Source organism: Flavobacterium sp. Root186, assembly GCF_001428525.1.
Classification (GTDB): domain Bacteria; phylum Bacteroidota; class Bacteroidia; order Flavobacteriales; family Flavobacteriaceae; genus Flavobacterium.
The window spans coordinates 230686-288356 of the sequence record NZ_LMHW01000013.1 but is presented as its reverse complement, the minus strand read 5'-3'; the positions used below and the strand labels follow the sequence as shown (position 1 = coordinate 288356).

The 57671-nt window shown below is 33.6% G+C and carries 56 protein-coding genes (2 of these 56 only partly in view); 32 read left to right on the top strand and 24 right to left on the bottom strand.

What is annotated here, in order from left to right:
* The 4 genes from ASD98_RS14520 to ASD98_RS14505 form a co-directional block, all read left to right on the top strand.
* Positions 1-508: the 3' portion of a zinc-binding alcohol dehydrogenase family protein gene (locus tag ASD98_RS14520; protein ID WP_056205805.1), read on the top strand. The gene continues 506 nt to the left of window position 1, outside the view; the window shows 508 of its 1014 coding nt (coding positions 507-1014); the start codon falls outside the window, past its left edge; its stop codon occupies positions 506-508.
* 148 nt (positions 509-656) lie between these two features.
* Complete coding sequence (locus tag ASD98_RS14515) at positions 657-2861, top strand: TonB-dependent receptor (protein ID WP_056205804.1); 2205 nt, start codon at positions 657-659, stop codon at positions 2859-2861.
* A gap of 159 nt (positions 2862-3020) precedes the next feature.
* On the top strand, positions 3021-4247 hold the full coding sequence (locus ASD98_RS14510; RefSeq protein ID WP_056205803.1) for a PQQ-dependent sugar dehydrogenase: 1227 nt from the start codon (positions 3021-3023) through the stop codon (positions 4245-4247).
* A 147-nt stretch (positions 4248-4394) separates the two neighbouring features.
* Complete coding sequence (locus ASD98_RS14505) at positions 4395-5171, top strand: Ku protein (protein ID WP_056205802.1); 777 nt, start codon at positions 4395-4397, stop codon at positions 5169-5171.
* Here ASD98_RS14505 and ligD read toward each other — a convergent pair.
* On the bottom strand, positions 5168-7720 hold the full coding sequence (ligD, locus tag ASD98_RS14500) for a DNA ligase D (RefSeq protein ID WP_056205801.1): 2553 nt from the start codon (positions 7718-7720) through the stop codon (positions 5168-5170). The two genes, ASD98_RS14505 and ligD, sit on opposite strands and share 4 nt — an antisense overlap.
* Positions 7707-8189, bottom strand: coding sequence for a hypothetical protein (locus ASD98_RS14495; protein WP_056205800.1), 483 nt, complete (start codon positions 8187-8189; stop codon positions 7707-7709). The genes ligD and ASD98_RS14495 overlap by 14 nt, the downstream gene beginning before the upstream one ends.
* A 272-nt stretch (positions 8190-8461) precedes the next feature.
* Here ASD98_RS14495 and ASD98_RS14490 point away from each other — a divergent pair, with 272 nt between their 5' ends.
* A complete protein-coding gene (locus ASD98_RS14490) occupies positions 8462-10606 on the top strand; it encodes a catalase (protein ID WP_056205799.1) in 2145 nt (714 codons plus the stop codon).
* Positions 10607-10783: 177 nt separating this feature from the next.
* Here ASD98_RS14490 and ASD98_RS14485 read toward each other — a convergent pair whose 3' ends face one another.
* From ASD98_RS14485 to ASD98_RS14470, 4 genes are all read right to left on the bottom strand, one after another.
* Entirely contained in the window at positions 10784-12274 is a 1491-nt protein-coding gene (locus ASD98_RS14485; RefSeq protein WP_056205798.1) for a hypothetical protein, read from the bottom strand.
* Between the two features lie 38 nt (positions 12275-12312).
* Complete coding sequence (locus tag ASD98_RS14480; protein ID WP_056205797.1) at positions 12313-14124, bottom strand: T9SS type A sorting domain-containing protein; 1812 nt, start codon at positions 14122-14124, stop codon at positions 12313-12315.
* A gap of 371 nt (positions 14125-14495) precedes the next feature.
* Positions 14496-14945 carry a PaaI family thioesterase gene (locus ASD98_RS14475; protein WP_056205796.1) on the bottom strand — a complete coding sequence of 150 codons (450 nt, stop codon included), beginning with the start codon at positions 14943-14945 and terminating at the stop codon, positions 14496-14498.
* Between the two features lie 77 nt (positions 14946-15022).
* Positions 15023-15613 (bottom strand): TetR/AcrR family transcriptional regulator, encoded by a 591-nt coding sequence (locus ASD98_RS14470; protein ID WP_056205795.1) that lies wholly within the window; start codon positions 15611-15613, stop codon positions 15023-15025.
* Positions 15614-15796: 183 nt separating this feature from the next.
* On the opposite strand from ASD98_RS14470, the gene ASD98_RS14465 reads away from it, so the two are divergent.
* The gene (locus ASD98_RS14465) at positions 15797-16564 is read left to right on the top strand and encodes a methyltransferase domain-containing protein (RefSeq protein ID WP_056206520.1); all 768 of its coding nucleotides are present in this window, start codon (positions 15797-15799) and stop codon (positions 16562-16564) included.
* Between the two features lie 76 nt (positions 16565-16640).
* On the opposite strand, the gene ASD98_RS14460 is transcribed toward ASD98_RS14465, so the two are convergent.
* On the bottom strand, positions 16641-17231 hold the full coding sequence (locus ASD98_RS14460; RefSeq protein WP_056206518.1) for a hypothetical protein: 591 nt from the start codon (positions 17229-17231) through the stop codon (positions 16641-16643).
* Between the two features lie 203 nt (positions 17232-17434).
* Between ASD98_RS14460 and ASD98_RS14455 the strand changes: the two genes are divergently transcribed.
* Complete coding sequence (locus tag ASD98_RS14455; protein WP_082577867.1) at positions 17435-17956, top strand: PPC domain-containing DNA-binding protein; 522 nt, start codon at positions 17435-17437, stop codon at positions 17954-17956.
* Positions 17957-17987: 31 nt separating this feature from the next.
* A complete protein-coding gene (locus tag ASD98_RS14450; RefSeq protein ID WP_056205794.1) occupies positions 17988-18356 on the top strand; it encodes a hypothetical protein in 369 nt (122 codons plus the stop codon).
* Between the two features lies 1 nt (position 18357).
* Here the strand turns inward: ASD98_RS14450 and ASD98_RS14445 are convergent, their stop codons facing one another.
* Positions 18358-19170, bottom strand: a complete 813-nt coding sequence (locus ASD98_RS14445; protein ID WP_056205793.1) for an AraC family transcriptional regulator — start codon at positions 19168-19170, stop codon at positions 18358-18360.
* 83 nt (positions 19171-19253) lie between these two features.
* Positions 19254-20273 carry an SDR family NAD(P)-dependent oxidoreductase gene (locus ASD98_RS14440; RefSeq protein WP_056205792.1) on the bottom strand — a complete coding sequence of 340 codons (1020 nt, stop codon included), beginning with the start codon at positions 20271-20273 and terminating at the stop codon, positions 19254-19256.
* A gap of 157 nt (positions 20274-20430) precedes the next feature.
* On the opposite strand from ASD98_RS14440, the gene ASD98_RS14435 reads away from it, so the two are divergent.
* On the top strand, positions 20431-21069 hold the full coding sequence (locus tag ASD98_RS14435) for an NAD(P)H-binding protein (protein WP_056205791.1): 639 nt from the start codon (positions 20431-20433) through the stop codon (positions 21067-21069).
* A gap of 4 nt (positions 21070-21073) precedes the next feature.
* Here the strand turns inward: ASD98_RS14435 and ASD98_RS14430 are convergent, their stop codons facing one another.
* The 3 genes from ASD98_RS14430 to ASD98_RS14420 form a co-directional block, all read right to left on the bottom strand.
* Positions 21074-21982: a phytanoyl-CoA dioxygenase family protein gene (locus tag ASD98_RS14430; protein ID WP_056205790.1), complete on the bottom strand. Its 909-nt coding sequence runs from the start codon at positions 21980-21982 to the stop codon at positions 21074-21076.
* A 5-nt stretch (positions 21983-21987) separates the two neighbouring features.
* Complete coding sequence (locus ASD98_RS14425) at positions 21988-22542, bottom strand: hypothetical protein (protein ID WP_056205789.1); 555 nt, start codon at positions 22540-22542, stop codon at positions 21988-21990.
* Between the two features lie 163 nt (positions 22543-22705).
* Positions 22706-23062, bottom strand: coding sequence for a hypothetical protein (locus ASD98_RS14420; RefSeq protein ID WP_056205788.1), 357 nt, complete (start codon positions 23060-23062; stop codon positions 22706-22708).
* Positions 23063-23256: 194 nt separating this feature from the next.
* On the opposite strand from ASD98_RS14420, the gene ASD98_RS14415 reads away from it, so the two are divergent.
* From ASD98_RS14415 to ASD98_RS14375, 9 genes are all read left to right on the top strand, one after another.
* Complete coding sequence (locus tag ASD98_RS14415; protein WP_056205787.1) at positions 23257-23826, top strand: Crp/Fnr family transcriptional regulator; 570 nt, start codon at positions 23257-23259, stop codon at positions 23824-23826.
* A 130-nt stretch (positions 23827-23956) separates the two neighbouring features.
* On the top strand, positions 23957-24751 hold the full coding sequence (locus ASD98_RS14410) for a type 1 glutamine amidotransferase domain-containing protein (protein WP_199866304.1): 795 nt from the start codon (positions 23957-23959) through the stop codon (positions 24749-24751).
* Positions 24752-24841: 90 nt separating this feature from the next.
* A complete protein-coding gene (locus ASD98_RS14405; RefSeq protein WP_056205786.1) occupies positions 24842-25144 on the top strand; it encodes a putative quinol monooxygenase in 303 nt (100 codons plus the stop codon).
* A gap of 118 nt (positions 25145-25262) precedes the next feature.
* Complete coding sequence (locus tag ASD98_RS14400; RefSeq protein WP_056205785.1) at positions 25263-25493, top strand: hypothetical protein; 231 nt, start codon at positions 25263-25265, stop codon at positions 25491-25493.
* A 279-nt stretch (positions 25494-25772) separates the two neighbouring features.
* Entirely contained in the window at positions 25773-26294 is a 522-nt protein-coding gene (locus ASD98_RS14395; RefSeq protein ID WP_056205784.1) for an RNA polymerase sigma factor, read from the top strand.
* Between the two features lie 46 nt (positions 26295-26340).
* Positions 26341-26550: a hypothetical protein gene (locus ASD98_RS14390; protein WP_056205783.1), complete on the top strand. Its 210-nt coding sequence runs from the start codon at positions 26341-26343 to the stop codon at positions 26548-26550.
* A 12-nt stretch (positions 26551-26562) separates the two neighbouring features.
* A complete protein-coding gene (locus ASD98_RS14385; protein WP_056205782.1) occupies positions 26563-27411 on the top strand; it encodes a FecR family protein in 849 nt (282 codons plus the stop codon).
* Between the two features lie 102 nt (positions 27412-27513).
* Positions 27514-30126 (top strand): TonB-dependent receptor domain-containing protein, encoded by a 2613-nt coding sequence (locus ASD98_RS14380; RefSeq protein WP_056205781.1) that lies wholly within the window; start codon positions 27514-27516, stop codon positions 30124-30126.
* A gap of 5 nt (positions 30127-30131) precedes the next feature.
* Positions 30132-30971 carry a DUF4249 domain-containing protein gene (locus tag ASD98_RS14375; protein ID WP_056206512.1) on the top strand — a complete coding sequence of 280 codons (840 nt, stop codon included), beginning with the start codon at positions 30132-30134 and terminating at the stop codon, positions 30969-30971.
* A 108-nt stretch (positions 30972-31079) separates the two neighbouring features.
* Here the strand turns inward: ASD98_RS14375 and ASD98_RS14370 are convergent, their stop codons facing one another.
* Positions 31080-32108, bottom strand: coding sequence for a hypothetical protein (locus ASD98_RS14370; protein WP_056205780.1), 1029 nt, complete (start codon positions 32106-32108; stop codon positions 31080-31082).
* Between the two features lie 140 nt (positions 32109-32248).
* Here ASD98_RS14370 and ASD98_RS14365 point away from each other — a divergent pair, with 140 nt between their 5' ends.
* The 9 genes from ASD98_RS14365 to ASD98_RS14325 all read left to right on the top strand — a co-directional run bounded on the left by ASD98_RS14365 (position 32249) and on the right by ASD98_RS14325 (position 39461).
* Positions 32249-33256: a hypothetical protein gene (locus tag ASD98_RS14365; RefSeq protein ID WP_056205779.1), complete on the top strand. Its 1008-nt coding sequence runs from the start codon at positions 32249-32251 to the stop codon at positions 33254-33256.
* Positions 33249-34247 (top strand): hypothetical protein, encoded by a 999-nt coding sequence (locus tag ASD98_RS14360; RefSeq protein ID WP_056205778.1) that lies wholly within the window; start codon positions 33249-33251, stop codon positions 34245-34247. The genes ASD98_RS14365 and ASD98_RS14360 overlap by 8 nt, the downstream gene beginning before the upstream one ends.
* Positions 34244-34867, top strand: coding sequence for a hypothetical protein (locus tag ASD98_RS14355; RefSeq protein WP_056205777.1), 624 nt, complete (start codon positions 34244-34246; stop codon positions 34865-34867). The genes ASD98_RS14360 and ASD98_RS14355 overlap by 4 nt, the downstream gene beginning before the upstream one ends.
* Before the next feature lie 11 nt (positions 34868-34878).
* Entirely contained in the window at positions 34879-35325 is a 447-nt protein-coding gene (locus ASD98_RS14350; RefSeq protein ID WP_056205776.1) for a hypothetical protein, read from the top strand.
* Positions 35318-35833 carry a hypothetical protein gene (locus tag ASD98_RS14345; RefSeq protein WP_056205775.1) on the top strand — a complete coding sequence of 172 codons (516 nt, stop codon included), beginning with the start codon at positions 35318-35320 and terminating at the stop codon, positions 35831-35833. Before ASD98_RS14350 ends, ASD98_RS14345 begins: the two co-directional genes overlap by 8 nt.
* A 494-nt stretch (positions 35834-36327) precedes the next feature.
* On the top strand, positions 36328-36756 hold the full coding sequence (locus tag ASD98_RS14340) for an Ohr family peroxiredoxin (RefSeq protein WP_056206510.1): 429 nt from the start codon (positions 36328-36330) through the stop codon (positions 36754-36756).
* 122 nt (positions 36757-36878) lie between these two features.
* Positions 36879-37880, top strand: coding sequence for a nitrilase-related carbon-nitrogen hydrolase (locus ASD98_RS14335; RefSeq protein ID WP_056205774.1), 1002 nt, complete (start codon positions 36879-36881; stop codon positions 37878-37880).
* Between the two features lie 12 nt (positions 37881-37892).
* A complete protein-coding gene (locus ASD98_RS14330) occupies positions 37893-39179 on the top strand; it encodes an epoxide hydrolase family protein (protein ID WP_082577866.1) in 1287 nt (428 codons plus the stop codon).
* 66 nt (positions 39180-39245) lie between these two features.
* Complete coding sequence (locus ASD98_RS14325; protein ID WP_056205772.1) at positions 39246-39461, top strand: DUF2798 domain-containing protein; 216 nt, start codon at positions 39246-39248, stop codon at positions 39459-39461.
* Between the two features lie 123 nt (positions 39462-39584).
* Here the strand turns inward: ASD98_RS14325 and ASD98_RS14320 are convergent, their stop codons facing one another.
* The 5 genes from ASD98_RS14320 to ASD98_RS14300 all read right to left on the bottom strand — a co-directional run bounded on the left by ASD98_RS14320 (position 39585) and on the right by ASD98_RS14300 (position 44721).
* Complete coding sequence (locus ASD98_RS14320; protein WP_056205771.1) at positions 39585-40421, bottom strand: hypothetical protein; 837 nt, start codon at positions 40419-40421, stop codon at positions 39585-39587.
* Between the two features lie 43 nt (positions 40422-40464).
* Positions 40465-41118, bottom strand: a complete 654-nt coding sequence (locus tag ASD98_RS14315) for a hypothetical protein (protein ID WP_056205770.1) — start codon at positions 41116-41118, stop codon at positions 40465-40467.
* Between the two features lie 39 nt (positions 41119-41157).
* The gene (locus ASD98_RS14310; RefSeq protein WP_056205769.1) at positions 41158-42252 is read right to left on the bottom strand and encodes an acyltransferase; all 1095 of its coding nucleotides are present in this window, start codon (positions 42250-42252) and stop codon (positions 41158-41160) included.
* 135 nt (positions 42253-42387) lie between these two features.
* Positions 42388-43167, bottom strand: coding sequence for a DUF4239 domain-containing protein (locus ASD98_RS14305; protein WP_056205768.1), 780 nt, complete (start codon positions 43165-43167; stop codon positions 42388-42390).
* Between the two features lie 123 nt (positions 43168-43290).
* Positions 43291-44721: an NAD(P)/FAD-dependent oxidoreductase gene (locus ASD98_RS14300; protein WP_056205767.1), complete on the bottom strand. Its 1431-nt coding sequence runs from the start codon at positions 44719-44721 to the stop codon at positions 43291-43293.
* Positions 44722-45081: 360 nt separating this feature from the next.
* On the opposite strand from ASD98_RS14300, the gene ASD98_RS14295 reads away from it, so the two are divergent.
* Positions 45082-46716: an NADP-dependent glyceraldehyde-3-phosphate dehydrogenase gene (locus tag ASD98_RS14295; protein ID WP_056205766.1), complete on the top strand. Its 1635-nt coding sequence runs from the start codon at positions 45082-45084 to the stop codon at positions 46714-46716.
* Between the two features lie 88 nt (positions 46717-46804).
* On the opposite strand, the gene ASD98_RS24040 is transcribed toward ASD98_RS14295, so the two are convergent.
* Positions 46805-46954 (bottom strand): hypothetical protein, encoded by a 150-nt coding sequence (locus tag ASD98_RS24040; RefSeq protein ID WP_157849156.1) that lies wholly within the window; start codon positions 46952-46954, stop codon positions 46805-46807.
* Between the two features lie 275 nt (positions 46955-47229).
* Here ASD98_RS24040 and ASD98_RS14290 point away from each other — a divergent pair, with 275 nt between their 5' ends.
* The 3 genes from ASD98_RS14290 (at position 47230) to ASD98_RS14280 (ending at position 48918) form a co-directional block, all read left to right on the top strand.
* Complete coding sequence (locus ASD98_RS14290) at positions 47230-47424, top strand: hypothetical protein (protein ID WP_056205765.1); 195 nt, start codon at positions 47230-47232, stop codon at positions 47422-47424.
* A 222-nt stretch (positions 47425-47646) separates the two neighbouring features.
* Positions 47647-48357 (top strand): hypothetical protein, encoded by a 711-nt coding sequence (locus tag ASD98_RS14285; RefSeq protein ID WP_242412118.1) that lies wholly within the window; start codon positions 47647-47649, stop codon positions 48355-48357.
* 108 nt (positions 48358-48465) lie between these two features.
* A complete protein-coding gene (locus tag ASD98_RS14280; protein WP_053470390.1) occupies positions 48466-48918 on the top strand; it encodes a hypothetical protein in 453 nt (150 codons plus the stop codon).
* 84 nt (positions 48919-49002) lie between these two features.
* On the opposite strand, the gene ASD98_RS14275 is transcribed toward ASD98_RS14280, so the two are convergent.
* Together ASD98_RS14275 and ASD98_RS14270 are read right to left on the bottom strand one after the other, a co-directional pair.
* A complete protein-coding gene (locus ASD98_RS14275) occupies positions 49003-50223 on the bottom strand; it encodes a DUF763 domain-containing protein (RefSeq protein ID WP_056205764.1) in 1221 nt (406 codons plus the stop codon).
* Positions 50224-50294: 71 nt separating this feature from the next.
* Positions 50295-50852 carry a GNAT family N-acetyltransferase gene (locus ASD98_RS14270; RefSeq protein ID WP_082577864.1) on the bottom strand — a complete coding sequence of 186 codons (558 nt, stop codon included), beginning with the start codon at positions 50850-50852 and terminating at the stop codon, positions 50295-50297.
* A gap of 390 nt (positions 50853-51242) precedes the next feature.
* Here ASD98_RS14270 and ASD98_RS14265 point away from each other — a divergent pair, with 390 nt between their 5' ends.
* Positions 51243-54188, top strand: a complete 2946-nt coding sequence (locus tag ASD98_RS14265) for an Ig-like domain-containing protein (RefSeq protein WP_056205763.1) — start codon at positions 51243-51245, stop codon at positions 54186-54188.
* A 114-nt stretch (positions 54189-54302) separates the two neighbouring features.
* Here ASD98_RS14265 and ASD98_RS14260 read toward each other — a convergent pair whose 3' ends face one another.
* From ASD98_RS14260 to ASD98_RS14245, 3 genes are all read right to left on the bottom strand, one after another.
* Complete coding sequence (locus ASD98_RS14260) at positions 54303-55067, bottom strand: phosphatase PAP2 family protein (protein WP_369814770.1); 765 nt, start codon at positions 55065-55067, stop codon at positions 54303-54305.
* A 584-nt stretch (positions 55068-55651) separates the two neighbouring features.
* Positions 55652-56266, bottom strand: a complete 615-nt coding sequence (locus tag ASD98_RS14250) for a hypothetical protein (RefSeq protein ID WP_056205761.1) — start codon at positions 56264-56266, stop codon at positions 55652-55654.
* A gap of 632 nt (positions 56267-56898) precedes the next feature.
* Positions 56899-57671, bottom strand: partial view of a class I SAM-dependent methyltransferase gene (locus tag ASD98_RS14245; protein WP_056205760.1) — the 3' end only. The gene runs 835 nt beyond the window's last position; only the last 773 of its 1608 coding nucleotides appear in the window; its start codon lies off the right edge, out of view; its stop codon occupies positions 56899-56901.

Sequence of the window (57671 nt, the reverse complement as noted above, 5' to 3'; positions counted from 1 at the left end):
GTTATCAAAAAAAATCGCAGGATTAACCGTTATTGCGACAGCTTCACGTCCTGAAACTATTGCTTGGTGTAAGAAGCAGGGAGCCGATTTTGTGGTTGATCATAAAGATTTAGTTACTTCGGTTAGAGAAGCTGGTTTTCAGCACGTAGATTTTATCTTAGATTTTGTTGATACCAATGCGTATTGGGATATTATGGCCGAATTAATTAAACCTCAAGGACATATCGCCTCAATTACCGGAAGTGCAGAACCTGTTGTTTTAAATAAACTGAAAGGGAAAAGTGTTTCTTTTTCATGGGAAATGATGTACACACGCTCGATGTTTCAAACCGAAGACATGATTGAACAGCATCATATTTTAAACAAAATTGCCGATTTGTTAGACGAAGGCGTTTTAAAAACAACTTTAAAAGAAACCTATAAAGGACTTTCTGTTGAGAATCTTAAAAAAGCGCATCAGCTTTTAGAATCCGGAAAAACGATTGGTAAAATTGCGATCAAATATTAAAAGCATTTTTAGAATTAAAGGAATCCCATTTTTAAAGAAATGGGATTTTTTGTTTCTAATCGAGATAAAAATTCGCAGAAACAATAAAAGTTTGGACAAAACAGTATTATAATGTTATTTTTGGGCTCCAAATACCAAAACTTACTACATGCGATTTCTATTTTTCTTCTCTGTTTTTATCCTCTCTTTTTCGGCAAAATCACAAGCAGTTTCAGGAACTGTAAATGATGCAGATGGAAAGCCATTATCTGATGTTTTGATTCGGGATTTGATTTCGAAAACGCATGCTCACACCGATATAAATGGGAAATTTACTTTAGAAAAAACTAAAAACGATGACAGTCTTCAAATTTCAAAACAAGGATTTATTACACAGAAAATAAAACTTTCGACAACTGATTTACTTTCTATTCAATTAGAAGAAAAACCTTTTTTTCTGGAAGAAGTAACGATTACGAATAACTTGAAATATCTTAATACAATTTCAAAAATAGATTTAGAAATTCAGCCGGTATCCAATTCACAGGATTTATTGCGAAAAGTTCCGGGACTTTTTATTGGACAGCATGCGGGCGGGGGAAAAGCAGAGCAGATTTTCCTGCGTGGTTTTGACTGCGATCACGGAACAGATATTAATGTTACGGTTGACGGAATGCCGGTTAATATGGTTTCGCATGCACACGGACAAGGCTATGCTGATCTTCATTTTGTGATTCCGGAAACGGTTGACAATATCGATTTTGATAAAGGATCTTATTTTGTTGATAAAGGCGATTTTACAACGGCAGGATATGTTGGTTTTAATACCAAAAATGCTTTGCAAAACAGTTCGCTGTCTTTTGAAGGCGGACAGTTTGATACTTTCCGTACCGTGGCTTTGTTTAATTTACTGAATAAAGAAAATCAATCGGCGTATTTTGCGGGAGAATACATGATGACGGATGGCTACTTTGATGCGCCCCAAAATTTTAACCGAATTAATTTGTTTGGAAAATATGCTGCGAAAATGAATAACGGAGACAAACTGGCTATTGCTGTTTCACATTTTAAAAGCCAATGGGATGCCAGCGGACAAATTCCGGATCGTGCCGTAAATAACGGAACAATTTCGCATTATGGAGCCATTGATCCAAATGAAGGCGGAAATACCGGAAGAACCAATTTTAATTTGCAATATGATGCCAAAATCGACGAAAACACGCATATTAAAAACACGGCATATTGGAGTAAATATGATTTTGAATTGTATTCAAATTTTACTTTTTTCTTAAATGATCCAGTAAATGGTGATCAAATCAAACAAAAAGAAAGCAGAACAATTGTGGGTTTTCAGTCAGAATACAATGAGAAGTTAAATGAAAAATGGTTTTTTAAATTGGGTGCAGGATTACGAAACGACAACAATAAAGATGTGGAATTATCACATACGTTAAACCGGAAAACGGTTTTGGACTATTTGAGTTTAGGAAACGTAAACCAGACAAATCTTTTTACTTACACCAGTTTTGATTTTACATCTGGAAAATGGCTTATTAATTCCGGAGTCCGTGTAGATTATTTTAAGTTTGGATATGAAGATCAATTGGCTTCAATATACACTAATCAAACGCAGACAAAAGCGATTGTAAGCCCGAAGCTGAATTTTCTTTATACTCAAAACGATAAACTTCAGTATTTTTTAAAATTAGGAAAAGGATTTCACAGCAACGATACTCGTGTAGTTGTGGCGCAGAAAGGAGAAAAGATTCTACCTGAAACATACGGCGCCGATTTAGGAATTAACTGGAAACCGTTTCCGAGAATGATCGTTAACTCGGCCATTTGGTATTTGTATTTAGCACAGGAATTTGTGTATGTAGGCGACGAAGCCGTTGTTGAACCAAGCGGAAAAACAGAACGTAAAGGCTTTGATTTTGGTTTTAGATATCAATTAACCAACTGGTTATTTTGGAATACAGATTATACATATACACATGCACGTTCCATCGATGAACCAAAAGGAAATGATTATTTGCCACTTGCGCCGGTTCATACTTTAATGAATGGCTTTTCGGTAAAGGATTTAAAAGGCTTTTCGGGAAGTTTAAGAACGAGGTTTTTGGGTGACCGTCCGGCAAATGAAGATAATTCGGTTGTAGCAAAAGGATATTGCATCACAGATTTCTCTGTAAATTATCAAATTAAAAAAGTGTCGTTAGGCATAAACATCGACAATATTTTTAATACAAAATGGAAGGAAACGCAATTCTTAACAGAATCTCGTTTGGCCAACGAAACTGATCCTGTTGAAGAAATTCATTTTACGGCAGGAACACCATTTAATGCCAGATTGATATTAAAATACAGCTGGTAATTAATAGTATACATTTAAAAATGAGCCCAATTTACTAAAATTGGGCTTTTTTTGATCAATAAAAATTCTGTAAGTCTTTCCTTAAATTGTATAAAATATTCCATATTTAATTTTTGATATTTGGGGCTATAACCCAAATTAATTTAATAAATATCTACGATGAAAAATTTAAAGTACATTTTTATTCTTTCGAGTGCATTATTTGCCTTTAGCTGCAACAACGATGAGAATCCTGAAAATGGCGGTGGAACCGTAACTGATCCTGTAGAAACTAATCCTGCAAATACACAATATAAACCTGCTTTTTCTGGCCAGACCAGAATTAATGGTATGACTACTGATACAGAGTTTAAAACAGAAATTATTACATCGGCACTTACAAGTCCGTGGGGAGTGAAAATGCTTCCAGACGGCCGGCTTTTGGTTACTCAAAAAACAACGGGAACATTACGAATCGTTACAACTGCCGGAGTTGTCAGCGCACCAATTACAGGTTTACCAGCCGTAAATCCTGCCAATCAGGGAGGTTTATTAGGTTTGTGTCTTGATCCTGATTTTGCGACAAATAAAATGATTTATTGGGTGTTTTCTGAAGCCGTGACTGGCGGAAATATTTCGTCTGTTGCAAAAGGAAAACTGTCAAACGACGAAAAAACTATCGAAAACGCAACCGTAATTTATCGTTCAAGCCCTGCAAATCCAAGTGATTTACATTATGGAGGAAGAATTCTTTTTGATCAAACGGGAAATCTTGTTGTTAGTACTGGAGAACGTTCGGTATTACAAACCAGACCTTTGGCACAATCCTTAACTGCAAGTCTTGGAAAAGTGGTGAGAATTACAAAAGACGGACAGGCAGCTCCCGGGAATCCAACTTTTGCCGGAGCAAATGCTTTACCTGAAATATTTACATACGGACATAGAAATCCGCAAGGGCTTGCCGTGCATCCGGTTACGAAAGAAATTTGGTTAAGCGAACATGGACCAAGAGGAGGGGATGAAATTAACCGTTTGAAAGCGGGTGCAAATTATGGATGGCCGACAATTACATACGGAATTGAATACAGCGGGCAGGTTGTTGGCGACGCAATTCAGCAAAAAGAAGGAATGGAGCAGCCGGTTTATTACTGGGATCCTGTGATTTCTCCCAGCGGTATGACTTTCTACACAGGAAACCGTGTTCCGGAATGGGAAAATAATCTTTTTATAGGTTCATTGAGTGCTACACATATCGCAAGACTTGTAATAAGAGATAATAAAGTTGTTGGTGAAGAAAGACTTCTTGCAAGCGAAGGCCAGCGTTTTAGGGATATTACGCAAGGTGCGGATGGTGCTTTGTATGCTGTAACAGATCAGGGAAGACTTTATAAGATAGATAAGAAATAATTATCAATTGTGAATTATGAATTATAAAAAACGGTGCTTGTGTGCCGTTTTTTTTTTGATTGTTATTTTATAAAACATTTTGATGAATGTTATAAAATGAAATCAGGAATTGTGCTTTAATTTTAAAACTAATTAAAAGAAATAGTTATGAGATCGATATGGACAGGTTCAGTGAGTTTTGGATTGATTAATATTCCAATAAAAATGTTTTCGGCGGTGCAGGAAAGCAGTCTTGATATGGATATGCTGGATAAAAAAGACCACGCCAATATTAAATTCAAACGTGTTAATGAAGATACGGGTAAAGAAGTCGATTTTTCTAATATCGTAAAAGGCTATAAAATCGAAGACAAATATGTTATTTTAGAGGATTCAGATTTTGAAGCGGCAGATGCTATCAAAACCAAAACTATTGCTATTGAAAGTTTTGTTCTCGAAAAAGAAATTCAAAGTATTTATTACGAACAGCCTTATTATCTGGAACCAGACAAAGGCGCCATGAATGCTTACGGATTGCTTCGCGATGCGCTTGAGGCTTCAGGAAAAGTAGGTGTAACACGTTTTGTTTTGCGAAACAAAGAAAGTCTTGCCATTTTAAAACCGTATAAAAATGTTATTGTTTTAAACCGAATTCGCTTTGAACAGGAAATTAGAGCTACTGGCGAGTTAAAACTGCCGCCGGTTTCTAAAAAAGCAACCAAAGAAATGGATATGGCCGAAAAGTTAATCGATCAGCTTACGGAGAAATTTGATATTAGTGGTTTTAAAGATGAATATACAGCCAAACTTTTGGATATTATTAAAAAGAAAGCCAAAGGAAAAGTGGCCAAAACACCAAAACTTAAAGTGGTGCACAGCAAACAAAGCGACGATTTAATGTCGATGCTGAAAGCGAGTTTAGAAACAAAGAAAAAGTCATCTTAAACTTCTTCTTGTTTCTCTTCTAATTTCTTAATTATCTTTTTGATATTGGCACCTTTAGATAAAACGGGCTGCCATAAATCTCCTTTTTTCTCAAATCGCTGCAATACATTTTTAATGGTAAACTGCGACGGATGTAATTTATTATTTACCTCGCTCCATTCTAAAGGTGTAGAAACGGTAGCGCCTGGCTTTGGACGTACAGAATAAGGCGCGGCTAAAGTCTGTCCGCGGCGGTTTTGAAGAAAATCAATATACAATTTGTTATCTCTTTTCTTGATGCTTCTTTCAATCGAAGTAAGATCAGGAAGTCTTCTCTGCACTTCTTTGGCAATTAATTCTCCCAGAATTTTAATCGAATCATAATCGTACTGCGCACCAAGCGGAATGTAAATATGTAATCCGGAAGCTCCCGAAGTTTTGCATAAACATTCAGTTTCTAATTCATCCATAACTTGTTTGACAACCAATGCCGTTTCGACAACAGTTTTAAAATCATTTTCTGTTGCAGGATCTAAATCAATTACAAGCCAGTCTGGATTTTGTATGTGTTTGATAGTCGAGTTCCACGGATTTATTTCAATACAGCCTAAATTTGCCATATAAAGCAGTGTTTCCTTATCATTACAAATTAAATAATTAACATCGGCGTCATTCGATTCTGAAAAGATTTTTTTAGTCTTCAGCCAGGATGGTGTTTTATCGACATCAATATCTTTTTGATAAAAACTCGGCGAATCAATTCCGTTAGGAAAGCGGTTCATAGATTCCGGACGATCTTTTAAATACGGCAGCATAAGCGGTGCGACTTCATTGTAATAATCAACTATATCGCCTTTTGTAATTCCGTCGTCAGGAAAATACACTTTGTTTTGATTCGTTAAATGCAGTGTGGTTTTTCCAACTTTTAAGTCGTAATCATTTTCGGTTTTGTGTTCTTTTAAATCTTCCATTTTATTTTGATTGAGATTGGTTTTGTTATTATCATTGAAAACAACTTCACTGGCTTTTTTATCTATTCTTAATCCCAGATAAACCGGATGTCTTAGGTTTTTATCCTGCGTCCATTCTGAGTATTTTACCTGACATACTACTTGGGGTTTAATCCATTGAATTTTATCACGTAAAGGAATTTTTTCGCTAAGCGGAGATTTATCCAGAAAAAGCGGTTTAAGCTTCGTATAAAGTTCTTTTAAAACCGATTCTGTAAAACCGGTTCCACATTTTCCAATATATTTGAGTTCTTTTCCATTATATTGACCAAGAAGAATGGCTCCAAAATATTTCCGGGAGTTTTTAGGTTCGGTTATTCCAATGATTATAGCTTCTTCTTCATTAGAAATTTTAATTTTAAGCCAGTTATTACTTCTGCTGGCTGTAGAATAAGTGCTATCTGCCTTTTTGGCAATAATGCCTTCACTGTTGTTTTTTCGGGCATTCTCAAATTGTTTAATTCCGTCCCCAATAGTATGTTCAGAATAAAAAACATTTGTAAAGTCGTATTTATTAAATAAGATTTTCAGCAGTTCTTTTCTGTCAAGCAGAGAAAGTTCTGTTACTGAATTTCCATCTAAATTCAACAGATCAAAAACATAATACTTTAGGTTTCCAATTCCTGTTTTAAGATAATTTTGAAGCAGTTGAAAATCGGCTCTTCCGGCATCATTTTCAACCACAATTTCCCCATCCAGAATTACCGTATGATCTATTTTTTTTAATTCGTCAGCAACAGGTTTAAAACTAATGTTGAAAGAAATCTGGTTTCTGCTGAATAAATCTAATTGATCTCGATTTATTACTGCCACAGTTCGATAACCATCGTATTTGTTTTCAAAAACCCATTCTTCATCATCAAAAGGTTTTTCTGTTGTATTGGCGAGCATTGGTTTTACAAAAGAAACTTCTGCAGGTTTTGCTTTAGGCTTTTTTTTTACGGTTTTTTTCTCAGAATCTTTCTCTTCCTTTTTTGCAGTTTGTTTTTCAGAATTTTTCTCCAGTTCTTCTAGACTTCTTTTTGAAATAACCGATTTGTTTTTCTCTAAAATATCAGTATCTGTGGCATATTTATCGTGTTTCTTGATTAACAGCCAGGCGTTTTCCTGTTTTCCGTGAAGTTTTACCAATGAAAATTCGCCTTTCAGTTTTTTCCCATTTAAAATAAAACTCAAACGTCCTTTTTTAAGATCTGCTAATAATTGTTTTTCGTTTGATGTAGTTTTTCCGTCAGAAGTATATGTCCCGTTATCCCAAACAATAACATTTCCGGCACCATAATTTCCTTCTGGAATTGTTCCTTCAAAATCTTTATAACTATAGGGATGATCTTCGACCATCATAGCGAGACGTTTCACTTCCGGATCAAGTGAAGGTCCTTTTGGAACGGCCCAGCTTTTGAGAACTCCATTCATTTCTAATCTAAAATCATAATGCAAATGCGATGCAGCATGTTTTTGAACTACAAAGATCAATTCACTTGCTGATTTTTCGATTTTACCCTTTGGTTCCCGGGTTTGCTTAAAATCTCTTTTTTCGTTGTATTTAGACAGTGACATAAGCGTTTGTAAGTATTAAAAGCGTTAACGTAACAGAGTAGAGCGCCGCAGCGACAATAGCAAAAATTATATGGGCAAAGAACAGCTGAATATAATAACCCTTAAAATCAATTGGGGGGTGATGGTGGGTCATCTTAAAAATAATTATCCAGCTGATTATGCCAATTACACCGCTTATAACTCCTAATATAAGAGCGCTTAACGGTGAAATTGGCAGTATGTCCTTTACCCAAATAATATGATATCCAACAACAAATAAAAATCCGATTATATAATGCAATAACCAGCCCCATGTTTTTTTTGATTGTGGTGAGAGGTTTATCTTCATTTTATCAATAGCGTAAGTTAAAAGCACTGGCTCTTTATACAATTCTCTAAAGCTATTTGACATAGCATAACTAAACCATGTCATGGCTGATGTTGCCATAATAGAAACTACAAGCAATTGTATAAGGGTGTAAAAAATCATGAATGCTGTTTTTAATAACTAACTCTTAATTCAAAATTACTTTTAGAAATACCTTTTTGAGTTATACGATTAGATTTCGTAATTATATAATTATAGGATTAAGATATTGATATTAGGTTTTTTATAATATGAATGTTATAAGCCTGAACTTGAATTGTATAATAATTAACATGAAAAGCCTTCTAACTTTGTTTACCTATTTCTGCTAAAAAAATCTCTATAGAAATAGACAATTTATTAAGTCACCAATAAATTTTTAAATCAAAAAACAAATGAAAAATTCAAAAAAAGCAAACCCGGATAATTCTGATGGTAAACAAAGAGATTTAGATTTGAATAAATCAAATGGAGAAAATCAGTTTTTGACAACTAATCAGGGAGTTAAGATTAATGATAATAATAATTCCTTAAAATCGGGAGAAAGAGGACCCTCTCTTTTAGAAGATTTTATTCTGAGAGAAAAAATAACTCATTTTGATCACGAACGAATTCCGGAACGAATTGTTCATGCAAGAGGTTCTGCTGCTCATGGATATTTTGAACTTTATAAAACAATGGAAAAATATACCAAAGCCGGATTTTTAAACAATATGAGTGTCAAAACTCCTGTTTTTGTAAGGTTTTCAACTGTTGCCGGTTCCAGAGGCTCAACAGATTTAGCACGTGATGTTCGCGGATTTGCCGTAAAATTTTATACTCAGGAGGGCAATTTTGATTTGGTTGGAAATAATGTTCCTGTATTTTTTATTCAGGACGCTATGAAATTTCCTGACTTAATTCATGCCGTAAAACCAGAACCGCATAATGAAATTCCGCAGGCCGCATCAGCGCACGACACCTTTTGGGATTTTATTTCCTTAATGCCAGAATCTATGCATATGATTATGTGGGTAATGAGCGACAGGGCAATTCCGAGAAGTTTAAGAATGATGGAAGGTTTTGGAGTTCACACCTTTAGATTTGTTAATGCACAAAACGAATCTCATTTTGTAAAATTTCACTGGAAACCAAAATTAGGAACTCACGCTGTTGCCTGGGACGAAGCACAAAAAATATCAGGTAAAAATTCAGATTTTCATAAACAGGATTTATGGGAAGCGATCGATACCGGAAACTTTCCTGAATGGGAATTAGGCGTTCAGATTATTCCGGAAAGTGATGAACATAAATTTGATTTTGACCTTTTAGATCCAACAAAATTAGTTCCGGAAGAATTGGTTCCTGTAACCATTATTGGAAGAATGGTACTGGATAAAAACCCAGACAATTTTTTTGCAGAAACAGAACAGGTTGCGTTTCATCCGGGTCATATAGTTCCTGGAATTGATTTTACAAATGATCCGTTATTGCAAGGCCGTTTATTTTCATATACTGATACACAATTATCAAGGTTAGGAAGTCCTAATTTTCATGAAATACCAATCAACAGAACAATTGCACCCATGCACAACAATCAGCGAGATGGGCACATGCGTCAGGAAATCGCGGTTGGAAAAGTAAGTTATCATCCTAATTCTCTGGGTGGAGGATGTCCTTTTCAGGCAAAAATTGATGAGGGAGGTTTTGCCAGTTTTAATGAGCGAATAGATGCTCATAAAATAAGAGAACGAAGCGAAAGTTTTTCAGATCATTTTAGTCAGGCGGTGCTCTTTTATAACAGCCAGACTCCCGTAGAACAAGATCATATTGCAAGCGCATTGTCTTTTGAACTTGGTAAGGTTGAAACTATTGCGATTAGAGAAAGAATGCTGGGTCTGTTAAATCAAATTGATGTTAATCTGGCAGCAACAGTTGCCAAATCTTTAGGAATTCCGGTTCCAAAGAATATAGAAAAACCAATCAATCATGGGGTTGGTGCGGATGATAAAGGGAATCACGAACCAACAAAAGTCAAACAAAGCATTAAAAATTCAGATGCTTTAAGTATGCTGAAAAATCCAACTATCTCGAATACCATTGCAACACGCCAGATTGCTTTTTTATGTGCTGAAGGTGTAAATGCATCGTCAGTAAAAGAAATGAAAACGGCACTTCAAAATGCAGGTGCAAAAGCAGTAATTATTGCACCGCATTTAGGCACAATTGTATCCGAAGAAGGAACAGAAATTCCGGTAGATCAAACTTATAAAATTGCAGCTTCGGTACTATTTGACGGGGTTTTTATTCCGGGAGGAAAAGGAATTAAAGAGCTTTCAAAAATCAAAGAAGTAAAAGAGTTTATAAATGATTCCTATAATCACTGTAAGTTTATTGCGGCTGAAGCCGAAGGAAGCCAGATTGTAAAAGATAAAAGCGATATAAAAGAAAAAGATGCAGGAGTTTTAACAAGCGAAAATATTGCTGATAAAACGTTGAGTACTTCTTTTATAAAAGCTTTAGGAAGACATCGTTTTTGGGAAAGAGAAAAGATGCTTTAATAAATTGATTTATATAAAGTATTGCTAAACCATTCATTAATTTGAATGGTTTTTTTGTGTAATTACAGTAAACAGGTTTCAAGTTATAGAATAAAAAAACTCAATTTTTAAATTGAGTTTTTTTTATATCTACTAGTAACTAATTACTTTTCACTAATCACTCTATAATTAACAATGCTATTCAATTGTAATTGTCATATTGGGTACAATAATATCTCCGTTGCTACCAGTATATCGCTGAGCAAAAACTTCGATATAATCATTGTTGACTAATTCTGTGGTTGCATTTAATGGCAGCACTACGATATCATTTGTAACCTGACCCCTTCCATAAATTTTATATTGACTTATCGCAGTTCCATTTTTAGCAATATAAATTATGTACGTACCGGCGGCAGGCACTTGAAAAGAAATTGATCCTCCAATTTGGAAAATTCTTTTCTTTTTTCCCTGATATCGCAATCGATTTGCAGCATCAGTTGAAAACCTAAATAGATTTGAATAGGTTGTAGAAGGAGTTCCAGAACCTACTTTTACTATATTACTTGGATTAGCACCATTTGTAAAACTGACACCAATACCAGACCCAACAGCATAATCCATAGAAAAATCGGCTGTAGCACTTGCGTCTGTTTCTGTTGGGATTCCGGCTGCTCTTACACTCCAGCTATTATTAAAATTAAATCCTGTATACGATCCTGTTGTATAGCCTTTTACATACCCTGCTGTGTTTGAACCTGTAAAAACAACAGACTCTAATACGGCATCTCCAGAAATAGCAAGTCCGGCTGTAGAAACATCAAATCCTATCGCAGTACCTTCAACCTGGCTAAAACCACCTTGTTTTTCTACTAGTGTAAATGTTCCGGTTAGTTTTTCGTAGGTTCCTGTATTAGTGCTAAACCAGCCCATATTACTTAATAACAATTGTGTTATATTGTTGTAAGTGATTCCGGTTGTATTTCCTGCAAATTGGATAATACTAAGAAAAACCAATCCAAAACCGGATATAGTCCCTACACTGGCGGAGTTGGCAACGACACAGTCCCTAAAAACTAAATTTTGAGCTGCAGTTCCGCTTAGGTTAAAAACACTCCCGGTTGCTGCTCTAAGTGTGACATTTTTTATATTTCCGCCTGTAGCGCCTTCAAAAATATTTCCTGTCGTTCTAAGTATAATATCCTCATTAGAATCTAAACCTTGAACGTACGCATTATTGATGTCTATTGGAAAATTGAATGTAACAAGACCATTTATTTCATACAATGTATTCGAGTTTAAAAGATATTTAGTTCCACCGCCGTTTGTCAGTTCAGTTGCGAGAACGGTTGCTAAATTATCTGTAGATCGGATACGTTTAAAATTTAATCTGGGATTTATACCGCTGCTTACAACTAACCATGACGTTGAACCCGAAGAATAATAGTAAAAAGCTTTTAAATCGGTATCATAAACAATTAATCCGTCAGCAGGAGTTGTTATTGCATTTCTTTGAACGGTTGTCATTCTGGGAGCCAGCAGACCCTGAGTTGTCGAGGTAATATCTAATACCGAACTTGCATTGGGAGTAACGGTTCCAATTCCGACTTGGGCATTTGCTATAAGTGATAAAAAGATAGAAACCAGTAGTAATAATGTTCTGTAATTTTTTGAGGCTGTATTATTCATAATTTCAGGTTTTAGAGAGTTGAGTAATAAAAACATTATTAATTTCCTGCATTAGAAATGATTACTTTTTGAGTTATTTTTTCATTATCAACAGTTATGAATGTCGCAATATAAACTCCGGAACTTAGGCCGGAGGTAGAAAAACTATAGTTTTCTTCGGCACCCAGATTCTCTTTAGATCGTACCATTTTACCCGCAATATCATAGAGGTAAAATGATTTAAATGCAATAAAATCAGGATTGGAAGCTTTTAATAAGCGATTTGAATTGTCCTGTATAATGAAAAAATTAGTTTTAGTTTCTTCATTTGTGCCCAGTGTTTTGTCTGTGAAAGTAATTTTAAAACGGTCAGGATATACGCCCTGCGGAATTGTGACTTCATAATTCCCGGTTTTTATATTATGAAAAGATGCATCAGCAGCATCATATAAAAATACATTTTGGGTAGGATCGAAGTTTATAACTTCCGGGATATAAAACTTAAGAGTTGTACTGGCGGCCGCTTTTACCGTTAATGGGATTTGTTTTGTAACGTCAAAATTAGTGCCTTGAATTACATAATTTTTTCCTTCCATCAAAAAGAAAGTATCATTAGGAAAGTTGTCCATACTTACAGCGTCGAGTCCCCTGTCAAATGCATCAGTAGCTTCGGGTAAAAAAGCAAGAGCCAGCTGTCTTGTAAATTCGTTGTTGATAATGGCATTTATCCTGATGTGCGGAATATCATTAGAAGCTTCGGTTCCTTCAGCTTTAACCGTTTCTTCACTTTTAGCCGTTGTTTTGTCTTTTGCAGGTTTTTCAAATTGAGATAAACCTTCGCCTTCTTTATAAAATATGCGATATGAATTTCTAAATGTTACAGTTCCGTTTGCTGCTCCTTTAATTACAAAACCCTGTCCGATAGGCGCATATTTACGCTGACGCATAAGTCCGGATGAAGTACCAACATTGTTTAATGAACCATCACCTTTATAACTATTAAAAGTAGCAGGAACATATATACCGTTTGAACCTAAAGTTCCGGGAGAATAAGTGGCATATCCACCTCTGTAAGCTGCAATTAAATGGGAGTTTATAGTTTTGTCCTGTTCCCAGAAATAAGCAATTCCGGTGCAGGCATTATTTAAAGGATCTAACAGAAAAGCATTTAAATGCAATGCAGACGGGTACGGATTTCCAGTTAAGGTCGAGGAATTGTTTGCTCCAACTGTAACGGTAATATTTCCGTCATTAGGTTTTCCCCTAAAATCATAACGCTGCGCACCAGTTCCGCCGGGATTATTTACAATTCCTGTTCCTTCCGGATCTACAGCGTCAGACCCGCTGGTTCCTTTCATCGTAAAACCTTCTCCGGGTGCCAGCGTAGTTGTAGTTCCTACCTGAACCCATTGTGAATAACTATTGGCATTGGTAAGTTTATAAATCCATCGTGAAGCAATAGATAACGGATTTGCAATTCCATCTAAATTGGCTAATGGAAGAATTGTTGCAGCAGTCGAGGCAGTTGAGGTCGTTGGCCTGTTTAACATGGTAATACCAAAATTCTGGTTGCCGGTCGCCGCTACATTAATGCCTACGGGAGAACACCAGTAATTGTAGTCAAAATTATCAGAGCTTCCTTCCTGATAAATAGACACAATCCCGGTTCCTACATTAGTTGAAGTTCCTGTTGTACCTTGAACCAGCTGCGATAAATTACGCAGATACAAGTTTGAATTTGCAGCTAAATTTATTGTCTGCCCCACGTAAAGCACTTGGTTTTTTACATAAACGGGAGTACTTGCGCCAACATAAATCTGTCCAAAACTTTGAATAGAAATTATATAAATTAACAAGGCAAATTTTTTCATAATTTTTAGTTTAGTTAAAAATTAGATATTGTCGAAAACTATATTTCAAGTAATACTAAACCCTTAATTATATATTTCTGCCTGCAGCAAATAGTTGCTGTTTCCTTACCTGCATGATTAAGAATTCACTTTTATAAAAAAACGGTAAGTAAGGTATGATTGTAAACTAATCTAAATTGTGAAAAAAGTTGCCTGAAATTTAGTTTACTAACTAAAAAAATACTTACTTATTAAGTACAATAAATCAAATATTTAAGAAATTTACTATACCCAAATTTAGACGGTATACAATTCAGTTTTTTATATAATTTCTTACAGATTTTATATAATTTCCATTTTTACGTTCTGAATTTTATAAAAGTGAATCTATATCAAAGAACTTTTTTGACTACATTGGTTTTAAAAAGATTAGAATATCCTCTGGCAATTAACCTTGTTTCGCTTTCATTCCAGATTTCGCATTGTGCATTCACGAATTGTTTCCCTTTTTTTATTATAGATGTTTTGGCCAGAATATTATCTCCGGAATGAGCAGGAGCGAAGTAATCAATAGTTAAGTTTATTGTGGTGTAAAAATGTTCCTCATCAAGCGAAAATAACGTCGCACCAATACAATCATCTACAATTGCTGCTGTAACTCCACCATGTAAAGACCTAATCGGATTGGTCATTTCTTCCCTAATTTGATATTTAAATGTTACTGTTCCAGTTTCGGCCACAACAACGATGGGTTTCATCCAAAGCATAAATGGAGAAGGCGAAAGCACAAATTCTCCGCCAATGTGGTCTTGCAATACTTGTAATCTTGTTTTAGTTGTCATTATTATAAATTTAAAATTAGTAATTATACCAATCGGTATATTTTTATGTATAAAAAAAGCAATAGTTGATTATTGCTTTATTCTAAGTCGTCGATAATTTTATAAAGCGATAGCATTATGGCAGGTAAATCTGTGTCACTTCCCGTTAATTTGCTTATCATCATACCGCCTTCAATCAATGCAATTATGGTTAAAGCTGTGTTTTCTGCATTTATCGATTTTGCTTTAAACTCTCCGGCATCTATACCCTGATTGATGAGGTACATTAGTTTTTCTTTCCAATAAAGCAGCGTTCTCTCGGCATATTTTTTAAGAACCGGATGTGTATCATCAGATTCTATGGCAGTATTCAAAATTGGGCAGCCGCCAAGTGTCACATCCAGAGTTTGGTATTTAGCATAAACACGAGGATAAACTAGCAATTTTTCTTTAAAAGTTCTTTGTTTTTCGATTTCCCGACTTAAAACATCATGGAGCTTCTTCACATTAAACTTAAAGGAAGCGATGGCAACCTCGTCTTTATTTTCAAAATTTCCGTAAATACTCCCTTTGGTAAGACCAGTTGCTGTGGTCATATCATTTATAGATGTACCGCTGTATCCTTTAGTATTAAAGATCGGAGCGGTTTTCTCTATTATAAATTGCTTTGTTTTTTCTGCTTTACTCATCGGAAATGATTTAGTTTTACAAATATATACCAATCGGTATAATTTTAAATGTATTTGCTGATTTATTTTATGAGATTATTGTGATTTCGTTTCAATCTGCAGCAATTGAAATTTAGTATCTTAGTATTTCATGTAAAACCTGAGTTTACAGTTACCATTATTTTCAATTTAAAAGATCAAAATATGCCTTGGAATCCAGATGTTTATAATAAGTTTAAAGATATTCGATATAAACCATTTTATGATTTAATAGAATTTATACAACCCCAAAATGGAATGAAAGCTATTGATTTAGGATGCGGTACGGGTGAGCAAACTTCTATTTTGGCAGATAAATTTAAAGATGCTCATTTTCTTGGGGTCGATTCTTCTGCAGAAATGCTGGAGAAATCAAAAGCCTTAGAAACTAATAAGCTGCATTTTCGAAAAGCAACTACAGAAGAAATCATAAATTCAGGAGAAAAATGGGATTTGATTTTTAGTAACGCTGCACTGCAATGGTCAAATGATCATGAAAGTTTGTTTTCGAATTTATTAAAATTACTCACTAAAGATGGGCAATTCGCAGTACAAATGCCGGTTCAGCCAGAAAATAAACTTAACAAAATCCTTTCCGACCTTGTTGATGAAGAACCGTTTAAATCGTATTTAAAAGGCTATAAAAGAGATTCTCCTGTTTTAAGTCTTGACAAATATGCACAAATGCTTTTTGACGGCGGCCTTAAAGATATTGAGATACTGCAAAAAGTATATCCCATTATTGCAGATGATCACGAAACACTTTATAATTTTATTTCAGGTTCAGCATTAATTCCATATATCGAAAGGCTTGAAGGAGAACAAAAAGAACTTTTTATTAAAACGTATAAAGAGAGAATAGCAGTAAATTTTCCTAAACTTCCGGCTATTTATTCTTTTAAAAGAATTTTGATGTTTGGGAGAAAGGAGTAATTAGTAAAAAGTAATTAGTAAAAAGTAAAAAGCCTGTAGATTACTCTGCAGGCTTTTTTGAATTAATAGTCAAAATTTAGTCTTTATATAAAATAATTACAGCTTTGTAGCCTGTACCAACATTCCATTGGCTGGCTTCAATCACTTTTCCGTTGTCATCATAAACCTGAAATTCGGCCGTATTTGGTGATGCTGAACCTTCGTTTAAAGCTTCAAAATCAATTTTGTTCATTCCTTTTACCAGGTTTATTTTAAATCCTTTAAATTCACCTACCAAACTCACTTCTGGTTCGATAACTTTATCATTAAGATATACTCTAATTTTATCGCCGTCAACAAAAGCGGCATCACGATAACGAATCGTCGAGGTTGTTGATTTGGTTACAAATCCTCCTAAATACTCATTTCGTCTGTAAAAAACACCTTCAACATTTGCCTCTCTTTTATAAAGTGTGTTATCCTTAAAAAGTTCCTCCGGGTTTATTTTTAAAACGATCGGATCTTTTGCAAGAGTAGGTTCATCTGGCGGCGGCGTCTCAGTTGGCGGAATAACTTCTTTAGTTTCCGGAGTTTTAGATTGTATAGGCTGATATTTTCCTTTAACTTCTCCCTGCGCAGCAACGTGCAGTGAAGCTCCAATTATCATTAAAAACAATATTTTTTTCATACTTTGATTTATTTTGAATGCTTTAAAAGTCATTTTTAACTTCTAAATATCTATTTATAACAAGCGATTATGCCATTTATTGTCTCAAAAAGTAATTATATCGCCATAAGTTGAAGTTTTGTAACAACCATATCAAATAGTGTAAAGATTTGTTTACATATCAGGGTAATTTTAAAAAATGTAATTGTTTAAAATTTAAGGAGATGTATTCATCAGCAAGAAAAACAGTATTAGGAGCATTTTTATGTTTGGCCGTAAATATACAGGCACAGCATAAAAATGACAATGAAAAGTGCCGTTATACCAAAACATCTTATGGTTATTTGATGGTTTTGCGTGAAGGAGATAATGTTCTCAATTTAATTGAAAACTTAGTAAAAGAACAACAGATTCCTTCGGCAAACTTTACCGGAATTGGTTTTGCACAGGAAGTTACTTTTGGATTCTACGATTTTAATCAAAAGAAATTCAATCCTAAAACATTCAATAAAGTCGAAATGGGAAGTTTAACCGGATCGATTGCATGGAGCGAAGGAAAACCATCTCTGCACATTCACGGAGTTGCCACAGATGATAAATTTGATGCGTATGGCGGTCATATTCTCGGCCTTAAAGTTGGGACGGGTTCTATGGAAATTTATATAACGGTGAATAGTGAAAAACTCGAAAGAAAAATAGAGCAGCCTTTGAATGCTAATGTATTACAGCTTCCTTGTATAAAATAGATTTAAAGTTTCACGAACAAAAAATATAATTATGAAAACATTATTTAAATCAAATATAGCTTTACTACTTATTCTGATTACATTTTTATTTTCATGTAAAAACAATCAGGATGGTTATAGTGATGAAATTGAAACCACTACCGTTCCAGACAGCACAAAAAAGCCTGTAGATAGTACAGGCACAAATGATACCGGAACCAACAAAAGTACTGGCGAACCCACTACAGGCGCTGCAAGTACAACGACCAATAAAGATTTAGGAAAAGAGGGCACAGCTAAGGGCGGAACCGGAACCGGAATTGGACCGGGAGAGGACGCTCAGGATGGCGCTACCTATACCAGCTCTTCAAAAAAACAAAATATTGATAAAGATTCGGTTAGAATTAAACCTGGAAAATAGTTTATTCAATATTGATCAGAGCCGTTGGTGAATAACCAAATTGCTTTTTGAACGCAAAAGAGAAATGAGAGAGATTTTCAAAACCAACCTCATAATATATTTCGGTTGGTTTTTTTTTGTTCTCTGCCAAATGGTAATGTGCTAATTCGAGCCTTTTTTTAGTAAGCCACTTTTGAGGCGTTGTATTAAAATATTTCTTAAAATCCCTGTTAAAAGTAGATAAACTGCGGCCTGTTAAATAACCCAATTTTTCCATTGGCATATTAAACATAAAATTACGCTGCATAAAATCGATCAAATCAATTTTGCCCGGTTCATCAAAGCTCGCTAAAACAGTATCTATTCGTTTGTCGATTGCCCTTAAAATGCTGATAGCTTCGGTGATTTTTAAAGAAGCAATGTCTTCGGGAAAATCTCCTTCAATGTCAAAATAAGGCATTAAAGAAGCCAGACAGCTTTCTAATAACGGATGATTGTTATAAGAAATGATTTTTTGTTCAGAACCTGTTTTGGAACTTAAATCAATATTTTTATAAAACTCTTTTAAACGTTTAACCGAAAGATGCATGACAACCGTTTTATGCGGCTGGCCATTTTTCGGATAATTTATAATAGTAGCCAGTAAATTTCTTGGAATAAGAAAAATATCTCCGGCTTTAAAAGTAAAAACGGCATCGGTTTGTATGATTTTGGTTTCTCCCGAAATAAACCAAATCAGCATATGATCATCAAAAACCAAATCAGATTTGAAGAACTTATCTTCATAACAAGAGAGTTTGATCTCAGGAGTTAAATATTTTGATACATGTTCCATTTTACAACTGTTTTAACCGCCAGGCTTTTTTCTTCGATTATCAAAGATAAAAATCCTGACGGTATATTATTTTCTAATATGGATTAAATAACGTCAAATGACATTCCTAACAAACGTTCGCTTAAATCCCAAAGCCTTTTCGCATTATCCTGATCTACAGAATAAGGCTGAACACCAAATATGGTTGAAGGATCATCAAATTTGTGCTCGACATCTCCTAGATCTAATCGGGCAACATCAGCATCTTCACAATAAACACCGCCAATATTGTTCAGTAAAGGACTAACAGCGCACCAAACTGTAGTTGCAGCGCCTTGAGGCACATTCTTTAATAAAGCAGCAACTTCTGGTTTTAAATTTCCGTCTTGATCATGCGTTCCTATTTGTTTGAATAATTCGATAGGTTCGTCTCTTCCTAAATCAGTTCCTAGAACACTTCCGGGATGTACTGAATACGCTCTCACATTAAACTCTTTCGCACGATTATCTAGTTCTAATGCAAACAAATTACAGGCCGTTTTTGATTGTCCGTAACCTTGTAAAGTATGATACTCACGATGAAGAAAATTAGGATCATCAAAATTAAACGGTGCGATTTGATGCCCGTATGAAGATACATTTATAACTCTGGATCCATTTGCCTGTTTAAGAGCCGGCCATAATTTTGCAGTAAGCTGAAACTGTCCCAAATAATTGGTTACCAATTGCGATTCATAACCGCGATCGTCTCTGCGTAACGGAACCCACATAATTCCTGCATTATTAATAAGAAGATGAAGCGGTCTTCCTGAAGATAAGAACTTTGCAGCAAACGCATCGATAGCATCAGGATTCATGAAATCTAAAGTTTCTAACTCTACATTGGCAATCCCGTCAAGATTTTTTTGAGCTTTTGCAATATCTCTGGCTGCAACAATTACGGTTGCACCCGCATTCGAAAGTGTTTTAGTCGTTTCTAATCCAATGCCTGTGTGTCCTCCGGTTACAATTGCAATTTTTCCTGTAAGGTCAATTCCTTTCATTACATCTGCAGCAGTTGATTTGGCATTAAATCCTGAATGAATAGGGTTTTGTAATGCTCCCTGATAATTATTTGTTTTCATTTTATAAATATTAAATTGTTATGAAGCAAAATTATAGAGAAGCAAGACTTTCGATTTTGTTTAAAACGCCATTTTTGCTTTGTTTAAAATGTCACTTCGAATTCATTGTTTTTAAGTATCTTTAATGCTGATACAATCCGTTATTAAATTTGATTTTATGAAAGCATTGGTAATTGGAGCTACAGGTTCAACCGGAAAATTTTTGGTAGAGGAACTGCTGAAGGATAATGATTATACTTCTGTGGTAACTTTTGTTAGAAAACCATCGGGAAAGGAGCATTCTAAATTAACAGAACACATTGTCAATTTTGATGCTATTGAATCTTTTAAAGATCAGATTTCAGGTGATGTTTTGTTTTCATGCCTCGGAACAACTTTAAAAGCTGCCGGTTCAAAAGAAAAACAATGGAAGATAGATTTTGATATTCCGGCTGCATTTGCTCTGGCTGCCAAACAAAATGAGGTAAAATCTTTTGTTCTGGTTTCTTCTTACGGAGCTTCTGCCAATAGCAGTGTTTTTTATTCTAAAATGAAAGGAAAACTAGAAGATTATATCGCCGAACTTAATTTTGGGCAATACATTATTTTTAGGCCGGGACCTTTGGTACGTGAAGATTCAGACCGTCTGGGCGAAAAGATTTCGGTTAAACTTTTCAATTTTTTGAATGCCATTGGTATTCTTACCAAATTTAAACCGCTTGAAACACAGCTTTTGGCCCAGAAATTAGTAAAGGCGCCAAAAATACTTCTAACGGGAAAGAAAATAATCGAACTTAAAGAAATTTTCGAATCTTAATACATCAAATCCATTCTCCGGAGGCATTATAATCCTCGGGCAAATAGGTAAGATATTGCACCATCCTTGGACTAGCGCCTTTGTTTGCCGAGGCACAATGCGGTAAAGTATTGTTCCAAATTATAAAATCGCCTGCATTGCCCGTTATAGGTTTTGGTTTTAAGGTTTCGATGGCTTTATTTCTTGGATTTTCATTTGGTTCCAGATTATTCAGCCAGTCATTTATTTTGTTATGGAATCCCGGAACACAATGAAAAGCACCGTCATTAATACCGCAGTCTGTAAGATAGAGTAGTCCCTGAAACCCAAAAGTAATGGGCTGTTTTAAACTAATGTCCCAATGCAGCGGACTTCCTAAAAAAGTAAAATCTTTAGTTTCAGGCGGATTAAAACTGACTTTGTCTATCGTTTTGTAAATTTTGGCTGAATTGTAAAGCTGTTCGTATGCTTTTTTTATTCTTGGCGATAAACGGTTTTTATTTAATGTTTCGTGATCAGAAAAATTAAGCATTAAACCTTTTTGATCTTTATGTCTTGTATACCAGGTTTCGCTTTTGTCAGGATTCATTTCTAAATAATTCCAAATTGCCTCAACCGTATCTTCACAGTCTTCTTTTGAAATGGCATTTTTTACAATCACGTAACCATTTTTATCCCAAAACTGGAGATCTTGTTCTGAGAGTACATTGCTTAAAGCATCTGCGACCGTATTTTCGTTTTTCTTTTGATGGTTAATCCAGACTTTAAAAGTTTCAAAATCAGGTTTTTCAAAATATAAAAACTGTACCGTATCTTCCATACTAATTCCTAATTGGTACAAGGTTTTAATTTCCTGATCCCATTGAACATCAGTTATAACATTGGACGTATTTGTAGTACGGTCCCATAAATTTTCAAGAATACTCCAAGGCATAATTTCTAAGATTGCTTCAACTCGTCAGGAAGGTTGTCAAAATATAATTGAAACGAAAAATCTCCCATTATAATATCATTTGCTACTAATAAATGACCATTGGGAATGTCGCCAAATGCCGCATTTGTTGAAATACTATGAATGCCGCCTTTAAACGAACCTGTTTTAACAGATTCTATATTGATGGGATTTCCCTCTTTATTTACAAGTTCTTGTCCTGGCTGCAATTGCGAAGCCGGAGCATATTTTCCGTTAATAAGTAAAAAAAGCTGGTCTGCACTGCAGGTAATATTCTTTGATGAACCTTGAGAATCTATCAAATTTAGGTAGATCACGCGGGTTTGTTTTTTGGATTCGATACCATTGCTAAACGAAACTTTTGCCTGAGAGGCTGTCAGTTTAACGGTACCCGATTCTAATTTTGCCGAAAAGGCCAAAATTGAATCTCCTATTTGAAATGACTGAATATCTTTTTCACCATTGGGAGTTGATATTCTTGCAGAATAAGCGAAATCATTACTATTTAGGTTATTTACAGATTGATTTGGGTTTGTTTTCATATTATGCCGATATTTAGTTAAACCTGCTTATACGTAATTCTTATCCAAATATAATTTATTAAATTTTCTCTTTCTTAAGTATAAATACCTGTTTTAATGTTTATTGTAAGTAAAAACAAAAAAGTGCCTCATCTTTCGATAAAGCACTTTATAAGTTTTCAGATTAATCAATTTTATACGCATCATCAGCAAAAGTTTCCGGCTCACGATCATTTTCATCATAATCTTCTACTAAATCGTCGTCAAGATCATCTTCGTCTAAATCTTCTTCTTCATCCAGATCATCTTCTTCTAATTCACTTTCGTCAAAATCCTGTTCTAAATCTTCCTGATCATCTCTTTCAAGCGCATTCGAAAATTCATTATCCAGATAATTCTGTTCTTCATTTAAAGAATAAGCTTGTTCAAAATTATTTTGATCGCCAATGTGTTCTTGCTGATATTGATCAACATAACTCTGATTGTCATTTGTGAAATTACTATCGTCCTGATCGTAAGATCTATTATTATCTGTTGTCATACGGAATGTTTTAAAAATTAAGTTAGAAGTGAAATCTTAGTTTAAGTTTTCATCTTAACTCAAAAGTACTCCGATAGGCAGCATGTTTTCTTATACTATTTTAGCAAACAATTACTTAATTATCATTGAAGGTTTATCAATTAGCAATAACGAAGAGCAATAAATCTTATATCTTTGATTTGCAAAATTGAATTATGGAAAAACTACGAAAACATATTGAAGAAATTATTTCGGTTACCGATGAAGAATTTGAATCGATTAAACCATTTTTTACAATACGGAAGGTTTTAAAAAATCAATATTTGATTAGCCAGGGCGACGAAGCAAAGTATGAATATATTATTGTAAGCGGTATTTTCAGGGTTTTTTATCTTGATGATGACGGAAAAGAACATATCGTGCAGTTTGCAACAGAAAACTGGTGGATGTCTGATTACATTGCCTATTTCAATCAAAAGCCCGCAAACATGTATGTTGTTTGTATGGAAGCAGGAGAAGTTTTGTGCCTGACGCTGGAAGGAAGAGAAAAACTCTCGATTGCATTACACAAAATGGAACATTTTTTTAGGGTTAAATTAACCAAAGGATATATTGCCCTTCAGCAGCGAATTATTTCATTACTTTCTAATAATCCGGAGCAGCGGTATAAAGAATTTGCAAACCTTTACCCCAATTTAATGCAGAAAATTCCAAAAAAATATATTGCAGAATATCTGGGAGTAAGCCGTGAAACCCTTAGCAGGCTTTACTCCAGCAGTAAATAGCATAATTAAAACCTCTCAAAGTGTGATTTCCGTCACACTTTTTTTGTGACTTGCCTCCTCGCATTCAGGAGGGAAGCCGATATAAATTTGCCTTGTAAATAATTCATTAACCAATCAAAAAATTATACAGATGAAAAAAATTATGATGTTAACAATGGCGCTTTCCTTTTTTGCAGCTACTGCACAAACTAAAAAAGAAAACAAAGTATCGGAAGAAAAAACAACCCACAAAAATGAAACGAAAATGAAAAAGAGAATTTTAATTATTGTATCAAATGCAGATTCAATTGGTCCAAATAACAGAAGAACAGGAACTTTTCTTCCTGAAGTAGCGCATCCTTATGCTGAATTTGACAGAGCAGATTATCAAATTGATTTTGCAAGTTTAACGGGAGACACCCCGTATTTAGATGCCCTTAATTTAGCGGGTGATCCGGATAATCTTGCCTTCCTGACAGGAAAAGGATGGGAAGCAATGCAAAAAGCAGTAAAACTATCTAATGTTGATGTAAGTACTTACGATGCCATTTTTGTTCCCGGCGGATTAGCACCAATGGTGGATATGCCTGAAAATGCACTTCTTAAAAAAGTTATTAAAGAAACTTACGAACGCAATGCAGTTGTTGGCGCTGTCTGTCACGGTCCGGTATCCTTATTAAATGTAAAACTGAGTAACGGATCTTATTTGGTAAATGGTAAAAATATTACCTCTTTTACAGATGAAGAAGAAAAAGGTTACGCCATTGCCGATGTACCATTTTTATTAGAATCTGCATTGACAAAACAAGGAGCAAAATTCCACGCTGCAGCAGTTTGGTCAGCACATAGTATTGCCGACGGAAATTTGGTTACAGGTCAAAACCCTGCATCAGCAAGAGGAGTAGCAGAAAAAATGATTGCTATTTTAGAAACGGCTAAAAAATAATAGGCTGATTTTATTGACCTCTTCCAAAACTTGGCAGAGGTCAATATCATTTAGTTAATAGAATAATAATTATCTAATCAAAAGAAAAAAATGAAAAATCATAATCCAGTTCATGTTTTTGCAACATGGAAAGTTAAAGAAGGTCAAATTGAAAATGTTTTGCAGCTATTAAAAACAGTTCACGAGGAAAGTATTAAAGAAAGCGGCAACCTGTTTTATAAAATTCACCAAAGCATTACAGATTTAAATACAATCGTATTGTTTGAAGGATATGTGAGCGAATCTGCTGTAACAGAACATCGAAATACTGCACATTTTCAGAATTTAGTTTTAGGGCAGATTGTACCACTTTTAGACGAAAGAAATATAATTTTAACTTCGCCAATACAATAAGGAGAATATTGAAATTTTCTGTATTTAATTGTGTAACAAAAAGTTATAATGTTGAAACATAATAAAATACCTAATAATTAAATTTGATAAGCTTTATTATAAACTTAAAAAATTAATTATGAAAACGATATTAAATTCAAAACTACTTGTATGCATTGCTTTAATAGCACTATCGGTTTCCTGTAAAACAAGTTCTTCTTCAGGAAGTGCATTAAAAACAGATTCGGATGCTATAAAAGCAGGTGACAGTACATCATTAAATACGGGAACAAAGGGTACAACTCGAGCCAATGAAGGTAATGAAGAAAGTGACCCACAGCCGGGAGATGCGACTACGCCTAAAAAATAGACCAATTTTGTAAAAGCAAATACTTTTATAATCTTAAAATTAAAACCGTTTTAATGCGGTTTTTTTTATGCCTGTTAATTTCAAACAAAGCTATAATTTAACAGTTAATATTGATTTTGATAGCAGCTTGTTTAAAACTATATTTTTTCTGTTAAATAATTTTAGAATAAATTTCTGTTCTTTGCAGTTCTAAAAAAAATGAATACAGTCTTAGCTATAAAAAACCGTGTACAATATTATTTTGAACATTGAGTTAAGACTAAGGATCATATTTACGTTATGGACAATAGAAAGTTTATATTAAGTTTAAAAAATGGTAACGAGGCTTCTTTCAAAGAAGCTTACTTAAATTACTATGATAAACTGATAAGCATTGCCCGACGATTTAATTTTACAGTTCTTACCCCGCAGGATTTTGTTCAGGAAACTTTTTTAAGACTTTATAATAAAAGAGAATTACTTAATGAAGGAGTTTTATTTGATAAACAGCTGTTTGTTATCTGTAAGAACATCATCATTAATCATGTTAACAGAGAAAATAAAATAATTCAGCTCAACACTTCGGAGATTGAAATCGAAAATGAAGACTATGATGACGTAATTTTTGAAGAAAGAAAAGAAAAACTATATGCTTTCATAAATTTACTTCCTGAACAGCAGCAAAAAATATTTACTTTACACAAACTGGAAAACCTTAGCTATAAGGAGATTGCGGCAATGACAGACCTTTCTGAAAAAACAATTGCCAATCATATTTACCTCGCCAGTAAATTTATTAGAAAAAAAATCGAAGATCATTAGGAACTTTTTTGTTCTCGTTTGTTATACTAATAAACAGAAACAAAAAATGCATATTGAGTCTTATAAAACTGATGTTAAAACCAAGGAAGATGCAAGCTTTATTGTAGTGCTTCTTCGGTTTATCATTTCTGATTGTTCAATGGATTTTGAGATAGATGATAGTAATCATATTCTAAAAATCGAAACGAACAGAGAGATTAAAGAAATGGTGTATGGTGTTTTTAATAAACAAGGATTTTATTGTCAAAAACTTTAACGCACTAAAGACATGGACGAAAAGAAAATAGAAGAGGAATTAAAAAAAATATGGGACGAAATCCCTGTTTCACATTCTGATAATGAAAAAGAGATGTCTTGGGAACAATTCCAGGCAAAGGCATTTTCTCCAAAAAAGCAAAAAAATAACTCTTGGCGTTATTTTGCGGCAGCTGCGGCTGTTTTGATTTTTGTTCTTATAGGAACAGGGCTTTATTTTAATGGCAGCAATCCTGTAAGCAATGAAATTCAGCTTACTGAAAACGTAATAGAAAATTCTACTTCGATAATGAAAACGGCTGTCCTGCCAGATAGTTCAAGAGTAGAATTAAGCCCGAATTCTAAAATTGCTTACGCCAGTAATTTTGCAGCAAACAGAAAAGTGGAAGTTTCGGGAGAAGTTTATTTTAAAGTAACGAAAGATAAAAAACATCCATTTCAGGTATTTTGTAACGAAACGACAACTACAGTTTTAGGAACTTCTTTTACCGTAAAAGGATATACACAAAAAGAAGTAACTGTTGAACTTTATGAAGGAAGTGTTCAGATGAATGTAAAAGATCTGGATGAAAAATGGATACTAAAACCAGGCGAAAAATTTACGTATGGAAACAAAACCACATTGGTTACTGAATTCAACAGATTTATAGATTTTGATAATCAAAAGCTAACAGATGTAAGCTCTTATATTGAATCAAATTACGGTTATAAAGTAATTATGCCGCAGGAATACGAAAACCAGCGAATCACAGTGCGTATCAATAAAAAAGAAGATTTAAATACGATTATCCAATTAATATCAGAAATGTATAACCTAAACTATGAAGTAAATGAAAAATTAAAACAAGTTACTTTTCAATAGAAAAGAAAAGGATGCACTAGCCGCGAAACTAAAAACATCCTTCCTATAGTCAGGATAGTATAAAACTATTCCATTTAATAATATTCAAAAATACAAAATTTCATGAAGCATATAATTTCAGCGTGCTTTTTTTTATTCAGTTGGGGAGTATTTTCTCAAAACGTCACGGTAACTGTAGATCAAACGGTAACATTAAAGGAATTCTTTAAACAAATTGAAAATCAATCCGATTTTAAATTTGCCTTTACAGATCAAATTAATACGAGCCAAAGATATTTTACTCAAAAAAACACGTATAATAATATCGAAATCAAGCAGCTTATTAATGAATTAAATAAAAGCACATCGATTCAATTTTCAATTGTAGGCAGTAATATTTTTGTAAAACAAAAAGCCGTTAAAACAGCTAAAAAAAAAAATAAACTGACAGGACAGGTTCTTGATGAAAACAGAGAGCCCGTAATTGGTGCTAATGTTTTCATCATAGAACTTTCTACCGGTGTTACAACAGATATTAATGGAACGTTTAATATAGAACTGGACAGAGGTATTTACAATCTTGTCGTAAGTTATGTGGGTTTAAAAAACAAAGAAAGGCAGATTACAGTTGACGATGATGTAAGAATAAAATTCAACATGGAATCTGACAGCCAGCAGCTGGAGCAGGTAATTGTAACCAATAGTAAAGCTGTTGATGTAAGGAATACTCAAATGAGTGTGAACAAACTTTCGATGGCAGAAATTAAGCGAATTCCTGTTGCAATGGGCGAGCCGGATCCTTTAAAATCACTATTAACATTACCTGGAGTGACAAATGCAGGAGAAGCTTCTTCTGGTTTTAACGTTCGTGGTGGTGCTGCAGATCAAAATTTAATTCTGCTGGATGGTGCTCCGGTATACGGTGACTCACATATGTTTGGATTTTTCTCTATTTTTAATGCCGATGTTGTAAACGGACTAGATTTATATAAAGGTGGAATTCCGTCTAAATTTGGCGGACGTGTCTCTTCTGTTCTTGATGTAACGCAGCAAACCGGAGATTTTGAAAATTTCAAAGTAAACGGAGGTATTGGTTTAATCTCAAGCCGTCTTTTAGTGCAGGGGCCTATACAAAAAGATGTTGGTTCATTTCTTATTGCAGGTCGTGCTTCTTATGCTCATTTATTTTTAAAACTGGCTGATAATAATAATTCGGCTATGTTTTATGATATTAATGCTAAGTTTAATTATCGATTGGGAGCCAATAATACACTTGCTTTTTCCGGATATTTTGGAAATGATGTTTTTGATATAAATGACCGTTTTTCCAGTACTTACGGAAACACAATGGGAATTTTAAGCTGGAAACATAAATTTTCGGAGAACCTGAATACTAATTTAGCTGTTTTTTACAGTGATTATAGATTTAACCTTGGTTTACAACAAGAAGATTTTGACTGGAACAATAATATCCGAACTTACGGACTTAAGTATGGCTGGAATCATATTGTAACAGATAAATTTAAATTAAACTACGGAATTGACGGTCAGTATTATAATTTTAATCCCGGCACAGTTCAGCCTACAAGCTCAGATTCGGATTTTAATTACAAACAGCTGGATAAAAAATATTCTTTAGAAACATCTGCTTATCTTGATTTTGAGAATCAAATCACTCCAAAATTAAACCTTCGTTACGGACTTCGTTATAGTATGTTTTATCGTTTAGGTAATGAAACGATCAATACTTATGCAGATGGAAAATCAGTAGTATTTAATCCGTTATATCATATTTATCAGGAAGGTACTCCAACAGGAAGTATATCATACGGAAGGGGAGAAAAAATAAGCAGTTTTGATAATCTTGAGCCGCGTGTGGCATTATCTTATGCTTTTAATGATGATGCTTCTGTAAAAGCAAGTTATAACAGAATGGCGCAGTACATTCATATCTTATCTAATACACAATCGCCATTGCCAACAAGCATCTGGACACCAAGCGGTCCGTTTACGAAACCACAATTGCTGGATCAATATGCGGCCGGATATTTTAGAAATTTTAGAGACGGCGATTATTCTTTTGAAGGAGAGTTATTTTATAAAAAGATACAAAACCGTATCGATTACATTGACGGTGCTGATATATTGGCCAATAACAATATAGAACAGGTTATTTTAAATGGTAAAGCCAGATCGTATGGTATGGAATTATTATTTAGAAAAAATACAGGAAATTTTACTGGTTGGGTTTCATATACTTTATCAAGAGCAGAACAAAAAACACCGGGAAGAACTCCTGATGAACCCGGAATTGCAAATGGTGACTGGTATTTGTCAGGATATGATAAACTGCATAATTTGAGTATTGTAGGAAGTTATGAATACAATCCAAAATGGTCATTTAACGCTAATTTCACCTTGCAGTCTGGTCAGCCGGTAACGTATGCAAATGGGTATTATGAATTTGGCGGAATCAATATTCCGAATTTTTCACTTCGAAATGAAAACAGGCTGCCGCTTTTCCACCATTTAGATTTAGCAGCGACTTACACGCCTAAACCAGATAAAAAGAAAGGATGGCAGAGCTATTGGGTATTCAGTCTTTATAATGTTTACAATAGAAAAAATGCAGCTTCTATGACGTTTGCAACAAATGAAGACACGGGAGCAAATGAAACCAGAAGACTTTCTATTTTCGGAATAGTACCTGGAATTTCTTATAATTTTAAATTTTAATGAGTATGCAAAGGATTAATAAATATAATTTTAAAAGTAAAGCACTAATTTTATTCAGCTTATTTTGTGTGCTGTTTTTATCATCTTGTGAAGATGTCGTAAATCTTGATTTAGAAACAGGGCAGACAAGAATAGTAGTAGATGCTGAGATTTTATGGTTTAAAGGAACCGCTGGTAATGAACAAACCATAAAAATTAGTAAAACAGCTCCCTATTATAATAACACTACACCAAAAGTTTCAGGGGCGCAGGTAAGAGTTGAAAACAGCACCGGAACAGTTTTTACTTTTAATGAAACAGAACCGGGTATTTATGTGTGTACTAATTTTATTCCTGTTTTAAATGCCGATTATACGCTTTATGTACAAGCAGAAGGCCAGAGTCTTACAGCAACTGAAAAGCTGACTTCTGTAACACCAATTGATAGAGTAGAGCAAGCGATTGTTCCTGATTTTGGCGGAGAGGATGTTATAGAACTGACTTTTTATTATAAAGATCCTGCTGATCAGGTGAACTATTATCTTTCAGATTATAAAAGTGAATTCCTTATTTATCCGGAATATGAACTTACAGACGATGATTTTTTTAACGGAAATGAAATAACAACAAGGTTCAATCATGAAGATATGAAAGCAGGAAATACAGTCGATATTACACATCGCGGAATTTCTAAAAACTTTTATAACTATATGAACTTACTTTTAGAAATATATGGTGGAAGTCCCTTTTCAATTCCTCCGGGTAATATTCGCGGAAACATTGTAAACACTACCGATGCCAATAATTTTGCCTTTGGTTATTTCAGGCTTTGTGAAGCTGATAAAGTTTCTTACTTGGTAAAATAAAGATTTTAATTAGGTTGATTTGTACGCTAGCATCTGGCATTAAAGAAATTTAGTGTCAGATGTTTTTTTATGGTACTATTTCAATTAATTAGCAGTATTTAAATGATATTAAAACTGGTTATTTGCGAATTCAATATTACTCAAATTAATAATATCAGGTCGTTCTGAATCCGTTTCGTGTGAAATTTCAATCTCATTTTCAGATATAAATTTTATTTCCTTATCACATCCAACATGACAAGATTCTACAGCAATTGGGAAATATAATTTTTTGTTTTTATCATATCCTATAATGTTGTTTCGAAAATAGGAAACAATCTTAAAATCGTTATTTTCAATTACTTGATCTTTATCATATTCACCATTAAATTCAAATAAATTTTCACCATAATAAGTGCTTTTTACAATAGTTGGGTAAGAACTTTCTTTTCCCTCGGGATAATTGTCTTCATTCCATTTTTCTTCAAAATTCTTATAAAAATTGATGTCTTTTTCTTCTTCAGTTGGTTTGTAAATCCATTTACTTTTAGCACCAAATTGATATAATTCATTGTAGACTGCAGTGTTAGATTCCAAGATTTTATCTTTTGTAAATTCACCATCAACAAACTCTCCCGATCTTAAAGTATATTCTCCTATATATTTTAAGGCATAAAATTTTAGACTATTCGTATTTAGCATAATAAAACTTAGGTATATTTCGGGATCACCGTTTCCTAAAGGAGATTCTTTTATCGCAAATAGAAAATAATCTACGCCTTGAATTTTTTTTCTTAAAGTGTATTTTGGGTCGATTACGACATGATTATATTCACTAATTACCAAAGTATCATTTTTAATCAATTCAAGATTTTTTTTATACTTTGAAGCTATTATTATATTTTTTGCACCGCCAAGATAAAAATCATCTTCATCGCCAGCATCGCTGCCAGATATTTTAATCACTTCAGTATTATTCTCATTGTTAAAAGAAAATAAAGTTACCGTTCTTACTGTTTCGTCATTATCTTCTTTAATCTTTGATTGTATATTTTCCTTGTTTACTTTTTGATTCGAAATTTTTTCCTCTTTCTTGCAAGAATGCAGCATAATAGAAGATAAAAGAATTATGGCTAGTTTGGTATTAATGGCGCTCAATTTAGTTTTCAGGTTTTAGGTTATCGGCAAGATAAAAATTATTTTAGAATTAAAAAATATCCTATAGAATGTCTTTTCATTGGTAAATAAAATTTGCTAGATTTACTGAAAAACAAAACGTGATAAAAAAAATACTCTGTTTGTTTCTTATTTCAATTGCTGTTATTTCGTGTAGAAAGGAAAGTGAGACAAACATTAAAACTTCTCCGGGAATTGTAGCAAATTTTGAAGGAACAGATTTATTTGCTAATAATGATTTATCTCAAAAAACAGATCATTTAAATTATGCTGCAAAAATTGAAGTTATTTCTTTCGACAGTATAAAAGGAGTTTCTAAAATTCTCTATAAAAATCAAGAATTATACGTTTCCGGTTCAGATTTAGAATTACTTTCTAAAAAAGAAAACTATAACAGTTATTTTACAAAAGACTGCTATTGTTTAATGGGGTTAAAAGAAGCCAGAACCCTTAACTTTCCTACGAAATACGATACAGTTCATTATTTTGTAAAAGACAATAAAATACGATTTATAAAAGAAGTATCCTATTATAAACCTAGTTATGAAACCTATAAAAATCATGATATAGAAATGACCCAAGAAGATTATAATTCTGGCGGGCCAAATTTTTATTCATACGTTACAATTGACAGAAATAATTTCCTGATTGGTACTTTTTTCACAGAGCAAAATAAATCTTATTTAGAATGTTATAATAAGAAAACAACCTACGAAGTTGCTAAAAATTCCAGCAAATTATCAGAGTACTATGAAACTGAGGAGTTTAATTATGCCATGAATTTATTCAATACAGATCTTTTATTTGCAAAAATTGACAATGATAATTTTGTAAAACCTTTTGATAATTTCGATTACAAAAAACAAGCAATTTTGATTGATCAAGGCGAACTGAATTTAGAGAAAAATGTTAAGATACTATTATATAGTTTGAATAATTTTGAGCCTGTTTCATTTAATGATCATGCAATACTTTTTTATTATTTGAGAGAGTTTAAAATTGTAAAAAAAGAAGGCAAAAAAAGATATTTTGTAAAAATCTATATAGAAGAAGATGAAACTTCGGATATAGCAGGAGAGTATTATATAGATTTAAAAGAAATTGCAGCATTTGCTTCAATAGGTGATTAATTCAAAAAGTTTATTTTTAAATATGAAGAATTGTATAAAGCTATTTGCTCTTTTATTTTTATTGAATAGTTGTAAAAATGAAACGAAAGAAGTTCGTAATAAAACAGCTGTAAAAACTCAAAAAAATGATGAGGTTAAAATTCCTGCAACGGTATATAAAGATTATACAACAGCTCCTGTCGATTTTTTGGATGAAAAATATAAAACGTACGGTTTTGAATTCCAGGGCAATTCGCCTTCATTTCCTTCATATTATTTTTTTGATGAAAATTTAGGGTCATTTACTGTTACCTATGTTGGAAAATCAAGATTAACTCGGGATTATTGGGATACCGATAACTCAACTGGTTTTTTTGCTCAATTTAAGGGTAATAATAAGAATATCAAACTGTTAAGTGATCGGGCAGATGAAGTTTTAAAACGGGAATCAAATGATTATTACATTCTTGTTAATTTTCTACCTACAGAAGCAATGACAGAGTGTTTTGATTGTGATTTAGGAGATTTTAAACTGAAAGACGATGCTTATAATTATTTTTATGTATATGAAAATAACAAATGGGTTTTGATAAAAAGGCTTTTCAGCAGAAATATCCAAAAAGAAGGAATAGAACTTTTTACGGACATATTATTATCTTATAAATTAAAAGATAGTAAATCAATTGCAGAAGAATTTCAAGGTAAATTTAAAGCTGAAGCAGACGGAGAATATACTAATGATGGACAAGGTCATACAACTTATTATTTTACCATTACAGAAAATAAAATTGATTTAAAATATGAAGCTTTTAGAGGAGATTTTGTTTGCGAAGGCGAGTATAAAGGAATACAGAATGATACTATTTTAGAATTGTATTATGATAGAGAAGATGATCGCTGCAAAAAATTAAGTCCTGTTTATTTAATAAAAAAAGAAGAAGATGAGTTTTTTATTAAAGGAATTGGCGGCGAAGGAACTATCAATGATTGGATAAAAATGGATAAAGAATGATAAAAGTCAGAATAATGATTTGTTTTCTATTTCTTTCAATATGCGCCTGTAAAGGGCCAAAGAAAGAAACAAAAGAAATTACACCAAAAGAAATTAAAGATAAAGTTCAACCGATCAATAAAGATCAGCTAGGTAATTTCATAGGTCAATACGAATATATAAATGCAGCAAATCCAAAGGAAAGTCTTTTTTTAATTTTGAAAAAAGTGGATACTAATAGTATTACTGATTTTGAAGGATATGCGTGGGAAGAGAAAAATGAAAAAGGAGAAATTGTTGAGAAAGCACTAACCGGATTATTTTACGGCAATACAGATTTATTTGATGAGGTCAGAGAAGGCTATGAACCTGGTTATTTTGTTGCAAATGTTCAGGTTGAGCCATTGGAAGAGAATTCATTAAAGGTAAATATAGAGTTAGATGCTTCAGATATATTAGAAAACCCGGTTTTACCAGTTATTACATCAACCAAAGAAGCTTTGGAAAACGGAAATAAAAAATGGGAAATAACAGAAATGGGTGTTGCCAGAGAGTTAATTTTTGAAATAAAGAATTCTAACGAATTAATACTAAAATCTGATTCAGGTTTAGATGATAAAACATTTAAAAAGACAAAATAATATCAAAAGCTATGTGCCAAAGCGGAAAAGAAATTAAACTTTGTACCTGCGTTCCAAGTGGAATGAAGACCATTATTCATCACAAGAATTCCCGAAAAAATAAAAATAAAAGGCGTAACGATTTTACCTGGACATTAGAAAAATGCTTAGGCTTCAGTAAAACTACAATGGATGGAATGGGGTATATGCCAGACGAAACTTTATCAGAAGATTTGACAAATGAAAGAATGCTTTTTGATCTTAACACTAAAAATTGTTTTGATTTTGATTATCAACCCAATGAAGAAGATAATCTTCAAATTTTTACTCCTGAAAACTCTATTAGAAGACATTTATCTTTTATTTTTAAAAATGGAGAATGGATAGCTGATTCTCATCTGCCTTTTATGTATGAGATGGAAAAAATAAATTATGGAAAAGTAACTTTTGAAGATAAAACTGATAATAAAAATGATTAAAAAAGTACTGTTTTTACTACTATTTGCATTACTATTAATAAGCTGCAAGCATCAAAATGATGAGAATAAATCGTTAGATTCAAAAAACGATAATAGCAGCAATTCAGAAGATCTTTTAAAAAAGGATAAAGATACGGGGAGTACAGTGCAGGTTGAGAAGACTAAAAAACTTCACGAACTTCTTTTCAAATGCAAAGAAAACGACAATGGTATGTCAAGATATGACGATCCTCTAAATAAAACCTGTGTATGCAATGAAACTACATTTGATGGCGCTTATGAAATATTTTATAATGAGTCACCAGATTATGTGAAAAAGAATTTATTGAAAAAATTACCACAGAAAAATCAGGAATGGAAAGCTCCCGATGCAGACGTTACCTACAGCTGGGTTCAACAGGATACATTAAAAATAAACCTCTTTTATCAAGGAGGTGAAGACACTTATGTTTTTTATAAAAACAGCGATAATAAAATGGAATACAAAGAATATGTATCATTGCCTTAATTTAGATTTAATCGCAGCGATGACCGTGCAAATCTAATCCTTAAACATATATTATTACTATTCTATGAAAAAGCCTGGTGATAGTCTGTGTTTGTTCTTTTCGTTCAACTGTTTAGTTGTTGATAACCAGTTTAATTTAGTAACTTTATACAAAATCACTCCCCATACGTTTATTAATATATAAAGTATTAATACATCGAACCTTTATAGTTTTAAAACTATTAGCTGCCCCTTCTGTAAAAACCCCTTTAACACCTTAGATTACAAAAGTTTAATCTTTCCAAATCTGTCTGTATTTATTTTTTAATGAAGCATGGTTTTACCTATTCATTGAATAATACAGCTCAGTAAATTTTTCACATTTACAAATGTCCACTTCAGGCTTTATTTCGCACGATTCGCATTGTTTGTAATTTCTAAGGATGTATACCTATTCTACCTTTGACCAGGAAATTAGAAATCATTTCATATTTATAACTAAAATTTTTAATCAAATGGAAAATTCAATTCAACAAGGAAAAGTAGTTTACAGTGGATCAACAATAACTACAGGTGGACGTGAAGGCTTTTCAAAAAGCTCAGACGGACGTTTAGACATTAAGCTTACTTCACCGGGAGCAAAAGGAGAAGGCACTAATCCAGAACAACTGCTTGCAGCAGGTTGGTCAGCATGTTTTTTAGGAGCAATGAGCAAATCTGCAGCAAACCTAAATTTAAAACTTCCTGCAGACTCAAGCATTCATACTGAAATAGATTTAGTATTGTCTGAAACAGAAGGATATACTTTACAGGCACGTCTTAATATTACCCTTCCGGGAATAGAGCGTGAAACAGCAAAAGCAATTGCAGAAGCGGCGCATCTTATCTGTCCTTATTCTAAAGCGCTAACAGGAGGTATAAAAGTTGAAACTAATATTTTATAAATAAAAGTTTCAAAAATTAAGCTAAAAAACCATCAGTTCTTTATCAAATAACTCAAAATATATTTTTGAAAAGACTGATGGTTATAATCAGCCCCAAATATTATTAACGTAATATTTTTAAAATGAAAAATTCAAATAATACGGCAGACAGCAAAATTGTAAAAGTTGCCGCCGTACAAATCAGCCCCGTTCTATATAGTAAAAAAGGAACCGTTGAAAAAGTGGTCAATAAAATACAGGAACTTGGAAAACAAGGAGTTCAATTTGCCACTTTTCCAGAAACGATAATTCCGTATTATCCTTATTTCTCGTTTATTCAGGCACCATATACAATGGGAAAAGAACATCAAAAACTATTAGAAGAGTCTGTTATTGTACCTTCTGCAGATACAGATGCTATTGGAAAAGCTGCTAAAGAAGCCAATATGGTTGTTTCTATAGGTGTTAACGAACGCGATGGAGGAACCATTTATAATACACAATTGCTCTTTGATGCAGATGGAACGCTTATACAACGTCGCCGCAAATTAACCCCGACTTATCACGAAAAAATGCTTTGGGGGCAGGGTGACGCATCAGGTCTGAAGGCAATTGACAGTAAGGTCGGACGTATAGGGCAGCTTGCCTGCTGGGAACATTATAATCCGTTATTTCGATATGCGCTTATAGCCGACGGTGAACAAATTCACTCCGCAATGTATCCGGGATCCATTTTTGGTCCTTTATTCAGCGAACAAACAGAAATAAATGTACGTCAGCACGCTCTTGAATCTGCTTGTTTTGTGGTATGCGCAACAGGCTGGCTTGATGCTGGACAGCAGGAACAGATTGCAAAAGATACAGGCGGTCCGATTGGCCCAATTTCGGGTGGATGTTTTACAGCAATAATAGGCCCTGACGGACAAATCATTGGAGAAGCTCTAAGATCTGGAGAAGGGGAGGTAATTGCCGATATTGATTTTACGCAAATAGATGCCCGTAAGCGATTAATGGATGCAAGCGGACACTACAGCCGCCCCGAACTAATTAGTTTAATGATAGACCGTACTCCGGCTTCACACGTTCACGAACGTAAATTATCTGATGGATCAGCCATTTCAGATATACAGATTATAACAGAATAAAAAAAAGAAAAAATGAGAAGAATAAATGATATAATCCGAATAGTATTTTCAGGATTATTAATAATGCAATTTACGTTTGCCGAAGCACAAGACAAATCAAATGTAAAGAATGATGAAAGCATCAGGCCTTTTAAAGTACAAATTTCTGATGTCGCGATAAAAGATCTTCGTCAGCGTATTATGGCTACAAAGTGGCCTGAGAAAGAATTAGTAAATGATGCATCACAAGGAGCAAAGCTTGTTAAAATGCAAGAACTTGCAAAATATTGGGGAACCGTTTACGATTGGAGAAAAGCAGAAGCCAAATTGAATGCTTATCCACAATTTATCACTAAAATTGATGGTATTGATATTCACTTTATTCATATAAAATCAAAAAATAAAAATGCTATGCCGCTAATATTAAGTCATGGCTGGCCGGGTTCTGTATTTGAATTTATGAGCGTGATTGAACCATTGACCAACCCTGTAGCTTATGGCGGTAAAGCAGAAGATGCTTTTGATGTCATTATACCTTCCTTGCCTGGTTTTGGTTTTTCTGGAAAACCAACAGCAGAAGGCTGGAATACAGAGCGTATCGCAAAAGCCTGGATTGTTCTTATGGACAGACTTGGATATAAACGTTATGTTGCTCAAGGAGGAGATTGGGGCGCAGGAATTGTTCAATCGATGGCGTTACTAGCACCACAAGGACTTTTAGGCATTCACAGCAATTTACCGGCAACTCTGCCAAACGAAGCGGCAATGGCTTTGGGAGGAAATACAGTACCGGCAGGTTTTTCTGAGAAAGAAACGGCTGCTTTTAAACAGCTGAATAATACAATTAAAAGCGGTGGTTTTATTTATAAAACAACGATGGAAAGCAGACCTCAAGGAGTAGGTTATGGCATAAATGATTCTCCGGTAGGACTTGCATCATGGATTTTTCTGCATCCCGGGTTTGCTGATTGGTCTTATGGCAGTGATGCACAACAATTGCCAACAAAAGATCAGGTACTTGATGATATTTCACTGTATTGGTTAACCAATTCAGCTTCTTCCGCAGCACAAATTTATTGGGCAAACAGAAACATGAGTATTATTAGTGCAGGTTTAATGAAATCGGAAAATATCACAATTCCAGTTGCAGTTACAACTTTTCCTCAGGATGTTTATGCATCACCCGAATCCTGGGCACGTCGTGCTTATAAAAACTTAATTTATTTTAATGAAGTAGACAGGGGCGGACATTTTGCTGCTTGGGAACAGCCACAGTTGTTTGTGCAGGAAGTTCGCGGAGCATTTAGGTCATTACGTTAAATAACAGAAAGGGCAGCTGAATTATTGGCTGCCCTTTTTAAATTTATTTACTAATTATATTTAGTTATGAAACAAAGAATTATTACAGCCTTTTTAATGGGATTCATTACAACAGGAATTATATCCTTCACATTAATAAGTATTAATATAGGTTATAAAGAAAATTTTTTAGGAATATGGCTTAAATCATGGTGTATGGCATATATGATCATAGTTCCTGTTATCTTTTTCATTGGCCCTAAAGTGCAGCAATTTGTTTCTTATTTAATTAAGAAAGAATAAAAATTTTAAAATCGACTCGGTTACAGTCATTAAATAATAATTAATAAAACAATTTGTTTTTTATAAAAACAGTTATAATAAAATGGGATACAAAGAATATGTATCGCTGCCGTAGCTTTAGATTTAATCACAGCGATAACCATGCAAATCTAATCCTTCAACATATATGGTTTTAAACTTATCGTTTTTTTGCTGTATAAGAATTCTTCTTTCGGGAAATTTACTTTTCGATTTAGCTGAAGTTTTTCCCCATAAAAAATCATCATTATAAACAAAATAGGCAGGACCAATATTAGCAAACACTTTTACTTTGGTGCTGTCAATATCGCTATATCTATAAACGATGCTGTCATCCATTTTTTGAATTTTTCTTTGAATGGCAAAATAGCCCTTTCCGTAAATTAGATTTAATGGTTTTTTAGAACATAAAAGTGGTTTGCCGTTTTTTGCGGTATCAAAATTTTTGATAGTCAAACCAATAAAGTTTTCTCTGCAATCATCGATTCTGCAGATTACTTCATCAACCTTCATTTCAGAAAATCCTTTAGTTCCGTAAACATAATATTTGGGTTCGCTGATTTTTTTAATCTCCTTTTCTAAGTTTTTACTTTTAATAAGCTTTACAATTCCTAAAGTGTCATAATATTCAAATTTCTTATTTTTTACAGCTTTAGGATCATAAAAACCAGCCTCTAATGAATCGGCTTCATTTATTCTTGTGTAAATTTTCTCGTATCTGGATATGGTATCAGATTCAAACATGGTAATAACGATGGCTGTTGTATTATCTGCCAGATCATAAACGGGATAGATACTATCATCTTTAATTTCTGATTCTAATTTTGAGTTATCTTCAGCTATTTCTTTTAATGGAACATTCTTGTGTTCTTTCTTTTTTCCCTGACAAGAAAGGAACAGGGAAAATGAAATGATAAAGAGGATAAAAGTTATTTTTTGCATTGGATATTTTTAAAAATGATTTCGAAATTTTTTATAAAGAAGATTAACAGCAGCCTATAATATCAACTGCTTTTTTCAGCTTTTTAGAATAGCCAATATAGGTAGTATCTTCTTCTGCAAGTGAGATCGAGAACAGGGGCCTTTTATCATTTTGGCATTCTATAAAGGCATCATAGTTCATAAACTCGTCTTTTGACTGACCCAGAACATCATCTTTTCCTATTTCATTTTTATCAGATATATCAGTAAAAGAATCTGGATCAACCATTTCTTTAGCAGAAGTTAAAATATACTTTTCCATTTCTTCATCATTTTTAATATATATTAAATGATAACCATTTGCTATGTATCTTGTTTGAAAAGATTTTTCATATATCAATTCTCCAATACTGTTAAAAATTTGAAATACTGATATTGTCTCATTAATATTACCTTTAGGAACAGTAATGATAAATTTATCCTCAGTTGACAAATCCGAAAATTTTGCAGACAAAGAGTCTTTAAATTCTTCTTTGATTACGGTGTTGCTATAATCAAAATACACATCCTTTTCGGTGGTTTGAACAACGGTTGAAGTGTCTTTTTTTGATAAAGTATCGTTTATAGCAACAGTATTTTTAATTGGCTTTTTTTCAGTTTTATTGCAAGAATAAAATAGTAAAATGGATAAGAAAAGAACCAGAGTATTTTTATACATATTTGATTATTTGTGTTGAGTTTTAATATTTAAAATAACTTATTTAACAGCTTTCCCATTCCATTTATTACTCAAATATTTTCTTAGCGGAATATCATAAAATACCATTACCAGATACGCAAATGCGATTAACAAAATTGATCCGGAAATAGTAATAATAGTAAGTTGCAAAGTATCTGGTTTATGAGAAGTATAATAATTGCCAAACATCCACAATGCGGCATAATGTGTCATGTATAACGGATAGGAAATTTTTCCGGAAAATACGCAGATTTTTTTAAGGCTTGGAGTTAATTCTGCTCCAGCGCCCAAAGCGATTAACAAAGGAAAATAAAACAATACAACCAAAGGTTCAGAGAGCCAGTTCCATTCTGAAAACGGCATTAAAAATGCCAAAAGCAATAATAAAGTCAGACTAATAAAACCAAGTTTGTTTTTAATAACCCAGTTAGAGCGGTATATAAGTAAACCGGCTAAAAAAGAATAGGAGATTCTCGCGCAGCCGTCCCAAAATGTTGGACCGCTCCAGCCCCCAAGTAAATTACCTGAATTATAAGCCGTATAACAAATAGCTGCAGCAGAAAGTACCGTTAGAATTTGAAGATAACGACGACCAATTCGGTACAATACAAATGCATAAACAACATTTGCAATATATTCCCAAAACAGCGACCAGGCCGGAGCATTAAAACTGAATAAATTAAAACCACGATCGGCAATAACTGGAAGCGGAATAAGAAATAGGGAACAGATAAAAGTTAGAATAATTTTACCTGTACTGTACAATTCAGGATGACCTCCAAAAGGGTCGAACAAAAAGGCAAGTAAGCCTAATATAGATCCTATAATTACGAGTGGATGAAGTCTAATAATTCTCGAAATAAAAAACTTACGAAGTCCCATTTTTGCTATACGATCGTCATAAGCATATCCGATTACAAATCCGGAAAGACAAAAGAAAAAATCAACTGCCAAAAATCCATGCCCAATAAAATTTTGTGTGGGATCAGTAAAAACCCATTCCATAAAATGAAAAATCACAACAGCAATGGCAGCAATGCCTCTTAGTCCGTCGAGAATTTCAAAATGTTGTTTGGTTTGTAGATTTGATGCAGTAATTGTATTCGTATTCATTCTAATGTATATCGGGTCATATTAAACTAGAGCCGTCGATAAGCATATCGATCTGCTTTCATGGCAAGATATATAAAATTAACTTGCCAATTAGCCAGATAAAGACAAAAAAACGATGATAATTGTTAGAAAAAACTATTCAAAATTCTTTCTCAAATCAATTATAGTTTGATTTGGGACGTCAAGATTTACAAAACCTCTGCGGGGTCTGTCTAAATCGAGTGTAAATAAAATTACTAACGAAACCAAAAGACAAAAACCAATTTGAACTAACCAGTCAATTTTGCCTTTAAGACCTTCAGAATATCCACCGTAAAATGCAATTATCATAGAAAGAAAAAACAGCATGACTAAAATACTTTGGGGAACTTTTGCTTTTTCTCCGGAAAGACGGGAAGTAGTAACATCAATCAAGTCGTTAAGTGCAGGAATCATTTGCTGTGTTGCGGCGAGATTAGCCGGATCTTTAGAAAGTTTGGTGGCACGTTTCCATAACTTCGAAGAAATAACCTGAGATAAACTATCGGCTTTTAATATTCTTTTTGTATCAGCACGCGCCTCGTAGTATGAAATTCTTATTTCAACATAATCCTTAAAATCTTTTCGGAACAATGTCCGGGTTGAATCTGGATATAAATCACTTCGCAGTATAGCGGTACCAATGATATTTGATTCATCAACAACAATTTTTCTTCGGGAATCATAACGATCACTGCTCATACCAAAAGTAAACGCCAGTAAGAAAAAAAGCAATGCAATAAGTGCAGATGTTTCTGTAGTTTTTTCTTCAGCGGGCTTTTTGTTCCGAATATAATTTCCCGTAACTTTTCCGGCAAAGCTGGAAATAAGCATTAATACAAAAAGTAACAGAGCAATTACCCACGCTTCAGTTTGATAGAGAATATTTGTATCCATACGATTAGCTGTTTTTTAGAAATAATGAAACGACTGAATTAACAGAAAAAGACTCTCAAATATAAAGAAAAAAAATGTAGGAATTAACTATAAGGCAGCAAGTTATAATTTGCAATTAGTTTGTCAGGCTTCTTTTTTCTTCAAACATCTGCCTCTGGGCTCATCTCCTTCATGAAGGACAATTTCAGAATGTAAAAATTGTGCTGCATCGGCCGAATCTTTTACTTTGGCTGCGCTGCGTTCTAACATTTCCGATTCGAACTCCGTTAATACACTTTTCCTGATTCCGGATTTTCTCCACTGAGATAATGGTTTGCATCCTTTTGCGATTGCTCTGGCGAGCGACAATGCATCCAACAGCGCTTGATTGGCGCCCTGTCCTTTAAACGGGCTCATTGGATGAGCAGCATCTCCAATCAGCGTTGACGAGCCTCCTTTATTTAATAAATCAGAATTGAGTAATTGGCGGTCATATACAGGATATCCCGAAATCTGAGCCTCTAAAGTTGCTTTTAAAATCTGCGGAATTGGATCGTGCCATTGTGTTCTTCGGCACGCTTCTTCCTTTAAAGCTAAAGGGCCTTGAGCACTTAAAGATTTTGCGTCATCTTCAGACATTGGAAAACTCAATTGCCACATCACAGAATCTGAAGTATAAGGCATGATATAAATTCGTTCATTGCCATTGGCGGTTTGAAATACTGTTGCTGAATCCAATAAAGAACTATCAATAACTTCAAGGGCACTTAAAGGACAAATCCCCAATATTACAATACAATCTAAATAACGTAAAGGTGTATTATCATCGCTAATTAAAAGCTTTCGCACTGAACTGCGAATACCATCGGCACCAACAATAAGATCGGCTTTTGTGCTTTTTATTTCACCATTTACCTGAAAGTTTATGTCAATGCTTTCATCCTCACATTCTTTAAAATCAACTAATTGATGTCCCCATTGTACAACATCATGTCCGCCAAGCTGTTCCAGCAGTTCTAAGCGCAGCGATTGTCTTGCGATATGTATATTAGAACGTTTTGCAGCTATTTTAGAATCAGTCTGCAGCCATTTTCTAATTCCCCATTCACCAACCACTTTTCCTTCTGGAGTATGAACCAAATGGCGTGTAGAAACTACGCCGTCTTTTAATGAAAAAATACCTAATCCTTCGATCGCTTTACTAGCTTGCTGCAAAGTAAGGCCATAGCCCTGAGATCGGGCAGAGAAGTTGTTATCACGTTCATAAATAGTAAAAGGAATACCACGGTGTAAACAAGCCACAGCAAGCGCAGCTCCGCCAATTCCGGCACCAATAATAGCAACGTGTGGGTAATTTTCTTTATCTGGTATGGGATAATTGACAGATTGGATTAATCCTGATCCATTACAGTTCAAACATTTGTATAAGTTAGCCTTAGGACGAACTGGAGCTGTTCCATTGCCTTTTGTTTTTTCAAATTCTTCGAATGCCATTTGGTAATTAAGCCGTACTTTTTTACTAAGCCTTCGACTTTTTTTACCGCGGCCCTGACATTCCTGGCAAGTAGTCCACATATACTTTTCTTTAAAACTAAACTTTTTATACAAAATTTAGAATGGGCAAATTTAGAGCGAAATTAGTATATACACAAATTGATTTTTTATCGATGATTAATCACTGTTTTATTTTTTAAATATCAATAATTTTCAATACCAAATTAGCGAAATAAAATAAATAAGATTTTTAATATAGTTGTAACGTGTTGAATTATTTGATTTTACATGAAAGGTATGCTCATTGCTTATGAATTGAAACTGATAACAGAATTTTAACATAGTTCTGCTTAACATTCCTTAATTTGTTAGGGAATAAGTTGATAAACCAAAAACGAAATTTTAAGAGAATTGTATTAATTACCCATTAAAACATTTAATATGGAAAATTTAAAAGCATCCTTAACGGCTATTGACGGCCTTTTTACAGAAGAAAATCTAATCCCCAAAGAATATCAGATTTCAGAAATTCATCAAAGAGAATATCTCTTAAACGGTAAATTAGTTTCATGGAATGGAGATGTTACTGAAGTTTTTTCTCCCGTTTTTGTGAATGGCACAGACGGACTTAAACGCAAACTCGTTGGAACAATTCCGCATACTTCTGCCAAAGAAGCATTAGAATCGCTAGACGCAGCAGTTGCAGCTTACGATGACGGACAAGGCGTGTGGCCAACAATGAGTGTTGAAGACAGAATTAAATGCATGCAGAAATTTGTATACTTAATGATCCAGCAGCGTGAATTGGTTATTAAACTTTTGATGTGGGAAATTGGAAAAAGTCTTCCTGATTCAACCAAAGAATTTGACCGAACCGTAGAATATATCAACGCAACGATTGACGCTTTAAAAGATTTAGACAGACAATCTTCAAGATTTGAAGAAGCAGAAGGCGTTTTAGCACAAATCAGAAGATCTTCACTTGGCGTTGTTTTGAGTATGGGGCCCTTTAATTATCCTTTAAATGAAATTTTTACTACGCTGATTCCTGCACTTATAATGGGAAATACTATTTTATTTAAACTGCCTAAACATGGTGTTTTAGCACATTATCCTTTATTGAATGCTTTTAAAGAAGCTTTTCCTCCTGGAACTGTAAATACGCTTTACGGAAGAGGAGCAGAGATTATTTCTCCATTAATGGAAAGCGGAAAAGTAAATGTACTGGCTTTTATTGGGTCAAGTAATGTTGCAAATGGCTTAAAGAAACTGCATCCAAAAGCCAACAGATTACGTTCTATTTTAAGTCTCGATGCTAAAAATGCGGCGATTGTAACCAAACATGCAGATATAAATGTTGCTGTAAATGAATGTTTATTGGGTGCATTATCTTTTAACGGACAACGTTGTACGGCGTTAAAATTAATTTTTGTACAGAAAGATGTCGCCGATGAATTTGTTCAAAAATTGAGCGCAGCGGTCGCAGCATTAAAACCGGGACTTCCGTGGGATAAAGATGTCAAAATTACACCGCTTCCGGAAGTTGATAAACCGGATTATCTTAAAAATTGTCTGGATGATGCTTTGGCAAACGGAGCTAAAATTATAAATGAAAATGGAGGATATACTAATAATTCATTTGTTTTTCCATCTGTAGTTTATCCTGTAAATGATAAAATGAAATTGTATCACGAAGAACAATTTGGCCCAATTATTCCGGTTGTTCCTTTTGATTCTATTGATGAACCAATTAATTACCAAATTAATGCATCACACGGAATGCAGGTCAGTATTTTTAGTGAAGATCCGAGAGAAGTGGCAAGCTTAATTGATCCGTTTGTGAATTTGGTAAGTCGTGTAAATATCAACTGCCAGTCGCAGCGCGGGCCTGATGTTTTCCCATTTACCGGAAGAAAAGACAGTGCAGAAGGAACTTTATCTATATCAGATGCATTGCGTTCGTTTTCAATTCGTTCGCTCGTTGCCACTAAAGCTACAGATGCCAATAAAAAATTGTTTAATTCGATTGTAAGAGATCACGATTCTAACTTTTTGAGTACCGATTATATATTTTAAAGTTACTAGATCTTGATATTTTTTAAGAATTGAATTTGTTTTAAATTCTTAAAAAATATCAAGATCTAATTTAAAACTTCGTCTCGATTTAAATTTCTTTTAAAATTGGAATATCCTTATTCATTACTGTTTTTATAGCTTCTAAAAGTACGGCCTGTTTAAACGGTTTTGGTACGTATCCATTCATTCCTTCTTTATAACAGCATTCTTGTTTACCCACCAGAGAATGTACTGTCATGGCTATAATAGGAATATTCAATTTCATTTCTAATGTACTGCGTAGTTTTGATACCCGTCTTTAACAGACATCTGAAGGTCCATTAGTATTAAATCATATTTGGAAAGAAAAAACTGTTTATGTACAGCAATGTTATATGATCCGAAACACAGCGAGATTAGAATTATAGTATATAATTCCGTTTATAAGTAATATCATGTAACTTTTATAAATCATTATATAAGGGTTTGCATCTTGTGTTTAAGTAATTTTAATAAAATTTAAAACTTAGAGTTATGAACACAAAAAATCCAAATCCGAATAACACTCCAAAGAGTGGTTCTGATAATCGAAGTGACATGAGAAAACATGAATATAAAGATCATGATGAAGTTTTAACAAACGATGAAAATTATGATACTGACACTCATAAATTTAAAGGTAAAGAACCTGATTTTGACGACAAGTTGAATAACGAAGAAAAAAAATAATTTTAAAACGTCTCAAATTCCTATTTGAGACGTTTTTATTTCCAACTAATTATAATTGTTTAAAACAATAACGACAATACTTTAGTAAGTATTCAACTAGAGAGCAGTTTATATTTGTTAATAAAATTTGCGAAGTAAAAAAAACTATGGGTTGATTTTTATAGATTTGCAAATCTATAATTTCCAAAATTAGTTTGGGAACAATTATAAAAGCCAAAGACAATGAAATTCGTAACTTCAATATTTTTATTTTTACTACTTGGTTATTCAAATTGTTACTCTCAATTGAGCTCAGATCAAATATGGGAAAGCTTTAAACAAGGAGAACGCACCAACTGCTCATCGATTGCTTTAATCAAAGCCGCTTTAAATATTTACGGATTAGACAATCTTTTTGTTACTCAAAAAATAAACGAAAACGAGCAAAAAATTACATTAAAAAATAATGCATCCTTTAATCTAAAAAGTGCTGAACTGGATAAAGCCAGATTTTCTGCCGGGTTTGTTCTAATTAAGGATAATTGTGAAGCTGAAGCTATAACAGATTATGCAATACTGGCATACGCAGTAATGGCAAAATACAAACAGATTATCGATAAGGATCCTACTTTTGATAAAGCATTAGAAGATTTAGAAGATGGTGAAGTATATACACCAACAATTTATAAGTATTTAGGATTCGAAAAAGGCAAACAAATACAAAAGTTAAAACGACAATCCGGAAATGAATTTTGCGGCGTTGTAGCCTGGTCAACAGCCCATGCGGTTTTTGTTTGTGAAGAATTTATGGATTATTACGGTAACAAAAAGAGTATTTGGATAAAATATCCGGGAAGATTTAGAATAATCAAATCACCTGATGGAATAAAAAACAGCCGTCAAATTGCCGAAATTCCTAATGATACTCTTACTTATGACGACGAAATTGAATGATATAATACTCATTGTTAAAGTTTTCTAAAAAAAAGAAATGAAATAAGTTGTGATTTAACTTAATTTATATATTTTTGTCACAACCAACAACTAATTTACATCTACAAAATGAAGAGCAAAATTATACTATTATGTGCCCTTTTCTTCTTGACGACTGGCGCTATCATGGCACAAGCAAAAAATGCCCCAAGAAGTATCATCAGTACAACAGCCTTAATTCGTAAATACCACGATCAAAAAGAATTGAGCGGTATGCAAAAAGGTGAACTTTTAGAATTGTACATCGAGCGTATTAAAGTTTTAGTGAAAACTCTTCCTTACATCGCTTTGGTTACAAAACCAGGAGTTACAATGGCAGATTTAGGTATTCCAGACGATGGAGACCACAAAAAAATCTTAGATAACCAAGCAATTGGTACTTCTACTTTCTTAGATACTACAGTAGAATTTCAAAGAAAAATGATGCCTTACTCTGATAAAGGAAACCTTATCGCAGCAATTTTATTCTACGAAAACACATTAAAATCTTTACATGAGTTCAACGACTTGAACGAAATGTAATAACAATATAAGTTTGAAAAAACTTAAAAAACTCCAAAGTCATTTGATTTTGGAGTTTTTTTTATGCTGTTTTTGAATTAGGTCTTAAAACAATTCCAGTTGATTATTTGGATTCGATGGTTTGTTTTTTGGCGGTTTAGCATCGCCAAAAATAGTTTTTCCTCCATATTTGTATGATTCATCCCGTTCTTTTTGAATCAAGGCATCAAAGTTAGCATTGGGCGTAAAACTTTCTTCGGCTTTTCTGGAAATTTCAGATAGTTTTTTAATCGCATCTATTTTATCACTATTACCAATTTTAGCGCGGTTTATTGCTCTTTGTAAAGTATCAATAGTTTCATCATATATTTTTACAGGAACAGGAAACGGATGTCCGTCTTTTCCTCCGTGAGCAAATGAAAAACGTGCAGGATCTTCAAATCGGGTAGGAGTGCCGTAAATAATCTCACTAACTAATGCTAATGACTGCAGAGCTCTTGGTCCCATACCTTTTAAAAGTAATAATTCCTGAAAATCTTCGGGTCTGTTTTCGTGTGTTGCCCATAGCATTGCGCCAAGTCTTTTCATATTAACATCTTCCATTCTAACATCATGATGCGCAGGCATAGAAAGATATTGCATTTCCTTCATGATTTTTGTTGGAGATTCTTTCGATAATTCTAAAATACCCTCTCTTGATTTTTCGGCAGCCTGAGCCGTAAGATTTAAAATAGTGCCTTGATTTTCACCATAAATAAAGGTATGAGGCTCATTAATAAAAGATTTTAAATCTTGTGAATGCCAATGGTATCTTCTTGCGGTTTTAGAGTCAGGATTCATTCCTTGCTGAATAACAGCCCATTGTCCTTTATTATCAACAATAAAATTATGCTGGTATAATTGAAATCCGTCCTGAATAGCCGTGTTGTCTACTTTAGCAGTAAGTTTGCTGCAGTTAGCGAGATCGCTGCCGTCAAGCCCTGTTTTTTCGCCTACAAATAAAAGTTCCTGTGGTGTTAATAGTGAATGTTTGCCTTTGCCGCCGCAAATGTATATTCCCAGTTCTTTTGAATGCGGGTTTACAGATTTTTTTAATGCGCCAAGTACAGAAGTTGTAATTCCGGAAGAATGCCAGTCCATTCCCATAACAGCGCCAAAACTTTGAAACCAAAAAGGGTTGCTTAGTTTACTTATTACTTCGGAAGTAGAAAATTCCATGGCAATCGTTTCAACAATTGCAAAACCAAGTTTAGCCATACGTTCAGATAGCCATAAAGGAACTTGCCCATAATGTAATGGAAGATCTGCTGTACCGGAACGTTTCATGGAGTATTGAATTTTTACAAAAATACGAAAAAAGACATTATTAATAGTTTGCGATTCAGGCTATTGAAGAACTACTTTTTATCGTCCCATTCTTTTTTAAGCATTGCATATTGAAATTCGCTTCCCCATTTTCCTTTAAAAAATATATTCTCAATAAAATATCCTTCTTGTCTAAAGCCAATGCTCTTTAGCAGATTAATTGAAGCAATGTTTTCTGCATCAACTATTTCGACTACGCGGTGTATTTTTATTTCATCAAACAAAAATGCCAAAATTCCCAGAAGAACTTCTTTAGCATAACCCTTTTTTTGTTCCAGATGTGAAATAGTGATTCCTATTTCTGCAATTCTTGGATCATATTCGTCAAGTTTAATGGCGCAGTCACCAATAAGTTTTCCTGTTATGCGATTTTCAATTCCATATTGAACCCATTCGCCAGGTTTACCAAAATACTTATTCGAATTATCTTTAATAAAATCTTCTGCCTGTTCCATTGTCATAACATCAAAACCCTGATATTTTGTGACTTCTGGATTTGAACGATAGATAATGAAGTCTGATAAGTCAGATAATGTTAGATGTCGAATAATAAGCTGTGCAGTTTCTATATGTAAAGGTTTTTCAATCATTTAGTTATCTAAAGTTTTAAAGATGAATTTTGGTTCAATGAAAGTAGACCAATTTCATTGAATTTACAAATTGAAAAATTAAAGTTTCCTAGTTAATATTTTATGTAAGTAAATATTTATTTTAATTGCAAAAAGCGAATGTGATTATAAATAGGATCTATTTTTTTTATATTCTCATTTTCAGAGCCTTAAATTATCAAGTTTGCATCTATATTTATTCTTGATTTTTTATTTACTTAAAAATTATATATGATTGATTATTAAGTTTTTATGTAAGCGAAATCGATGTATAAGTCTTGATTTTTTGTCAACCTTTTCTTTAATTTCTTTTTTAAGTATAGTTTCGTTATGCCCTTTTTTTAAGGCACTAACTATTTAAAACCAAAACTTATGAGAAACAAATTACATGCTATTTTTTTTAAAAGAGACAAATGCTGTCCTATCATTTTCTGGATTTTTTTCGTTCTCTTAACTTCAAGTTCTTATGCGCAGCGCGGTTATTATGATGCTCCGTACAAAAGATACGAAGCCAATTTAGGCCAATTGTCTAATGGAGCTTCTGTTACTTCAAAATCATATGTGCAGTCTGATCTTCAATCTGAAGCTTCAGATCAGCAATGTGTGAATTTGTCTGCTACAAATGCTACAGTACAATGGACACTTACAGAAGCTGCCGACGGTCTTGTAATTCGTTACAGCGTTCCTGACGGACAATCTGGTACTGTTGGCGTATATAACGGAAACACAAAGCTTACAACGCTTACTTTGACTTCAACTTGGTCTTGGGAATATTTGTGGAGCAACGGAAATCCGAATAATAACGGAATCACGAATCAAAATCCAAGAATGCGTTTTGATGAAGTGCGTTATAAACTTCCTGCTAAAATTGCGGTTTCCGGAACTTTAAAAATAGTGAGAGAATCAGGAAACATTCATTTGGATTTTGCAGAGATGGAACCAATTCCAACAGCGGTAACGGCTCCGTCAGGTGCGGTAACGTATAGCGGAAACGGAAGTGATCTTCAAACTTTTATCGACGCAAACGGCGGTAAAAAAATCTTCGTTCCAACTGGTGTATACAACGTAAACCGTGAATTGTATTTTGGTTCGGCTAACACTTCATTGATTGGTGCCGGAATGTGGTATACTCAGATTAATTTTACCAATACCAGCAGTTTAAACGGAGGATTGCGTGCCAATGCCAGTAATATTTCATTCACAGATCTTTACTTAACTACAAATTCGGCTTCAAGAAGTAACTCTTATAAAGGTATAAATGGAGTTTTCACAAGCGGTTCAATTGTAAAAAATATTTGGGCAGAACATTTTGAATGCGGTGCCTGGATTGCACAATATAATACGGGAGGTCCTGCAATTGCCGACGGATTTACATTATCGCATTGTCGTTTTAGAAATAATTATGCCGATGGAATTAATCTTTGTAAAGGAACTGCCAATTCAATTGTAGAACATTGTAGTTTTAGAAATAATGGTGATGACGATCAGGCAATCTGGTCTGCTGATGGATTGGAATGTATCAATAATACGTTTCGATACAATACTTCAGAAAACTGCTGGCGTGCTTGTGGTCTAGCTATTTACGGCGGAAAAAATAACAAAGGCTACAATCTAATTATCAAAGACAATTTAGAAGCGGGTATCAGAGTTAGTAATAATTTTCCGGGAGCGCCATTTAACAACGATGGAATGCACGAAATTCATGATATTACGGTATCAACCTGCGGAACTTTTAATGATACGTACAATAATCCTGTAGCGGCTGTAGACATTTTTAGTGCTACTAATGCCGGATCTCAGGTTAAAAATGTGCAGCTTTATAATATCGATATTTTAGATTCGAGAAATGATGCGATTTCTATAAGCAAAAGATCGGGTGATGGAATTTACAATCTTTCGTTTAAAGACATAACCGTTAACGGAACTGGTAAAGAATTCCCAAACAATAATGCGCTTAACAGAAATTGGGGCAGAGGGTATTTTGTACTTATTGCAGGTTCTCCTAGCGGAAATGGCACCTATTGCAATATGAATTATTCTAACAGAGGCGGAAATGCTGCTGCAAATGAAGAAATTAGTGCCATTGGTTCATTCTCATGGACACAAAGCAGCAATTGTTCTACTGTAAATGTTCCTGTTACGGGTGTTACCATTTCACCAACTACGGCTACTTTAGGTGTTGGCGCAACACAGCAATTAACACCAACTGTTGCTCCTGCAAATGCTACGAACAAAACGGTAACGTATAGTTCTAATAATACAGGCGTGGCAACGGTTAATGGTTCAGGTTTAGTTACTGCAGTTGCTTCGGGATCGGCAACTATTACGGTGACCACTCAGGATGGAGCTAAAACCGCGACATCTGTAATCACAGTCAACTCTTCAAATGTAGCGGTAACAAGTGTAAGTTTAAGCCCTTCATCGGCAACATTAACTGTAGGCGGAACACAGCAATTAACGCCGACAGTTTTGCCATCAAATGCAACAAATAAATCGGTTAATTATGCTTCAAACAATACGGGCGTAGCAACAGTCAATTCATCAGGTTTAGTTACAGCAGTTTCAGCTGGTACAGCTACGATTACCGTAACAACTGTAGACGGAAATAAAACAAGTACTGCAGCCATTACGGTTAATGCTGCAACAGGAAACTACTTTACAATTAAAAACAGATGGAATGGTAATTATTTATATGATGCCGGAGCCAATGTTGGGTACGGAGCAACTGTTGCAAACAACAATTATAAATGGGAAAAAGTTGCGGTTGATGCCACTTTTTATATCCTAAAAAATGTGGGTACAGGAGATGTAATGCATATTGAAAACTTAACTGGAGCGGTGCAATGTACTGCAGGATCATCTGGCTGGTGGAGTGCGCAATGGTCAAGTGAAAACGTTGACGGAACCTATGTAAGAATTAAAAACAGATGGCAGACAGGAGCTATGATTCATATTGAAAACCTAAATGGTTCTGCTCAATATAATGGAGGTCAAAACAATTGGGAAAGTGCACAATGGCAGTTTCAATCTACTTCTACATTAAAAAAAGCTAATGTTGAAGCAGAAGTAACGGTTGAGAATTCTGTGGTTAGTATTTATCCAAATCCGTCGATTAACAATGAATTTAATGTTGTTTTGCCAGAATTAGAATCGGGTGATACAGCAACTGTAACAGTTACAGATATAAACGGAAGAAAAGTTTTGGTAAACAAAATCAATTCTTCTGCAAAAATCAATCATCATTTAGCAACAGGAATATACGTAGTTACGATCAATTCTAATGCTTTTAATGTTTCTAAAAAGTTGATTATTAAGTGATAATGAAAATATAGTTTTAAAGATTTTAACTGAAATCTAATTCCTAATTCGTTCAAAAACGATCAGATATATGAAATATTATCTGGTCGTTTTTTAGTATTATAGGATGTAACCTTAAAATGTTTTGAAATAGCAGATTGTCAAATTTTTGCCATCATAAGATGGAGCTATAAAAGATGTTGATTTGTTTTGCTCCTTATGCCATAATTTTTTTGTAATATATGGATTAATCCAATAAGCAATTTTGGTACTCAAAATTCCAATTCCGGCACCTGCCGCAACATCTGTAAGCCAGTGTCTGTTATTGTACATACGAAATATTCCGGTTCCTGTCGCAATGGCATAACCCGCAACACCATACCATATTGATTTGTGTTTATATTCCTGATATAAAAATTCTGCGCCTGCAAAAGCAATAGCGGTATGACCTGAAGGAAATGAATTGTTTGAAGTTCCATCTGGACGCTCCACATTACTGAGTGATTTTAAAGCAAAAACAGTTCCCACATTTATAATTGTTGAAGTGATTAAAATTACAGAACGGTCGCGCATATTATTTTTTCCTTCAACACCAAACGCATTGAGTGCATAAACGGAAACTGCGGGAACATATCTGGAAAAATCATCTATCGAAACTTTACGATCAATATCCTCTGTAAATTCATCGCGTATTTGATTGTTGAAACTTTTTATTTGTCCGCTTTCATTTCCCCAAAAACCATATCCAATTAAAATTCCGGGAATGATAAGCTGTTTGTAATTAAAACGAATGTTTTTTACAGTATCAGTTATTATAGAATCCTTTGGCGCAGTATTTTGCCCAAAGACAGAACAAGTCAAAAACGGTACTATAACTAAGAGAATAATTTTTCTTATCAAAATGATTGATTTATTTTATGGTTATAAAATTAGTGTCTTGATTATAAAGATAATGTTTTAGTTCTTTTTCAATAAAATAATATTTAGTAGAGTTTAATATTGTATAGCCAAGAATTAAATGAAGGTGATATATACACGGTAACGGTTACTGACCGTAACGGAAGAAAAATTTGATTATTAAGTAATAGGATGAAAAATAAGTCTTAAAAAAATATAAACTAGATTTTTTCACCTTAATGCTGTTGAAAATGGAAATATTTTCAAAATAAAATATTTGGAATTTAAAAAATCAATAATTGTAAATTATTGGTCTGTGCTATATTTATTTTAACCTTTGAAAAGCTTGGAGAACGGTAAATAGACTCTAAGCATAGCTAAATTTATTAATTTTAGAAAATTTTCTTCTTTAAGTTTATTATCATTTCTTAGTTGAAGGGCACCAACTATTGTTAGTCCAGTAAATGTTGCCAAAGTGATTAAGATAAAAGATTTTACTGTTGTATTGCCAGCTACAATTGACAAAACGGTTATCAAAACTATAAACGCAACTAAATAACAAGCAAGACTAAAAAGAGGACTATTTTTTAAAATATCGTCAGCTCTTTGTTGCAATAAATTTTGAGTTCCTCCAGGTAGTGCCCTTGAAATCGATGACTTATATTTATTACATTTTCAAGAATCTCCTGAAGTTCTAATTGTGCATTTCGGGCTAATAATCTTGTCTTATCATAATCTTTTGGTTGTTTGTATTGATCTAGAGAATCTATTATTTCTCTAATCGCATATTTAATAGTATACATAAATGAACCTTCATGTTTGTCTAAAAGCCAAAATAATTCTGATGAACTACCGAGTTGGAATTCAGTCTTGACAAATGGCTCAATTTTATCTTTATATCTTTCCGCAAGTAAGTGGAGTCGATCACAGATTTGAAGTATAGTTTTAAATTTTTCTTTTGAGTAAGTGTCAGATAAATGCTTTTGAAGTTCTCTTATTTTATCTTGATTTAATTCTGAATCTTTAAGATATGCAACTTCTCCCAAAATTTCATTAACATCACTGAACGCCATATTAACTTCTATTTTAACCTCTTCTACAAAAGATTTAACTTCTTCCTGAAGGTTTTGATCGTGAGATGATTTAGCAATATCCACTAAAGTGTCCATCTCTTTTGCAAGTCTATTTATACTTTCGAACATATTTTAAATTTTTAGAGATAATTAATTTTGTTTGTATCAGTTTTATTTTTGTAGAAATCACTTTAGGATTTCATAAGCAAAAAGAAACTAAAATAAAATTTAGTTTTTTCATGATTCAAAATTTAGATTGTTATATAGTTACATAGGATTTTATTTTTAATGAATAGAAATCATATAATAATTGCGATGTGACTGTGAGTTTATCTAAATTAATATACTTGATCTAGTAGAATGGAAGAGATTAATTTATATGTATTTTTTTAGTTATTAGAAATTCGTTAAAGTAAATCTGTAGGTAGATTTTATTGTAATATCATTTGAACAATAAACTTTGTTAACGAACTATTCTTATTGACAAGTACTTGTTGTAGGTTTTAGAAAAAAGCACTTCTTGTTTCAAAAAATTATAATCAAAAATAAAAAATATTTTATTCTAAATACTAGGTGTTTCTACGTGTTTTTGTGGCTGTAGTTAATTATTTTTGTATTTAAAGTGTTGTTAATGAGGTGTGTATTTGCGTTTGTCTTGTTTCGCTAAGATTGCTGTAATTCAAAATTGCCTCCAAAATCATTATTGTTTTGGCGGTAGTTTCGAATTAAAAAAAATATTTATTTTAAATGAAATTATTGCTTCAATTTCCTTTCAATAAATTAATACTTACCGTAGCAATATCCGCTTCCGGAAAGCGTTTAAAAATGGCTTTATCCGGAAATAATCCTGCTTCTGAAGCTACATCATTAAAAACATCAATTTCAATAATATACTGGTCTGAAAAACCATGGGTAGCGTCGTAAGCTGTTGCAGGAGTTTTACCTAAATTTCGGGCTGCCAGTTTTGTATTTATGGTATGTAATTCAATCAAAAGCAAACCAAATTTGCGTACATATGGCGACCATTTTTGCAAATGTTCCAATAGATTATCTTCTACCAAATTGTTGCTGATTCTTTTTCCTCTGTAAGCAAATGCTCCGGTAGATTTGCTGACTCTGTTTTCGTCAATATGCTGCGGATCTTTCCAAATTCGGTTGTGATCTAGAAAAGTTCTTACGTTAAGCAAATCTTTCAAATCAATATTATAATTTTCTCTCAAATCATCCGAAAGAACATCCGGACGGCCAATATCTCCCCAAATTACTTTTGCCCAAATATCTGCTTTTATAAGATTAGCTCTGGTAACTTTCAGCGCAGTCTGATTATAATCTGCGCCAACCAAAAATAGGGGATATTCGTCGAGCATTTCGCCTCGCAAAGTTTGTCTGTCGATTACTTCAAAAATGTGTTCCAAAAAAGCGCCATTACCACATCCCATATCGAGAATTCCTTTTGGCTGCTGCTCAATTGGCAGGTTAAAAAGCTTGATGATAATCTCATCTACAACTTTAAAATAAGTGTCGTGAGCGCCGC

Bases quoted from the DNA above. Each gene is read 5' to 3' on its own strand.
- ASD98_RS14475 (WP_056205796.1), bottom strand. From the start codon at position 14,945: ATGACAACTAAAACAAGATTACAAGTATTGCAAGACCACATTGGCGGA.
- ASD98_RS14430 (WP_056205790.1), bottom strand. From the start codon at position 21,982: ATGCCTTGGAGTATTCTTGAAAATTTATGGGACCGTACTACAAATACG.
- ASD98_RS14300 (WP_056205767.1), bottom strand. From the start codon at position 44,721: ATGTGGACTACTTGCCAGGAATGTCAGGGCCGCGGTAAAAAAAGTCGA.
- ASD98_RS14420 (WP_056205788.1), bottom strand. From the start codon at position 23,062: ATGACAACAGATAATAATAGATCTTACGATCAGGACGATAGTAATTTC.
- ASD98_RS14480 (WP_056205797.1), bottom strand. From the start codon at position 14,124: ATGAAAAAATTTGCCTTGTTAATTTATATAATTTCTATTCAAAGTTTT.
- ASD98_RS14395 (WP_056205784.1), top strand. From the start codon at position 25,773: ATGGACAATAGAAAGTTTATATTAAGTTTAAAAAATGGTAACGAGGCT.
- ASD98_RS14465 (WP_056206520.1), top strand. From the start codon at position 15,797: ATGCCTTGGAATCCAGATGTTTATAATAAGTTTAAAGATATTCGATAT.
- ASD98_RS14380 (WP_056205781.1), top strand. From the start codon at position 27,514: ATGAAGCATATAATTTCAGCGTGCTTTTTTTTATTCAGTTGGGGAGTA.
- ligD (WP_056205801.1), bottom strand. From the start codon at position 7,720: ATGTCACTGTCTAAATACAACGAAAAAAGAGATTTTAAGCAAACCCGG.
- ASD98_RS14485 (WP_056205798.1), bottom strand. From the start codon at position 12,274: ATGAATAATACAGCCTCAAAAAATTACAGAACATTATTACTACTGGTT.
- ASD98_RS14405 (WP_056205786.1), top strand. From the start codon at position 24,842: ATGAAAAATCATAATCCAGTTCATGTTTTTGCAACATGGAAAGTTAAA.
- ASD98_RS14450 (WP_056205794.1), top strand. From the start codon at position 17,988: ATGAAAACATTATTTAAATCAAATATAGCTTTACTACTTATTCTGATT.
- ASD98_RS14495 (WP_056205800.1), bottom strand. From the start codon at position 8,189: ATGATTTTTTACACCCTTATACAATTGCTTGTAGTTTCTATTATGGCA.
- ASD98_RS14390 (WP_056205783.1), top strand. From the start codon at position 26,341: ATGCATATTGAGTCTTATAAAACTGATGTTAAAACCAAGGAAGATGCA.
- ASD98_RS14445 (WP_056205793.1), bottom strand. From the start codon at position 19,170: ATGGAACATGTATCAAAATATTTAACTCCTGAGATCAAACTCTCTTGT.
- ASD98_RS14505 (WP_056205802.1), top strand. From the start codon at position 4,395: ATGAGATCGATATGGACAGGTTCAGTGAGTTTTGGATTGATTAATATT.
- ASD98_RS14315 (WP_056205770.1), bottom strand. From the start codon at position 41,118: ATGTATAAAAATACTCTGGTTCTTTTCTTATCCATTTTACTATTTTAT.
- ASD98_RS14350 (WP_056205776.1), top strand. From the start codon at position 34,879: ATGTGCCAAAGCGGAAAAGAAATTAAACTTTGTACCTGCGTTCCAAGT.
- ASD98_RS14275 (WP_056205764.1), bottom strand. From the start codon at position 50,223: ATGAAACGTTCCGGTACAGCAGATCTTCCATTACATTATGGGCAAGTT.
- ASD98_RS14490 (WP_056205799.1), top strand. From the start codon at position 8,462: ATGAAAAATTCAAAAAAAGCAAACCCGGATAATTCTGATGGTAAACAA.
- ASD98_RS14415 (WP_056205787.1), top strand. From the start codon at position 23,257: ATGGAAAAACTACGAAAACATATTGAAGAAATTATTTCGGTTACCGAT.
- ASD98_RS14330 (WP_082577866.1), top strand. From the start codon at position 37,893: ATGAGAAGAATAAATGATATAATCCGAATAGTATTTTCAGGATTATTA.
- ASD98_RS14320 (WP_056205771.1), bottom strand. From the start codon at position 40,421: ATGCAAAAAATAACTTTTATCCTCTTTATCATTTCATTTTCCCTGTTC.
- ASD98_RS14385 (WP_056205782.1), top strand. From the start codon at position 26,563: ATGGACGAAAAGAAAATAGAAGAGGAATTAAAAAAAATATGGGACGAA.
- ASD98_RS14435 (WP_056205791.1), top strand. From the start codon at position 20,431: ATGAAAGCATTGGTAATTGGAGCTACAGGTTCAACCGGAAAATTTTTG.
- ASD98_RS14355 (WP_056205777.1), top strand. From the start codon at position 34,244: ATGATAAAAGTCAGAATAATGATTTGTTTTCTATTTCTTTCAATATGC.
- ASD98_RS14285 (WP_242412118.1), top strand. From the start codon at position 47,647: ATGAAATTCGTAACTTCAATATTTTTATTTTTACTACTTGGTTATTCA.
- ASD98_RS14470 (WP_056205795.1), bottom strand. From the start codon at position 15,613: ATGAGTAAAGCAGAAAAAACAAAGCAATTTATAATAGAGAAAACCGCT.
- ASD98_RS14295 (WP_056205766.1), top strand. From the start codon at position 45,082: ATGGAAAATTTAAAAGCATCCTTAACGGCTATTGACGGCCTTTTTACA.
- ASD98_RS14455 (WP_082577867.1), top strand. From the start codon at position 17,435: ATGTATTCATCAGCAAGAAAAACAGTATTAGGAGCATTTTTATGTTTG.
- ASD98_RS14440 (WP_056205792.1), bottom strand. From the start codon at position 20,273: ATGAAAACAAATAATTATCAGGGAGCATTACAAAACCCTATTCATTCA.
- ASD98_RS14265 (WP_056205763.1), top strand. From the start codon at position 51,243: ATGAGAAACAAATTACATGCTATTTTTTTTAAAAGAGACAAATGCTGT.
- ASD98_RS14305 (WP_056205768.1), bottom strand. From the start codon at position 43,167: ATGGATACAAATATTCTCTATCAAACTGAAGCGTGGGTAATTGCTCTG.
- ASD98_RS14310 (WP_056205769.1), bottom strand. From the start codon at position 42,252: ATGAATACGAATACAATTACTGCATCAAATCTACAAACCAAACAACAT.
- ASD98_RS14410 (WP_199866304.1), top strand. From the start codon at position 23,957: ATGAAAAAAATTATGATGTTAACAATGGCGCTTTCCTTTTTTGCAGCT.
- ASD98_RS14510 (WP_056205803.1), top strand. From the start codon at position 3,021: ATGAAAAATTTAAAGTACATTTTTATTCTTTCGAGTGCATTATTTGCC.
- ASD98_RS24040 (WP_157849156.1), bottom strand. From the start codon at position 46,954: ATGACAGTACATTCTCTGGTGGGTAAACAAGAATGCTGTTATAAAGAA.
- ASD98_RS14325 (WP_056205772.1), top strand. From the start codon at position 39,246: ATGAAACAAAGAATTATTACAGCCTTTTTAATGGGATTCATTACAACA.
- ASD98_RS14375 (WP_056206512.1), top strand. From the start codon at position 30,132: ATGCAAAGGATTAATAAATATAATTTTAAAAGTAAAGCACTAATTTTA.
- ASD98_RS14425 (WP_056205789.1), bottom strand. From the start codon at position 22,542: ATGAAAACAAACCCAAATCAATCTGTAAATAACCTAAATAGTAATGAT.
- ASD98_RS14460 (WP_056206518.1), bottom strand. From the start codon at position 17,231: ATGAAAAAAATATTGTTTTTAATGATAATTGGAGCTTCACTGCACGTT.
- ASD98_RS14280 (WP_053470390.1), top strand. From the start codon at position 48,466: ATGAAGAGCAAAATTATACTATTATGTGCCCTTTTCTTCTTGACGACT.
- ASD98_RS14515 (WP_056205804.1), top strand. From the start codon at position 657: ATGCGATTTCTATTTTTCTTCTCTGTTTTTATCCTCTCTTTTTCGGCA.
- ASD98_RS14270 (WP_082577864.1), bottom strand. From the start codon at position 50,852: ATGATTGAAAAACCTTTACATATAGAAACTGCACAGCTTATTATTCGA.
- ASD98_RS14345 (WP_056205775.1), top strand. From the start codon at position 35,318: ATGATTAAAAAAGTACTGTTTTTACTACTATTTGCATTACTATTAATA.
- ASD98_RS14250 (WP_056205761.1), bottom strand. From the start codon at position 56,266: ATGTTCGAAAGTATAAATAGACTTGCAAAAGAGATGGACACTTTAGTG.
- ASD98_RS14400 (WP_056205785.1), top strand. From the start codon at position 25,263: ATGAAAACGATATTAAATTCAAAACTACTTGTATGCATTGCTTTAATA.
- ASD98_RS14335 (WP_056205774.1), top strand. From the start codon at position 36,879: ATGAAAAATTCAAATAATACGGCAGACAGCAAAATTGTAAAAGTTGCC.
- ASD98_RS14340 (WP_056206510.1), top strand. From the start codon at position 36,328: ATGGAAAATTCAATTCAACAAGGAAAAGTAGTTTACAGTGGATCAACA.
- ASD98_RS14290 (WP_056205765.1), top strand. From the start codon at position 47,230: ATGAACACAAAAAATCCAAATCCGAATAACACTCCAAAGAGTGGTTCT.